Annotated in this window: 58 protein-coding genes and 2 tRNA genes (2 of these 60 running past the window's edge); 28 read left to right on the top strand and 32 right to left on the bottom strand. The window is 63.5% G+C overall.

Annotation, left to right across the window (positions count from 1 at the left end):
* On the top strand, positions 1-22 hold the 3' end of the coding sequence (locus EA473_RS16555; protein ID WP_124196760.1) for a hypothetical protein. 1424 nt of this gene lie to the left of the window's left edge; 22 of the gene's 1446 nt are visible here — the last part of the coding sequence; its start codon lies off the left edge, out of view; its stop codon occupies positions 20-22.
* Between the two features lie 634 nt (positions 23-656).
* Here the strand turns inward: EA473_RS16555 and EA473_RS16550 are convergent.
* The 3 genes from EA473_RS16550 to EA473_RS16540 form a co-directional block, all read right to left on the bottom strand.
* Positions 657-1793: a tyrosine-type recombinase/integrase gene (locus tag EA473_RS16550; protein WP_207890204.1), complete on the bottom strand. Its 1137-nt coding sequence runs from the start codon at positions 1791-1793 to the stop codon at positions 657-659.
* Positions 1794-1972: 179 nt separating this feature from the next.
* Positions 1973-2044 (bottom strand) — tRNA-Thr (locus EA473_RS16545).
* Between the two features lie 87 nt (positions 2045-2131).
* Positions 2132-2884 carry a DUF7114 family protein gene (locus tag EA473_RS16540; RefSeq protein ID WP_124196759.1) on the bottom strand — a complete coding sequence of 251 codons (753 nt, stop codon included), beginning with the start codon at positions 2882-2884 and terminating at the stop codon, positions 2132-2134.
* Between the two features lie 60 nt (positions 2885-2944).
* On the opposite strand from EA473_RS16540, the gene EA473_RS16535 reads away from it, so the two are divergent.
* A complete protein-coding gene (locus EA473_RS16535; protein ID WP_124196758.1) occupies positions 2945-3655 on the top strand; it encodes an enoyl-CoA hydratase/isomerase family protein in 711 nt (236 codons plus the stop codon).
* A gap of 52 nt (positions 3656-3707) precedes the next feature.
* A complete protein-coding gene (locus tag EA473_RS16530; protein WP_124196757.1) occupies positions 3708-4247 on the top strand; it encodes a GNAT family N-acetyltransferase in 540 nt (179 codons plus the stop codon).
* A 28-nt stretch (positions 4248-4275) separates the two neighbouring features.
* On the opposite strand, the gene EA473_RS16525 is transcribed toward EA473_RS16530, so the two are convergent.
* The 7 genes from EA473_RS16525 to EA473_RS16495 form a co-directional block, all read right to left on the bottom strand.
* Positions 4276-5070: an NAD+ synthase gene (locus EA473_RS16525; RefSeq protein WP_124196756.1), complete on the bottom strand. Its 795-nt coding sequence runs from the start codon at positions 5068-5070 to the stop codon at positions 4276-4278.
* Positions 5071-5260: 190 nt separating this feature from the next.
* Positions 5261-5926 carry a hypothetical protein gene (locus EA473_RS16520; RefSeq protein WP_124196755.1) on the bottom strand — a complete coding sequence of 222 codons (666 nt, stop codon included), beginning with the start codon at positions 5924-5926 and terminating at the stop codon, positions 5261-5263.
* Positions 5926-6258 carry a hypothetical protein gene (locus EA473_RS16515; RefSeq protein WP_124196754.1) on the bottom strand — a complete coding sequence of 111 codons (333 nt, stop codon included), beginning with the start codon at positions 6256-6258 and terminating at the stop codon, positions 5926-5928. Before EA473_RS16515 ends, EA473_RS16520 begins: the two co-directional genes overlap by 1 nt.
* A gap of 173 nt (positions 6259-6431) precedes the next feature.
* Positions 6432-7823 carry a hypothetical protein gene (locus EA473_RS16510; RefSeq protein WP_124196753.1) on the bottom strand — a complete coding sequence of 464 codons (1392 nt, stop codon included), beginning with the start codon at positions 7821-7823 and terminating at the stop codon, positions 6432-6434.
* Positions 7824-7891: 68 nt separating this feature from the next.
* Positions 7892-8335: a universal stress protein gene (locus EA473_RS16505; protein ID WP_124196752.1), complete on the bottom strand. Its 444-nt coding sequence runs from the start codon at positions 8333-8335 to the stop codon at positions 7892-7894.
* Positions 8336-8648: 313 nt separating this feature from the next.
* Positions 8649-8888: an amphi-Trp domain-containing protein gene (locus tag EA473_RS16500; RefSeq protein ID WP_124196751.1), complete on the bottom strand. Its 240-nt coding sequence runs from the start codon at positions 8886-8888 to the stop codon at positions 8649-8651.
* Positions 8889-9125: 237 nt separating this feature from the next.
* Positions 9126-10331 (bottom strand): KaiC domain-containing protein, encoded by a 1206-nt coding sequence (locus tag EA473_RS16495; protein WP_243645284.1) that lies wholly within the window; start codon positions 10329-10331, stop codon positions 9126-9128.
* A gap of 224 nt (positions 10332-10555) precedes the next feature.
* Here EA473_RS16495 and EA473_RS16490 point away from each other — a divergent pair, with 224 nt between their 5' ends.
* The gene (locus tag EA473_RS16490) at positions 10556-11392 is read left to right on the top strand and encodes an NAD(+)/NADH kinase (RefSeq protein WP_124196749.1); all 837 of its coding nucleotides are present in this window, start codon (positions 10556-10558) and stop codon (positions 11390-11392) included.
* A gap of 12 nt (positions 11393-11404) precedes the next feature.
* Here the strand turns inward: EA473_RS16490 and EA473_RS16485 are convergent, their stop codons facing one another.
* The 5 genes from EA473_RS16485 to EA473_RS16465 form a co-directional block, all read right to left on the bottom strand.
* Entirely contained in the window at positions 11405-12202 is a 798-nt protein-coding gene (locus EA473_RS16485) for a DNA-directed RNA polymerase subunit epsilon (protein WP_124196748.1), read from the bottom strand.
* Positions 12203-12425: 223 nt separating this feature from the next.
* Positions 12426-13397 carry a nucleotidyltransferase domain-containing protein gene (locus EA473_RS16480; RefSeq protein WP_124196747.1) on the bottom strand — a complete coding sequence of 324 codons (972 nt, stop codon included), beginning with the start codon at positions 13395-13397 and terminating at the stop codon, positions 12426-12428.
* A gap of 264 nt (positions 13398-13661) precedes the next feature.
* On the bottom strand, positions 13662-13850 hold the full coding sequence (locus EA473_RS16475; RefSeq protein ID WP_124196746.1) for a hypothetical protein: 189 nt from the start codon (positions 13848-13850) through the stop codon (positions 13662-13664).
* A gap of 10 nt (positions 13851-13860) precedes the next feature.
* Positions 13861-14055 carry a DUF7511 domain-containing protein gene (locus EA473_RS16470; protein ID WP_124196745.1) on the bottom strand — a complete coding sequence of 65 codons (195 nt, stop codon included), beginning with the start codon at positions 14053-14055 and terminating at the stop codon, positions 13861-13863.
* Between the two features lie 317 nt (positions 14056-14372).
* Positions 14373-15482: a S1C family serine protease gene (locus EA473_RS16465; protein ID WP_124196744.1), complete on the bottom strand. Its 1110-nt coding sequence runs from the start codon at positions 15480-15482 to the stop codon at positions 14373-14375.
* 195 nt (positions 15483-15677) lie between these two features.
* Between EA473_RS16465 and EA473_RS16460 the strand changes: the two genes are divergently transcribed.
* The 3 genes from EA473_RS16460 to EA473_RS16450 all read left to right on the top strand — a co-directional run bounded on the left by EA473_RS16460 (position 15678) and on the right by EA473_RS16450 (position 18973).
* Entirely contained in the window at positions 15678-17027 is a 1350-nt protein-coding gene (locus EA473_RS16460) for a tRNA pseudouridine(54/55) synthase Pus10 (protein WP_124196743.1), read from the top strand.
* 70 nt (positions 17028-17097) lie between these two features.
* The gene (rnhB, locus tag EA473_RS16455) at positions 17098-17778 is read left to right on the top strand and encodes a ribonuclease HII (protein WP_124196742.1); all 681 of its coding nucleotides are present in this window, start codon (positions 17098-17100) and stop codon (positions 17776-17778) included.
* A 184-nt stretch (positions 17779-17962) separates the two neighbouring features.
* Positions 17963-18973 (top strand): sodium:calcium antiporter, encoded by a 1011-nt coding sequence (locus tag EA473_RS16450; RefSeq protein WP_124196741.1) that lies wholly within the window; start codon positions 17963-17965, stop codon positions 18971-18973.
* Between the two features lie 71 nt (positions 18974-19044).
* On the opposite strand, the gene EA473_RS16445 is transcribed toward EA473_RS16450, so the two are convergent.
* Positions 19045-20688 (bottom strand): preprotein translocase subunit SecD, encoded by a 1644-nt coding sequence (locus EA473_RS16445; RefSeq protein ID WP_124196740.1) that lies wholly within the window; start codon positions 20686-20688, stop codon positions 19045-19047.
* Positions 20688-21584 (bottom strand): protein translocase subunit SecF, encoded by an 897-nt coding sequence (gene secF, locus EA473_RS16440; protein ID WP_124196739.1) that lies wholly within the window; start codon positions 21582-21584, stop codon positions 20688-20690. Before secF ends, EA473_RS16445 begins: the two co-directional genes overlap by 1 nt.
* 118 nt (positions 21585-21702) lie before the next feature.
* Here secF and EA473_RS16435 point away from each other — a divergent pair, with 118 nt between their 5' ends.
* Positions 21703-22083, top strand: a complete 381-nt coding sequence (locus EA473_RS16435) for a hypothetical protein (protein ID WP_124196738.1) — start codon at positions 21703-21705, stop codon at positions 22081-22083.
* A 251-nt stretch (positions 22084-22334) separates the two neighbouring features.
* On the opposite strand, the gene EA473_RS16430 is transcribed toward EA473_RS16435, so the two are convergent.
* The gene (locus tag EA473_RS16430; protein WP_124196737.1) at positions 22335-22808 is read right to left on the bottom strand and encodes a DUF5812 family protein; all 474 of its coding nucleotides are present in this window, start codon (positions 22806-22808) and stop codon (positions 22335-22337) included.
* Positions 22809-22933: 125 nt separating this feature from the next.
* Between EA473_RS16430 and EA473_RS16425 the strand changes: the two genes are divergently transcribed.
* Together EA473_RS16425 and EA473_RS16420 are read left to right on the top strand one after the other, a co-directional pair.
* A complete protein-coding gene (locus tag EA473_RS16425) occupies positions 22934-24241 on the top strand; it encodes a glucose-6-phosphate isomerase (RefSeq protein WP_124196736.1) in 1308 nt (435 codons plus the stop codon).
* 473 nt (positions 24242-24714) lie between these two features.
* Positions 24715-25833, top strand: coding sequence for a CPBP family intramembrane glutamic endopeptidase (locus tag EA473_RS16420; protein WP_124196735.1), 1119 nt, complete (start codon positions 24715-24717; stop codon positions 25831-25833).
* Positions 25834-25984: 151 nt separating this feature from the next.
* Here EA473_RS16420 and EA473_RS16415 read toward each other — a convergent pair whose 3' ends face one another.
* Positions 25985-26443 carry an NOB1 family endonuclease gene (locus EA473_RS16415; protein ID WP_124196734.1) on the bottom strand — a complete coding sequence of 153 codons (459 nt, stop codon included), beginning with the start codon at positions 26441-26443 and terminating at the stop codon, positions 25985-25987.
* A 4-nt stretch (positions 26444-26447) separates the two neighbouring features.
* Complete coding sequence (locus EA473_RS16410) at positions 26448-26693, bottom strand: PRC-barrel domain-containing protein (protein ID WP_124196733.1); 246 nt, start codon at positions 26691-26693, stop codon at positions 26448-26450.
* Between the two features lie 203 nt (positions 26694-26896).
* On the opposite strand from EA473_RS16410, the gene infB reads away from it, so the two are divergent.
* Complete coding sequence (infB, locus tag EA473_RS16405; RefSeq protein ID WP_124196732.1) at positions 26897-28702, top strand: translation initiation factor IF-2; 1806 nt, start codon at positions 26897-26899, stop codon at positions 28700-28702.
* 50 nt (positions 28703-28752) lie between these two features.
* Positions 28753-28932, top strand: a complete 180-nt coding sequence (locus EA473_RS16400) for a hypothetical protein (RefSeq protein WP_124196731.1) — start codon at positions 28753-28755, stop codon at positions 28930-28932.
* 97 nt (positions 28933-29029) lie between these two features.
* Here the strand turns inward: EA473_RS16400 and EA473_RS16395 are convergent, their stop codons facing one another.
* Positions 29030-29569: a hypothetical protein gene (locus EA473_RS16395; RefSeq protein ID WP_124196730.1), complete on the bottom strand. Its 540-nt coding sequence runs from the start codon at positions 29567-29569 to the stop codon at positions 29030-29032.
* 172 nt (positions 29570-29741) lie between these two features.
* Entirely contained in the window at positions 29742-30116 is a 375-nt protein-coding gene (locus tag EA473_RS16390; RefSeq protein WP_124196729.1) for a cyclophilin-like family protein, read from the bottom strand.
* A gap of 173 nt (positions 30117-30289) precedes the next feature.
* Between EA473_RS16390 and pyrG the strand changes: the two genes are divergently transcribed.
* From pyrG to EA473_RS16375, 4 genes are all read left to right on the top strand, one after another.
* The gene (gene pyrG, locus EA473_RS16385; protein ID WP_124196728.1) at positions 30290-31954 is read left to right on the top strand and encodes a glutamine hydrolyzing CTP synthase; all 1665 of its coding nucleotides are present in this window, start codon (positions 30290-30292) and stop codon (positions 31952-31954) included.
* A gap of 202 nt (positions 31955-32156) precedes the next feature.
* Positions 32157-32534, top strand: coding sequence for a DUF5518 domain-containing protein (locus EA473_RS22375; RefSeq protein ID WP_341538997.1), 378 nt, complete (start codon positions 32157-32159; stop codon positions 32532-32534).
* Positions 32535-32729: 195 nt separating this feature from the next.
* Positions 32730-33647, top strand: coding sequence for a glutamine-hydrolyzing GMP synthase (gene guaA / locus EA473_RS16380; protein ID WP_124196727.1), 918 nt, complete (start codon positions 32730-32732; stop codon positions 33645-33647).
* Positions 33648-33649: 2 nt separating this feature from the next.
* Entirely contained in the window at positions 33650-33970 is a 321-nt protein-coding gene (locus EA473_RS16375; RefSeq protein ID WP_124196726.1) for a DUF7126 family protein, read from the top strand.
* A 474-nt stretch (positions 33971-34444) separates the two neighbouring features.
* On the opposite strand, the gene EA473_RS16370 is transcribed toward EA473_RS16375, so the two are convergent.
* Together EA473_RS16370 and EA473_RS16365 are read right to left on the bottom strand one after the other, a co-directional pair.
* Positions 34445-35299: a 5-formyltetrahydrofolate cyclo-ligase gene (locus tag EA473_RS16370; RefSeq protein ID WP_124196725.1), complete on the bottom strand. Its 855-nt coding sequence runs from the start codon at positions 35297-35299 to the stop codon at positions 34445-34447.
* Positions 35296-35979, bottom strand: coding sequence for a MogA/MoaB family molybdenum cofactor biosynthesis protein (locus EA473_RS16365; protein ID WP_124196724.1), 684 nt, complete (start codon positions 35977-35979; stop codon positions 35296-35298). Before EA473_RS16365 ends, EA473_RS16370 begins: the two co-directional genes overlap by 4 nt.
* Before the next feature lie 186 nt (positions 35980-36165).
* Here EA473_RS16365 and EA473_RS16360 point away from each other — a divergent pair, with 186 nt between their 5' ends.
* The gene (locus EA473_RS16360; RefSeq protein ID WP_124196723.1) at positions 36166-37206 is read left to right on the top strand and encodes a zinc-binding dehydrogenase; all 1041 of its coding nucleotides are present in this window, start codon (positions 36166-36168) and stop codon (positions 37204-37206) included.
* 100 nt (positions 37207-37306) lie between these two features.
* Here EA473_RS16360 and EA473_RS16355 read toward each other — a convergent pair whose 3' ends face one another.
* Positions 37307-38584 carry an MFS transporter gene (locus EA473_RS16355; RefSeq protein ID WP_207890203.1) on the bottom strand — a complete coding sequence of 426 codons (1278 nt, stop codon included), beginning with the start codon at positions 38582-38584 and terminating at the stop codon, positions 37307-37309.
* A 155-nt stretch (positions 38585-38739) separates the two neighbouring features.
* Between EA473_RS16355 and ppc the strand changes: the two genes are divergently transcribed.
* The gene (gene ppc, locus EA473_RS16350) at positions 38740-41430 is read left to right on the top strand and encodes a phosphoenolpyruvate carboxylase (RefSeq protein WP_124196721.1); all 2691 of its coding nucleotides are present in this window, start codon (positions 38740-38742) and stop codon (positions 41428-41430) included.
* A 199-nt stretch (positions 41431-41629) separates the two neighbouring features.
* Entirely contained in the window at positions 41630-41794 is a 165-nt protein-coding gene (locus tag EA473_RS22370) for a hypothetical protein (protein ID WP_165875307.1), read from the top strand.
* Between the two features lie 38 nt (positions 41795-41832).
* On the opposite strand, the gene EA473_RS16345 is transcribed toward EA473_RS22370, so the two are convergent.
* Positions 41833-42210 carry a winged helix-turn-helix transcriptional regulator gene (locus tag EA473_RS16345; RefSeq protein WP_124196720.1) on the bottom strand — a complete coding sequence of 126 codons (378 nt, stop codon included), beginning with the start codon at positions 42208-42210 and terminating at the stop codon, positions 41833-41835.
* 73 nt (positions 42211-42283) lie between these two features.
* Between EA473_RS16345 and EA473_RS16340 the strand changes: the two genes are divergently transcribed.
* The 3 genes from EA473_RS16340 (at position 42284) to EA473_RS16330 (ending at position 43431) form a co-directional block, all read left to right on the top strand.
* Positions 42284-42466, top strand: a complete 183-nt coding sequence (locus EA473_RS16340) for a hypothetical protein (protein ID WP_124196719.1) — start codon at positions 42284-42286, stop codon at positions 42464-42466.
* A 63-nt stretch (positions 42467-42529) separates the two neighbouring features.
* The gene (locus tag EA473_RS16335) at positions 42530-42727 is read left to right on the top strand and encodes a hypothetical protein (protein ID WP_124196718.1); all 198 of its coding nucleotides are present in this window, start codon (positions 42530-42532) and stop codon (positions 42725-42727) included.
* A gap of 281 nt (positions 42728-43008) precedes the next feature.
* Complete coding sequence (locus tag EA473_RS16330; protein WP_124196717.1) at positions 43009-43431, top strand: CBS domain-containing protein; 423 nt, start codon at positions 43009-43011, stop codon at positions 43429-43431.
* A gap of 76 nt (positions 43432-43507) precedes the next feature.
* On the opposite strand, the gene EA473_RS16325 is transcribed toward EA473_RS16330, so the two are convergent.
* The 3 genes from EA473_RS16325 to EA473_RS16315 all read right to left on the bottom strand — a co-directional run bounded on the left by EA473_RS16325 (position 43508) and on the right by EA473_RS16315 (position 46458).
* Positions 43508-43750: a hypothetical protein gene (locus EA473_RS16325; protein ID WP_124196716.1), complete on the bottom strand. Its 243-nt coding sequence runs from the start codon at positions 43748-43750 to the stop codon at positions 43508-43510.
* 932 nt (positions 43751-44682) lie between these two features.
* On the bottom strand, positions 44683-45657 hold the full coding sequence (locus EA473_RS16320) for an AAA family ATPase (RefSeq protein ID WP_124196715.1): 975 nt from the start codon (positions 45655-45657) through the stop codon (positions 44683-44685).
* A gap of 123 nt (positions 45658-45780) precedes the next feature.
* Positions 45781-46458, bottom strand: a complete 678-nt coding sequence (locus EA473_RS16315) for a hypothetical protein (RefSeq protein ID WP_124196714.1) — start codon at positions 46456-46458, stop codon at positions 45781-45783.
* 250 nt (positions 46459-46708) lie between these two features.
* On the opposite strand from EA473_RS16315, the gene EA473_RS16310 reads away from it, so the two are divergent.
* From EA473_RS16310 to EA473_RS16295, 4 genes are all read left to right on the top strand, one after another.
* Positions 46709-46793 (top strand) — tRNA-Ser (locus tag EA473_RS16310).
* A gap of 1544 nt (positions 46794-48337) precedes the next feature.
* Positions 48338-49717, top strand: coding sequence for a 4Fe-4S ferredoxin N-terminal domain-containing protein (locus EA473_RS16305; RefSeq protein ID WP_124196713.1), 1380 nt, complete (start codon positions 48338-48340; stop codon positions 49715-49717).
* Between the two features lie 172 nt (positions 49718-49889).
* On the top strand, positions 49890-50087 hold the full coding sequence (locus EA473_RS16300) for a hypothetical protein (RefSeq protein WP_124196712.1): 198 nt from the start codon (positions 49890-49892) through the stop codon (positions 50085-50087).
* A gap of 225 nt (positions 50088-50312) precedes the next feature.
* On the top strand, positions 50313-51170 hold the full coding sequence (locus tag EA473_RS16295; protein WP_243645283.1) for a hypothetical protein: 858 nt from the start codon (positions 50313-50315) through the stop codon (positions 51168-51170).
* Between the two features lie 56 nt (positions 51171-51226).
* On the opposite strand, the gene EA473_RS16290 is transcribed toward EA473_RS16295, so the two are convergent.
* Both EA473_RS16290 and EA473_RS16285 read right to left on the bottom strand, forming a co-directional pair.
* Entirely contained in the window at positions 51227-51472 is a 246-nt protein-coding gene (locus EA473_RS16290) for a hypothetical protein (RefSeq protein WP_124196711.1), read from the bottom strand.
* A gap of 361 nt (positions 51473-51833) precedes the next feature.
* Positions 51834-53366: a (R)-citramalate synthase gene (locus EA473_RS16285; RefSeq protein WP_124196710.1), complete on the bottom strand. Its 1533-nt coding sequence runs from the start codon at positions 53364-53366 to the stop codon at positions 51834-51836.
* A 246-nt stretch (positions 53367-53612) separates the two neighbouring features.
* Between EA473_RS16285 and hpt the strand changes: the two genes are divergently transcribed.
* Positions 53613-54170 carry a hypoxanthine/guanine phosphoribosyltransferase gene (gene hpt, locus EA473_RS16280; RefSeq protein WP_124196709.1) on the top strand — a complete coding sequence of 186 codons (558 nt, stop codon included), beginning with the start codon at positions 53613-53615 and terminating at the stop codon, positions 54168-54170.
* A 210-nt stretch (positions 54171-54380) separates the two neighbouring features.
* Here hpt and EA473_RS16275 read toward each other — a convergent pair whose 3' ends face one another.
* Complete coding sequence (locus tag EA473_RS16275; RefSeq protein WP_124196708.1) at positions 54381-54731, bottom strand: DUF192 domain-containing protein; 351 nt, start codon at positions 54729-54731, stop codon at positions 54381-54383.
* Positions 54732-54825: 94 nt separating this feature from the next.
* Between EA473_RS16275 and EA473_RS16270 the strand changes: the two genes are divergently transcribed.
* Positions 54826-55243 carry the 5' portion of a DUF7097 family protein gene (locus EA473_RS16270; protein WP_124196707.1) on the top strand. Its footprint extends 170 nt past the window's final position, so the window shows 418 of its 588 coding nt (coding positions 1-418); its start codon is at positions 54826-54828; its stop codon lies off the right edge, out of view.

Raw genomic sequence — 55243 nt, 5'->3', positions numbered from 1 at the left:
CATCGAACAGGCTGCGTTGTAAACGTGTTTCAGTGTAGTATGCTCTGTTGACCTCACGAAAATTTCGTTAGAATTGGATGATCACTTCGACTGTAAAGAGACATGGTTTCTCTTCTGAAGACTTGTTTTTGAAAAAACCAGGCTGAGCCATTTCTTTCATTCCAATAGTGGGAGTGAGGTCAACAGAGCTGTATATTCCGATATCCGGAAATACCGGGAATACCTACCTCGGCGGCAGCTCGTCCTCGTTGAAGTCGGGAAATACCGGAAATACTACTGAATCACTCAGCAACCTGATTTGAACATAGTAAATATGCTCTGTTGCCCTCACGAAACTAAGCTAGTGACGAATGACCCTTTTTCTGTAGAGAGGATTTCCCATGAGATAGAACAAAATCTGAGTGTTGTATTGTCCTTCATCCATATATGAAGTGAGAGTCAACAGAGCTGTATATTCCGATATGCCGAAACCGCCGAACTCCCCCTCTCCAAGCACTAACCGTTCTTCATTTCTGCCGAAACCGCCGAAATGCTTACAGATCAAACCAGCACCACCTCAAAACACACGGCTTTGAAAAACAGGTCTAAATCAGCCTTGAAACACCGAACGACTATACACCGTATAACGGTTGGCTACAACTCAAGCGAAACCAGGGTCAGTCCAGCTTGTTTACTGCATCCGACTGTCGATCCACCGAACTATGTACATACTTCTCTGTTGTTCTCCGTGATTTGTGCCGACACTGTTCTGCGGCTACCGCCAGCCCCGCATCATCCGTGATATATGTGGCTGTACTGTGGCGTATACTGTAAGGCGTTAGGTCTCTATTCTCGAGGTCAAGTCCTGCCTCCGAGGCTATATTTCGGAAGACTGTTCTGAACGAGTCTTTGTCGTACCTGTTTCCGTACTTGGTAAGCCACAAAGCCATCTCTCCTTCGTACTTTTCGTGTTGTTCTCGTTCCTCGAGCCACTGTTTCAGGATCGATGCGGTTTCGGGTTTCAATGCGACGGTCCAGTTCTCCCGGTTCTTCGAGGACTCTTCCCGAGGAATCCGGAGTACTTGGTTATCGGTATCGATCCATCGAGTATTCGCGTTACCGACTTCGACAGGCCGTAACCCGGCATCCAACGCGGTATAGATCATCGAGGTATACTTGAACGAGTTCGCACGAAGCCAGTCACGTTTAGAGACAGTTTCTTTCGGCTTCTGAAAACGCTGAGCCAGATAAGATTTCCAACGTTCACGTTCACTCGGGGTTACAGAGTTGTAGTGAGGAACGCTTCCGTACTCTAATGCGGCTTCACGAAGCTTTCTACGGTCCTCCCGGGTCAAGTAGTCTCGTGGCTGGTAACTCGTGGAAGGATCGCTGTACCTGATTACCGGTTCCCACTCCGTGTTACTGTTCCGTTCGTGGCGTTTCCATTTGAACAGGGTCTGAACAGCCTTCTGATAGTGGCACTTCGTGGATTCTTTGTAGTCTTTGGTTGCTAACTCCCGCATCCAATCATCGGCGTGATCCGTAGACAGGTCTTGGACATACCGGCCTTCTTTGTCCCAGACAAAACGGTAGAACAGATCAAGACGGTTCATACGGTTCTTCGCCGTTGTGTAGCTGTAGCCATCAGCCTTCCCTGGATTTTTTCCGAGAGATAGCATCCACTCTGCCAACTCTTTTCTATGGGTTCTGTAAGAGATTTTCTGACGCGGATTCAGGTACTTTTCCGCCTCGCTTGTGATAAGAACTATTCCATCAACTTTGTTTTCAGATTCCATGGTATTCAGCCTCTCCATGGAAAAGCTAGTCTAGCTAGCCGCCAAAGTTTAAATTCCTTTGTCAGTATGCCCGATACTTTTCCAAAACCGTGGGACGGCATCGACCCTACTTGGATCGGACCACCCTCGCGTCCTTTCAATTGAGTCATGCTGATTCGACGGGAAACGCCGAAAACAAAGGATAGAAGGCCGAATGAAGCCTAGGCCGGGATTTGAACCCGGGCTCTCGTCCTTACCAAGGACGCGCTTTACCGCTAAGCTACCCAGGCACGCATCTGTTGGTTATCTCGAGTCGTCTTTATGGGTTTCGATTCGCCGTGGGGCGTGGGGTGAGACACCGGTTCACGCTCGAGTGCTCACGGATCGGTTGCAGAGGTCGCTCTGTCCGTCGTGTGGTCCTCGAGCGAGCGATCCGAGAGCGATCGGTCGAAGTGAGTGTAACACTCGTCGACCGGCGGGAACGACGGTGCGAAGTCGTCGGCGAGTTCGCCGGCAGCAGAGAGCAGGCGTGACGACGGGGTTTCGTCGACGGCGGCTGCGCCGGTGAGCACGGCGAGTTCGAGGACGTCGCGTTCCAGGTTCGCGTCGATCGACGCGGGATCGACGCCTCGGTCGGTGCCGTCGTCGGCGTCGAGGAGGTCGTCTCGATGCGTCTGGTCGCGTCCGAACGCCTGCACCGTCCGGACCGCCTTTCCCGCGGCGTCGGTTCGGGCGAGCAGGTAGAACCCGCGGGCGACGAGGATGTCGGCGACGAGGATCTCGAGGTCGCCGTCCGTTCCATCGAACGCGTCGCCGGTGTTCGCACTCCACGGTTCCTCGTGGGCCAGCGTTCGCGTCAGTCGCAGCCCTTCGTAGATGAGCTGAACGCCGGCTGCGTGGGTCAGGACCCCGTTCGCGTTCGGATCGAGTCGCGTGCGAGATCCGCCGTCGGTTCGGTCCTCGAGGGAGACAGGTGGGTCGGAGATCGCGGCGTTGGCACTTTCGACCGTGAGTACGCCGGGGACCATCGACGCCTCCGCGAGGACGGATTCGACGAGATCGTGCAACCGCGGTGGTTCGACGTCCGCAACGGCTTCGACGGCGGCACGCCGACAGTCGTCGGCTTCCATTGGCGGGACCTTACGAGGGGGGAAGCAAAGACCTTTGGAAACGCTCGGTCGACTCGAGGCATGATCGACGTCGAGATCGACGCCGACCGGTCGATTCGGATCGTGACCCTCGACCGGCCCGCTGCCAGAAACGCCCTGACCGTCGGCGGCCTCGAGGCGCTCGAGGATGCGGTCGCCGACGCCGACGAATCGGTGCTCTACCTCCACGGACGCGGACCCGCATTCTGTGCGGGGGCCGATCTCGAGGTCGTCGCGGCCCTCGACGGCGACCGCGAGGACGCAGTCGAGTTCGCTCGGTTGGGACAACGCGTCGCTCGCACCATCGAGGAGTCGCCGGCGATCGTCGTCGCGGGTATCGACGGTCCGGCACGCGGTGGCGGGCTCGAACTCGCCCTCGCCTGCGACGTTCGGGTCGGCACGCCCGATTCGACGTACGGCGAACCGGGCGTCACGTTCGGGCTGTTCGGTGCCTGGGGCGGCACCGTCCGCCTGCCACGACTGGTAGGCGAGAGCAACGCCCTCGAGTTCGCGCTCACGGGACGCGTCGTCGACGCCGAGGAGGCCCGTCGGATGGGGCTGATCTCGCGACTCGAGGACGATCCCCGGGACGTCGCGCTCGAAATCACCGACAACGAGGCCGACGCCTGCGCGGTTCTGAAGCGTCGGGTTCGTGATGACGCCGACCGCGGGATGAAAGAACGACGCGAGGCCGAAGCGTTTGGCGACCTCGTGGCCGCCCACGCGGACGATATCGACGCACTGCTCGAGTGAAATGCTAGCAATGCATGTGCGGTTTCTTGTACGAGTCGGCGAATGACCGATTATGACCACCGTTGCGTTTCTTTCCGGGGATCGCGTCACGCTTCGACCGATCGAGGAGGACGACCTCGAGTTTCTCCAGGAGTGGATTAACGATCCGCGAATCTGGCGAGCGATCGGTCGGCAGACGCCGGTCAACCGAGCGCAAGAACGGGAGTTCTTCGAGGAAGTCGTCTGCGGAGACGAGACGATCGACTTCCTGATCGACGTCGACGGAACGCGCGTCGGGATCGTCGGCTTCAACTCGATCGTCTGGCCGGCCCGCCGCGCGGAGATCGGCTACTGGCTCGCGCCCGACCACCACGGGCAGGGGTACGGGACGGAGGCTGCCGAACTGGTCGTCGAATACGGCTTCGACCAGCTCGGCTTTCACCGGATCGAGGCCCGCGTCTTCGAGTTCAACGAGCCGTCGCGGCGGCTGCTCGAGTCGATCGGCTTCTCGAAAGAGGGGATCCACCGCGACGCGCGGTTCGCCGACGGCGAGTATCAGGACACGTACTGGTACGGGCTGCTCGAGGACGAGTGGCGAACCGGCGATCCGTAGCGGTCGTTGGCCTTTCGGTCGGCTCGACTCACTCGAGGGGCTCGGGTGCCGGCGGGGCGTTTCGCTTGTGTTCGCTGCGTTCGTACAGCCCGCGGACCATCTCGACGGTCTCGGCGTCGACCTCGAGCAGTCGGGCGGTGGCGTCGACCGGGAGGGGGCCGTCGACGTGGATCGCGAGGATCGAATCGAGGGTGTCGTAGTCGATACCCAGTTCGGCTTCGTCGGTCTGGTCGGCCCAGAGTTCGGCGGTGGGGGTTTTGGCGACGAGGTCGTCCGGAACGCCGACGTGGCGGGCGAGCTGGCGGACCTGCTGTTTGTAGAGGTTCCCGATCGGGTGACAGTCGACGGCACCGTCGCCGTACTTGGTGAAGTAGCCGACGGCGGCCTCGCTGCGGTTTCCGGTTCCGAGGACCAGCCGGTTTTCGTGGTTGGCAACGAGGTAGTTCAGGACGCCGCGGACGCGGGCCCTCGCGTTCCCGACGGCCTCGTGGTCGCCCTCGGCTTCCGGGTAGACCGAAAGCAGCGAGTCGACGATCGGTTCGATTTCGATGACGTCGTAGCTGATCTCGAGGTCCCTGGCGACCCGTTCGGCGTCGCTCATGTTCTCGTCGCTGCTGACTCGCGCCGGAAGGACGAGGCCGTGGACGTTCTCCGGGCCGAGCGCTTCGACGGCGAGGTACCCCGTAAGCGTGCTATCGATTCCGCCCGAGAAGCCGAGGACAGCACCGTCTGCGCCAGCGGCGTCGACGCTGTCGCGGACGAACTCGAGAACGTGTTCGCGTCGCAGTTCCAGTTCCTCTTCGGAGAAGCGAAGGTCGATCATCGACCGTCGATACGGGTTCGTCGTCCTAATAGACTCGCGTTTCCGGAAAAAAGTGGACGAACGTAAATCTAGTAGCCAAATCCGTCCGGCAACCGCTCGAGAGATCTACGTTAAAGTGAGACGGTGCAGTAGGCTTGAGTACGAACGTGACGATTCGTTTCACCGATTACTCCGTCGTATCGTCGTCACTTCATAGAAAAGAGGCGAGGGTGTACAGTCCGGAGAACGCACCGATAACGCCCATCAGAAGGATAACTACTCGAAAGTACACGTCCTTTTTGTCGGGGATCTCCTCGTCCAGAGTGGTCGACAGCTGTTTGGCCTCTTCGAAGGCTTTTACGCTTTCTTTCCAGTTTTCCGGTTTGTTTCGTCGTCCTCTCGAGATCGCCTCCCGGATCTGATTCTTTCGTCGTTTGTACTCTCTATCGCTCGGTGCACTGGTCAGAGTGATCGTGTACAGGACGTTCGGAAGCTTGTTAGCCTCGACGCTCTCTATTTTCGCTTCGGGAATCGTCTGTGCACCGTCGTAGGCGGCCCTGTAGATGTGACCTTGCATTTCGACGACCTCGGAGAACGCCTTTTCGGGTTCGTCGTCGTCGAGGTACACGTGAATTTTCCGCACGTGGTCCAGCGCATCCCGAAAGTTAGTCAGTCCGACCCAGTCCCGCTCTCCGAGGGCCGCTTCGTTGTTGATGTGGAGGTCGCGCGCTTTGACGTACGGATCCGTGAGAACGGTCGCACACAGTTCGATTACGTCCTCCTGATCGACCCCGGTGTCGGGTTCGGCCCGACCCGACGACGAGTGCGTAAGTTCGACGTCGTCACCCGTGCGGGCCACGTCGTCGTCCCGTGACATTAGTCGGTGAGAAATCGTTCGACGGCCTTCTTCCGGGCCTCGTAATCGTCTTCGGAGAGTACTTCGTAACTCCCCACGTCGCGATACCCCTCTCGGCTTCCCATGGGAAACCGGGGTTCGTCCGTCTCGATCTCCAGCCGTTCTTCGATCTCCGCGAAGGACATTTCGTCGACTCGCTCCTCTGAGACGCCCAGCAGGGCCGCGTTCTCGGCGCGTATCGTCGACCAGAACTCCTCGTCGGACATGGATCCGTAATCGTACGTCTCTTCGGTCTGGGTCTCACCGCCAGCGTCGTTCGCAGATCGAGAGTTACCGCGGTTGAGCAGATCCATAATCGTCTCTTGTCGTTAGATGTCCTGTCGAAACAAAATTATTTAAAAGTAACGTAATATCTATTCGAGCGGGTGCGCTGGTGTCTCAGACGCCGTGATTCGAACAGCGTCACTGGATCGGTCGTCTTCGAACCACCATCGTCTGCGGGCGCGTTCGAGAGACGGAATCGACGTCACAGGTAGCCAAACAGCGTCCCGACCAGGACGAGCGACCACAGTGCCACTCCGAAGACGACCATGTCGTTGAGCCTCGAGTCGCGGGTCGCACGTCTGGCCGCGCCGGCGGCGATCAGCCCGAGCGCGACGACGACGAACGCACGTTGGAAGACGACGTCGAGGGGCAATACGTCGACGCCGAGCAGGGAGTAATCGATCCAGATCGCCACCGCAAGCGACGTCGACGCCGCAAGCGCCGCGTCGAGACGACGCTCGAGCCCGCTCGCGATGGCGTAGGTCGCGATGGGCAATCCGAGCGCGATGAACGGATACAGGAGTGCCGCTATCGCGTGGGCCGAGAGGAAGCTTGCGTGTCGATCGAGGGCGATACCGCCGATTCGGACGCCCAGAATTATCGTCAAAACCACGCCCGCGAGAACGAGGTGCCCGGCTTCGAGGCGGTCGGACGCGGCCTCGAGACGCGCTCGGTCGGACTCGGTGAGCTGGTCGTCGATCCCGCTTTCGGCCCGTTCGATGACGCCGGTACTCTTTGCGCGGACATCGCGTTCTCGCCTCGCCGCGAGTCCGATCGCGATCGGAGCGAGCGCCATCGCGGTGAGATCGACCTTCGTCGCCCAGCCGTCGGCGTCGGATGGTCCCGCGTTGTCGAGATAGATCCGGCTGACGTCCTCTCGAAGGTCGACCCCGGGGATCGCCATCAGGTCGCCCTCGAGGCGGGATTGGGCCTGTTCGACGCCGTCGACTCGGTGCCGGAGGGTAAACCAGTCGAAGTGTTCGGAGTGAGTTTGCATCACGATCCACTGGTCGTCGGGGTTCGGGCTCTCGTAGAGGCGAATGTGATACCGGTAGCCGTAGTACTCGCCGTCCTCGAGTTGCAGAGTTTCGGTCGTCCAGTAGGCCTCTTCGCCGGGACCGGGGTCGACGTACGCGTAGCGGGTCGTCCCATCGGCTTCGGACCACGGGATGTCGGTCGGAGAAACTGGCCGAACCGCGTCGACGGTCGTGTTCGACTCCCCGTCGCTGTCGGGGTCCATCGCGGAATCGGTCTCGTTTTGCGCAGGGTCGAGTAGCTCCTCCGCTTCGAAGTGGTCGTGTTCGGCTTCCTCCCAGTCGCCGTCGCCGTGCTGGGCTAACAGTCTGACGACGTCGTCGGCGTCGCCGCGGACGATGACGTTGAGCGGGCTGCGTTTCTCGTGGGCTTCTCGAGCGTTGAGATACGGCCAGAAACCGCTCTCGCTGTCATCGAACGAGACGATATGGAGTTCCGGCTCCTCATCTTCCTCGGGTGCGATGCCTTCCGTCGACGGCGAGAACAGCAGTGACGGTCCGCCGACGAAGAGAAACGCGATCGCGAGCACTGCGATCGCGACGACGAGCGAACGGCGCATAACAGCGTATTACCGGCGGCCCGCATATCAATGTACCCGATTTTAATGCGATCTGTTGGAATCGACGCTCAGCGACGACCGGATCGGGCGTCGGGTCCGACAGTCGTCACCGGGACCGGCGCGGTGCGGACGACGCGCTGGGAGACGCTGCCGACGACGTTGTTTTCGTAGTCGTCTCCGCTCGTTCCCATGACGATCAGGCCGGCGTCGACGTCGACTGCGTGATCGACGATACACTCCGCCGGATTACCGGTCTCGACGGCTGTCTCCACCTCGAGTCCCGCCTCCTCGGCGCGGGCTGCGGCTTCGTCGGTCGCCTCGAGTGCGTTCGTTCGGAGGTCGTCGCGGACGGCGTCGACCCGCTCGTCGTCGAGGACGAGAAACGCACGGTCGTCGACGACAGAGAGGACGTGTAAGGTCGCATCGCGAGTCGATGCGGCGTCGATCGCGTGTTCTGCGACGGTCGTCGCGTGATCGCTCCCGTCAGTGGCGAAGAGAATCGTGTCGTACATCTATATCGAACTACGCGGATGGAAAGACAAGAACTTCGCTATCTCCTGCTCGCTGGGAACGATTCGATTTGGTTTCGAACTCGAGGCTCGAGCGGCGAACGGCAGTGGTGAAACGGCGACGAGAGGGGGTCGGTGAAACGGTGACGGCGGCGGTCGGTGAAACGGTGACGGCGGCGGTCGGTGAAACGGCGACGAGAGGGGGTCGGTGAAACGGCGACGGGAGAGCTGACGTCGTACGGTTTATTCTAACGATGCACCGATCGGACCGCAACCCGTCTACGGTCCAACCGCAGATGCCTTTCAACAGTTCGTATCAGGGTTTCCAGCTGAGTTCGATCTCGATCGTCTCGCGTTTCCCTCGAAACATCGCCGAACGCTCGATCACGTCGACCGAGAGTTCGACGGTTTCGGGGGGCTCGAGTTCGACCGTTTTGTTCCCGACTCTGACGCGAACCTCGTCGTCAGTCTCGTCGAACGCGTTCGAAAGGTGATCGAAGTACGTGACGACTTCCTCCCGCGTGAGTGTCTCGTCGGCTGTCGTCCGTTCTGCCATGGAACCGTATGGAGGGTGAGTCGGAAAAAGTATGGGCAGCGAACACCCACCAATACGTCGTTACCGGATCGGGACGTCTTCGAACCACCTGCTGTCTGGGGGGAGCCTACTGTCATACGGTTTACTGTAAGTCATTGCCGGCGCACCCGCCGCCCGGGTCGCGGGTGCGCCGGTAAACAGGTACAGTAATCCGTATCAGCAGCCGGAAGTGACAGCCCCGTCGTCGCCGAGCGAATTTCAGAACAGGTTCCCCTGCTGGTACACCGAGAGGCCGTCGGCAGTGATCTCGTAGGGTTTTTTCTCCCGCGAGTGATTCGCATCGCGGATCTTCTGAATCTCTATCGCGAGTCGGGTCTCGCGGAAGTCGTCCGGGCGGACGTACTGCAGGACGAAGACGCCGTCGGTGAGATACTCGACGATTCCGTGACGGGACGCATACGGGTTGTCCTCGGAGGCCTCGCTCGTCAACAGCGACGTGACGCCCGCGTCTTTCAGGCTGCTGGCAAATCCGTAGATTTCGTTCCGACGGTTCGACTGGTCGTCGTACATCATCTCGAGCAGCGACACCGAGTCGAGGACGAGTCGCGAGGCCCCGAACTCCTCGATGAGTGCCGGCAGTTCGTTCCCGATCGAGTTCAGGCTGTGGGCCAGTTCGACGGGGTCTAAATCGACGATCGCGAGTCTGCCGTCCGCGACATGTTTGTCGAACGCGAACCCCTTCTCAGTCGCGCTGTTTATTACACGTTCGCGGCTCTCCTCTAAGGCGATGAACACTCCGCGTTCGCCCTGCTCGAGACCGTGTGCGAGAAACTGGAGGCCCAGGGTCGTCTTCCCCGTTCCGGCGCTCCCGATCGCGACCACGAGCGACCGCTCGGGAATGCCGCCCTGGATCATCCCGTCGAGTCCGTCGACGCCCAGGTCGATGCGGGGAAGATCCGTGTCGGGTTCCTCCTCGAAGTCGGGCTCGTCCGCACCAGCGAGGCCGAAATCGAGGTCGGAAAATCCCGACGGGTCGGCGCCGCGTTGCTCGTCGTCCGTCGGAACGTCGGGGGCGCTCTCGAAGGCGGCTCCGAAATCCTCGTCGAACAGGGAGTCGCCGTCGTCGGGTTCGGTGCGCTCGGCGAGTTCTTCGTTTACTCCACCGCCACTACCTATCCCCGCCTCGATCGAATTCTCGCCCGCTGTAAACGGCGGCTCGGAATCGGCGCTATCGGTCTCACCCGAACCGTCGACGTCGATCGTCCCTCGTTTGTCGGGACGTCCGGTTCCGTCCGCTCGGCCGACCGCAGTTTCGTCGCCCTCGTGGTCGTCCGGGTCGGCTCCGGAACCGGGGTCGTCTCTCGGTTCGTCTTCCTCGCCACCCACTTCGTTTCCCTCTTTGTCTTCTTCGTCTTCCTCTTCGGCGAGCGCTCGCTCGAACCAGTCGCCGGATTCGTCAGTCACGGAGCCCACCTCGAGTCGCCAAAAAGTCGAGACCAGTGGACGCGGACGCCGTCGGCTCGCGACTCGAGTGCGTTCGTCGAGGCGTATGTCATACGAGAGACTGCGACGGAGCGTCGCGGTTCGTTCACCCGGGTGAACTGAGTCGAGCCGGCGTAATGTCGTTTCCGGCCGGCGGTGACCGAGGAGGCGTGGCTTTTTGACCCCGGGACGGGTATCCGCCGACGATGGACGCCGACGTCGGAATCGTCGCCCAACGTGGCAACGAGCGGGCACAGCAGCTCACCGAATCACTCGTCGACGAACTCGAGGGTGGACGCGAGGGGGTGAGCGTCGTCGTCGACGAGGAGACCGGCAGCGCGGTCGACGCGGCCGCGGTTCCGGTCGCCGCGATGGCAACGCGCGACCTCGTCGTCAGCATCGGCGGCGACGGAACGCTCCTGTTCGTCGCCCGGGAAGTCGGACCGACGCCTCTCCTCGGGGTGAACCTCGGCGAAGTCGGCTTTTTGAACGCCGTCTCCCCCGACGACGCCGTCGACGTCGTCACCGGTCTGGTCGACCGATTCCAGCGCGGCGAGGATATCGAGGGCCGCGAACTCGACCGCTTGCGGGCGCGCGGCGACGGCTGGACGCTCGAGCCGGCGCTCAACGAAATCGTCGTTCACGGGCCCCGGCGGGGCCACGGCGGCGGCGCGTCGATCGAGGTTTACATCGACGGAACGCGATACGCGGGTGGCCACGCCGACGGCGTCCTCGTCTCGACGCCCACGGGTTCGACCGCGTACAACCTGAGTGAGGGGGGGCCGCTGATTCACCCGACTGCTGACGCGCTCGTCGTCACGCAGATGGCCGCGACCGAGGCGATGCCGCCGCTGGTCGTCGACCCCGACTCGGAACTGACCCTCACCGTCTCCGGCAGCGAGACGGCCTACGCGATCAGCGACGGGCGGAATCGGACGCGCCTCGAGCCACCCGCCACGGTCACCGTCACGCTCGCGGACGATCCCGTCACGCTCGTCGGCCCGCGGACGAACTTCGTCGGCGGCCTCGAGAAACTCGAGTGAGCGAACCGGGGGTTACGGGCCGTCGTCGGTTTCGGCCGTCTCGGCGCTTTCTGCCCCGTCGGTCTCTTCGCTCTCACCGGGCCCGGATTCGACGGCCGACGGTACCGGCAGGTTGGGATCGCGATACGGATTCCGTCCGTAGGCGGGCAGCCCCTCCTCGAGCTGTGCTTTCAGGACTCGGCGAAGTCGGTTCAGGCTCGTCGTGTCGAGTCCGTACTGTGCCGCGAGCCGTTCGAACGCCGGCTCGTCGGTGATGTCGTGGGCTCTGTACCGGCCGAACAGTTCGTCCATCCGGTCGGCCGACAGCGCCTGGGCATCGACGTCGTCGAGGCCGAAATACGCCTGCCGGTCGACGTCGACGACGTGTCTGATCACGACCAGCGCGACCTTCGGGATCGCACGCTGGCTCCCGAACTCCGTGAGGTCGATCTCGTCCATCACGCCGAGCGCGAGGTCGCGTTGCCACGGCGTCACCTCGAGTGCGTTACACAGCGCCTGTGTCGTCCGCAGTCGATCGAGGTGGTGGGCACGTTCGCTGTAGCCCGGCGTCGCCGCGTGCTGTTCGTCGTGGAGGCGGCGAACGCTCTCGGAGAGGTCACCGTCGGGCGAGTCAGGGCGGCCGATGACGGTCGCACTCGGCGTGACGACGCCCCACCGGCGAACCGTCCCATCGCGCTTTCCGTCCGCACGGGAGAGCGATCCGGAGCCGGGGCGCGTCTCGAGGCGGCGCTCGCCGTCGGAGTCGCGGGGCCGCTCGAGCGTGGCGCCCTGCTCGTGATTCGATCCGGAATCGACACCGTCGTCTCTCATCTCGTCGGTGGCTCCGCGGGGGAGACGGAAAAATGCTCGCTCGTTTCGCAGGCCCGTGGCCGTCGTGACGAAAAAGCGAAACAGGACGATCCGGGCGCTGTCGTAGCTTCGGCCGCCCGCGCTGCGTCAGCCGTCCGAGACGGATCCGTCGCCGAAAGCCACCGCTCGAGCAGTTATTGCCCTCGAAAATCCCTTCGTATCTTCGGCTTGTGACCAGAAGCACTTAAAGAACGGCGTCGGAATCGCCCGCTCGAGTCGCCGCGATCATCTCGTCGACGAACCGGTCGATTCGGTCGGCGTCCGGTCCGTCCCGCGCGTGGACCGCGGGATCGATCTCCCGCGGGGGATGGGCGAACGAGCGCCCGACGACGTCGCCGACCGTGACGCCGCCCTCGCCGCGTCGCTTTCGCTCGAGCAACGCGCGGGCGCGGTCGATCCGGTCGTCCTCGAACGCCGTCGGTGCTTGCTCGGTCAGAAAGCGGTCGAACTCGAGGGCAGGCAGGTCGTGATCGCAGCGTTCGCCGGTCGCGCGCAGATAGCGGGCGTACATCGACGCCCGACAGATCGTCAGGTTTCGCTTTACCGTGGCTCGAGTCTGGGTTTCGGTGTACCGGTCGTTCTCGGCCGAGACGGTCGCCGTGCCGTCGTCAGTTTCGACCACGTAGCCGTCGTCGGTCGTCTCGACGATCGGAAACGTCTCGTCGTCGGTCCGGACCAGGTGGTGGGAGACGTATTTCCGGTAGTTGCTCGTCGCAATGCCCCGCCAGGCGTGATAGAGGTCCATCGGATCGTACGTCCGTTCGACGTACGCCGCGAGGTCGGCTGGATCGTACGCGCTCCGATAGCGAATCGGGCTCCGAAGCAGGTCGATCGCCCCGTCGTTGGAGTCGACGAGCAGCGATGCGAACGTCCGGACGTCCCACCCCTGAAACTCGAGATCGATTCCGGCGCAGTCGCCGTCCTCGAGGCGTTCGGAAGCCACGATGGTCGTCGGTGGCTCGGTAACATGGGCGTACCGCCGGAGGTCCGACTGGACGAAAACGAGTCCGACGTCGTAATCGCTCTCCGGCCCGGCCGCGGCCCACCCGTGGCTTCCGCGAGCGGCCGCCAGAACGACGCGAACGTCACGGTCGGACTCGAGCGCGGCTACCGAACCGTCGACAGCATCGACCACGGCCGCTGGAACGGTCGTCATCGGAAGAACGAATCGAGGGCCGGTCCCGTGTGGGGACTACCCCGTACTATATCTCTACCTTGTGACCAGAGGCACTTAAAGGGGGTCGGCAGGTCGTTGTCGTTACGATTACAGTTCTGTCCGACGGTGTCATACGGTTTACTGTACGTCCGTGCCGGCGCACCCGCCGCCCGGGTCGCGGGTGCGCCGGTAAACAGTTACAGTAAACCGTATCAGAGGGCGAAACGGTTGTTTCACCGCCCCCGTCGGACGGGAGTGACCCGCTCACTGGGGACGGGAGTCCGGGTAGTCGTGGCCAACGACGAGTGCGAGGACGTGGATCGCGAGCAGCCCCACGAACAGCGTCAGCATTCCCACCGAGTCGATACCCAGGAAAACGATGGGCACGTACGCTACGGGCAGGAGCGTTCCGAGCCAGAAGCCGGCGACGGTTGCGGAGTCGGCGAGACGCATGAGTACGACCTCAGCGCATCGACTCAAGCGCGATGAACGAATCACCGTGAGCCGTCAGCCAACTGCTCACCAGTCGATCCTCGCTCGCACCCTGCGGAAAGATTGCACACTCGTTCGGCGCATCGTCGTTCTCGATCACGACGTGGTCGAGTTCGTCGGTCGGATCGTCGGGGTCGGGAGTTCGGGGTTCGGCATTGTGTGACATGTGATAACAGGCGAGGGTCCCGCCAGCAGAATCTATCCGGTCCCGGAGTATTGTTATCGATAGGTTAAGACTCCGAACGCAGCGCAATCTACCGACGCCGATCTGATTCGAACCGTTTACACAGGTAATAAAGAACTGGACGGGAGATAACGTGTAGGCAGTCGTTGCGGCCCGTTCCGTCGAGTAGACGGCTAGTTCCGTCGGGTAAACCAGAATTTCTTTCGGATAATAGTGTCTTAACGCGAGCCGTTCCACCGTTCGGAAGCGGGCGGTTGGTACGTTTCGACGACGACCACCCGTCGGAGCTCCCACCGAGACTACCGCTCCGGTCTGGAGCCGAGGGTCATCGTCTCGACAGTCTCCGCCCCGTTCCTGAGCAGCCGTAACTCGAGGTCCTCCCCGGGGCTCGTCTCGAGAGCGAGAAACGTCGAGAGCGCGTGACGGTCCGGAATCGGCTCGCCGTTCATCTCGAGGATGACGTCGCCGCCGACGGGGATGGACTCCCCCCGGCGTCTGGCGGATCGATCCGCTCCCTTCAGTACGCCGTCGGCCGGCCCGTCGGAGAGAACGCCGACGACGATGACACCGGTTGCCGCGTCCAGGTCGTTCTCCTCGGCGACGAGGCGGTCGACGGTTGCGAGCGTAATCCCCATGTAGGAGTGGTCGAACTCGCCGTCTTCGATCAGCGCCGGCACGACGCGCTCGGCCAGAGCAGCCGAGATCGCAAAGCCGATGTTGTTCCCGCCGCCAGCGTTGACGATCCCGACGACGTTCCCTTCGAGGTCGACGAGCGGGCCGCCGCTGTTTCCGGGGTTGACCGCCGCGTCGGTCTGGACGACGTTCGGAAACGAGAACTGCCGACCCGGCGCGTCGAGCGTGCGATCGACGCCGCTGACGATGCCCGCGGACATCGACCCTTCGAGGCCGTAGGGGTTGCCGATCGCGAGCACCTGTTGTCCGACCACGGGCCGTTGCTCGGTCAATGAAAGCGGCGTTGCGGCGTCCGGCACGTGGTCCGCCTCGAGGACGGCGATGTCGCTGTACCGATCGATGCCGACGAGTCGCGTCGCCGTCCAGTCGCCGTTTATATACTGGAGGTCGACCTCCTCGCCGTCCGCGACGACGTGTTCGTTGGTCACGATGTGTCGATCGTCGTAGAGAAATCCCGAGCCCTGACCGCGGCCTTCGCCCTCGGTGAGGGGATCCTCGACGCCGAACACTCGGACCTGCGTCACGGAGTCGATGATCGCGTCGTAGACGTCGGTGAACGCCGACCCGTCGGCGACGTCGCCGCGTTCGATCTCCGAGGACACGCCGCCCTCGAGAGCGCTGTCGCGCTGGGGTTCCGCACAACCGGCGAGAACGCCGGCGAAACCGCCGCCGGCCGCAGCGAGGAGGCGCCGACGGCTCAGATTAGGACCGTGCATATCCGACGGGTAGGACCACACCCTTTTGAACACCGGGGAAAGCAGGACGACACGACTCGAGGCGGACGACAGTTCCCTCAAGCGCCGGAACGGAACCCTCGAGCGTCGGGGCGCCAGTTCCCTCGAGCGCCGGAACGGAACCCTCGAGCGCCGGGAAAGGAAAACGTGTTACGCGCGGCCCCCCACCCTCGGCACATGATCACGGAAGACGCCCGCGAACTGCTGGCGACGGGAGCGGTCTGTGACTCCTGTCTCGGGCGGCCGTTCGCCGATCGGAGTTTCGGGCTGACCAACGCCGAACGCGGCCGGGCGCTCCGGACGACGGTCGCGCTGGCCGCCGACGACGATTTCGAACCGGACGAACCGACCAACTGCTGGGTCTGTGAGGGGTATTGCGGAACGTTCGACGCCGTCGCAGCCGCGGTCGTCGACGCCCTCGAGGGCGTCGAGTTCGCCACCTACCAGGTCGGCTCGCAGGTGCCGCCGCTGGTCGAGGAAAACGAGCGGCTGTTTCGGGAGGACGCCGGACTCGACCCCGAGGTCGGCGAGTCGATGAAACGCGAGGTGAACCGCGAGGTCGGCCGCCGCATCGGGGCGAAAACTGGCACCGACGTCGACTTCGACCGGCCTGACGTCCTCGCCGTCGTCGACCTCGCGGGATTCGATCCGCTCGAAACGCTCGAGTCGGATAGCGTGACGAGCCACGCGGTCGACGTACAGGTGAACCCAGCGTTCGTATACGGCCGCTACCGCAAACTCGAGCGGGACGTTCCCCAGACCGAGTGGCCCTGCCGAGAGTGTGGCGCCAGCGGCGTCCAACTCGGCGACGACGGCGAGGAGCCCTGTGACCACTGCGACGGCACCGGCTACATGTACGAGACGAGCGTCGAACAGGTCGTCAGACCGCACGTCGTCGAGGCGATGGACGGCGACGAGGGAACCTTCCACGGGGCCGGCCGCGAGGACGTCGACGCCCGGATGCTCGAGGAGGGTCGGCCGTTCGTGCTCGAGGTGAAACGGCCCCGCGTTCGCGATCCGGACCCGGCCGAACTCGAGCGCGAGATCAACGCGGCCGCCGAGGGTGCGGTCGAAGTCGACGGTCTCCGACTCGCGACCTACGAGATGGTCGAGCGCGTGAAAGAACACGACGCGAGCAAGCACTACCGCGCGGACGTCGAGTTCGGCGACCCGGTCGACCGCGAGGCCTTCGAGGCCGCACTCGAGGAACTCTCGGGCACCACCGTCGAGCAGTACACCCCCCAGCGCGTCGACCACCGGCGGGCGAACCTCACCCGCGAGCGGACCGTCTACGAAATCGACGGCGAACTGCTCGAGCCGACGCGTGCAGACGTCCGCCTCCACGGCGCTGGCGGGCTGTACGTCAAGGAACTCATCAGCAGCGACGACGGCCGCACGGAGCCGAGTCTCGCCGGATTGCTCGAGACCGACGCAGAGGTGACCGCCCTCGACGTCACCGGCGTCGAAGGGGAAGACGAGCCGTTCGAACGTGAGGCGTACTTCCGGGACGAGCCCCGCGAGGCGTAACGGCCATCTCGACCGGACCGGTCGCCGGGACGATAAAACGATTTATCGGCGGGCGTCCCACCGTGCCCGTATGCAATTCGGCGTCGACGAGGCAGGAAAGGGACCCGCCCTGGGATCGATGTTCGCCGCGGCCGTCTCCCTCGAGGACCCTGCGTACCTTCCCGACGGCATCGCGGACTCGAAGCGACTGACGCCGGACCGGCGGGAGGAACTGGCGGACGAACTGCGAGCGGACGACCGGATCGCCGTCGGCGTCGCCGAGATCACGCCGGCGCGGATCGATCACCCGGAGACGGACATGAACTCGCTGGCCGTCGAGGCCCACGCCGGAGCGATCGACGCCGCGCTCGAGGGATACGACGTCGTCCAGTCCGAAACCGACCCTATCGCCGGCCTCTGTGACGCCTGTGATACCGACGCCGAGCGGTTCGCCCGTCGAGTCGTCGGGGCGTGCTCGCTCGAGGCTGATTCCGGGCTCGACCTCGAAGCGCGCCACGGCGCGGACGACGAGTCGAAACTCGTCGGCGCGGCCAGTATCGTCGCGAAGGTCGAACGTGACGCCCACGTCACCGCCCTCGCCGAGGAGTACGGGGACGTCGGCAGCGGCTACCCGAGCGATCCGACCACCCGCGAGTTCCTCGAGTCCTACGTCGACGATCACGGTAACCTCCCGCCGTTCGCACGCGAGTCGTGGTCGACCTGTGCGGACGTGCTCGCCGACGCCGAGCAGACCGGACTGGGACAGTTCTGATACGGTCCGTTGTCCGTGAGTGCCGTGGGGCCGCGAATCGCCCTTGGTTGTACCGCTAACGCGGTACGACAGTCTCGATGACGTCCGTACGCATGACGCGTCCGCAACCCGAGCGGCGGATTCTTCCGTGTCACAGCGTGTCGATCCTGTGGTTTGATGTCTCGAATCCCCGTGAGGTACGTCCGTGATCGTCGTCCTTGCGCTCCTCGGGCTGGCCGCGATCGCAACAATCGTCGTCTGGATCGGCAGTACGTGGCTCGAGACGGCCGCCGATCGGATCGCGGTCGGCTACGGCGTTCCGGCCGTCGTCCAGGGGGCGATCATCGCCGCCGTCGGCTCGAGTATGCCGGAACTGGTGACCGTCCTCCTCGCGACGCTGCTGCACGGCGAGTTCGAACTCGGCGTCGGTGCGATCGTCGGCTCCGCGGTGTTCAACCTCCTCGTCATTCCCGGGATCGCGGCCCTCGCCGGACCCGGCGGGATGGAGACGGGGCGGGCGCTCGCGTACAAGGAGGCGCTGTTCTACATGCTGGCGGTCGCGACCCTCCTACTTACCTTCTCACTGGCAGTCATCTACAACCCGGTCGAGGGGGTCGGACTCCAGGGCGACGTCACCCGGCCGCTCGCGGCGTTTCCGCTGGTCATCTACGGCCTCTACGTGTTCACGCAGTACCTCGATACGGCCGAACACGAGGGCGCGGCCGATCCGACGGTGGATCGAACCCGCGCCTGGCTCCGCTTCGGGGCTGGGCTGGTCGTCATCGTGATCGGCGTCGAGGGGCTCGTCAGGGCGGCGATCGGCCTCGGCGAGGCGTTCGGCACGCCCGCGTTCCTGTGGGGGATGATCGTCGTCGCCGCCGGTTCGAGCGTCCCGGACGCGTTCGTCAGCGTCACTGCCGCCCGATCGGGTCGGCCGTCGGTCAGCCTCGCGAACGTCCTCGGGAGCAACGTCTTCGACCTGCTGGTCGCCGTCCCGGTCGGCGTCCTCGTCGCCGGCACCCTGACGATCACCTTCGCTCACGTCGTCCCGATGATGGGGTTCCTGCTTGCCGCGACGATCGTCTTCTTCGCGATCGTACGCACAGACATGCTGTTGACCGTGCGCGAGGCGTACGCGCTGCTCGCCATTTACGGCGTGTTCGTCGCGTGGCTCGTCCTCGAGAGCGTCGGTGCGACGGGGATCGTCCCGACCTGACGGTCGGGAGAGCGCTCGGGACGGAGAAAGCGACCCCACAATGGAGGTGTAAAACGAAATCGTCCGGGGGGTTACTTGTCCGTCAGCAGACGCTGAAGGATGTCACCGTAGGCCGGTCGAGTGATGAGCACGCCGATCAACACGCCGAGGATCGTGATGATCGCGAATCCGCGGAGGTCGCCGAGGCTCAACACCGCAAGCGGCGACAGCGCGATGATCGTCGTCGCCGCGGCGGCCCCGATGATCCAGAACGCCTTCCGGAACCGGGACTCGAACACCCGACTCGAGTTGACGTCGCCTTCGTCCATCACCTCGTCGGCGATGATGACCAGGTCGTCGACCCCGGTCCCGACGACGGCGATGAACCCGGCGACGTGGGAGAGATCCAGCGGCATGCGTATCGCCGCGGCGAAGCCGAGCAGGATGACCACCTCGGCCATCGCCGTGAGGAACATCGGTGCCGCGACCCGCGGGTTCCGGTATCGCAGGAAGATCATCCCGCAGACGGTCAACACCGCGAGCCCGCCGATGATGATCGAGTACAGCTGGAACTGCTGGGCCTGCGTCGGCTCGACGGAGTACGTCTGCTCGCGGCTAAAGTCGAGCGGAGCCTCGAGTGCGCCGGAACGCAGGTTGACCGCGAGGTGGTGGGCGTCTTGCTGGGTCGGAACGATCATCTGGAACGTCGGGTCGTTCACCCACGTCTGTGCGTGCATGTTCTGGCCGAGGTCGCCGCCCATCCGGTGAACGTCGACGATATCGTCGTCGACCATGGTGAGCAGACACCACTGCGGGTCGTCGTGCTGGTCGTCGAACTCGCCGGTCGTCCGATCGAACCGTTCGTTGGTGTGACAGCGCTCGAGCCCTTCGCTCGTGAATCCGAGCTCACGCATCGACTCCTGGTACTCCATTGCGGGGCTGTTGCCGTCCTCGTCTTCGGTCGCGTCGACGGTGACCGGGACGTAGTGGTAGCCCCGCTGGTCGTTGTACGACGCCGTTCCCGGTTCGGCGATCTGGTCGCCTTGAAGGACGGTGGTGTTGGTGTGGCCGCCGTCCTCGGCGGGGTGGTACGCGACGATTCGGACGTCACCACGGTCGCTCAACAGCTCACGGAGCTCCTCGGGGCTCATGCCGGGCACCTCGGTGACGATGTAGTACTGTCCGCCGAGGGTCGCTTCCTGGTAGGTCTGTCCGCCGGAGAGACCGGCCTCGTTGATGCGCAACTCGATCGTATCGAGAATCGAGTCGCGGGTCTGCTGGGTGACGCCGTCCTCGATGTCGTCCTCGGTGACCCCCTCCACGCCGGCCGACTGCAACGCCTCCGCGAACTCCGCGTGACTCACGTCGGCGGAGAATATCTCCGCAGTGTAGCGGTTGTTGTCCTCGTGGAACCTGACTCGCGTGTCGGCCGACTCGAGATCGGCGTTTTCGTACTCGTACACTGCGAGCGCCTGTGCCACCTCGCGTTGCTGGTCGTGTTCGATGTCGATGTCGGCGGTCATCCCGATCGGCGGCGCGCTCACCCGCGTTCCGCCCTCGAGTCCGAGACCGTACTCGATGTTCGACGCGCCCTGGTCGACGGTCTCGTTTTCGCCGGCCAGCGAGTCGTCGGCGATGATTCCGCCGGGGATGAACAGGGCGACGAGCGCAGCGCTGACGAAGGCGATGATCAGGATCAGCCGCCAGTACTCTTTGACGAACGCTTTCGGCCCCATTACGATCTCACCCCCTCGAACTTGTACCAGCGAAGGAGACTGACGTTTAGCATGTACGTGTTCATCAGGTCGGTCGCGAGGCCGACGAAGAGGATGATGCCGATCGACGCGAGCAGTTCGACGCCGAACAGCGACGCCGCGATCCCCATGACGAGCATCGCCATCATCGACGTAACCGTCATCGTGATACCGGTCCGGGTCGCCCGGTGAACGCTCTCGTAGAAATCACCGCTCCGTCGGAGGATGTGGTTGTTCAACAGGATGTCCGAGTCGACCGAGTATCCGATCAACATCAACAGTGCGGCGACGGTTCCCAGCGAGAGCTGAATGCCCGCAAGCGACATGAACGCGAGCGGGATCACGATATCCGAAAACGCCGAGGCGACGATCGCGATCGACGGGACGAACGTCCGAAAGAGCAAGAACGCGAGGACGCTCATTCCGAGAAACGCGACGGCGATCCCCAGCAGCGCGGTCTGCTGGGCCTGCTGGGCGAAACTCGGTGAGGCCGTCGATTCGGACTGGACGATCGACGCGTCTCCGTCGGCCTCGAGGTTCGATTCGGCCTGATCACTCAGTCCCTGGATTATCCCCTCGTCTTCGATGCCGGCGAACTGCACCGTGTACTGATTGTCGACGCCCGGTGCCTGGATCGCCTGGATCGAATCGGGTTCGCGATCGAAGGCGTTCCGGATCTCCTCTTCGGACGACGTCGTCTGGATCGTCAGTTCCGCTCCGCCGGCGAAGTCCATCCCCAACTGGACCGGCGCTCCGGTCAGGAGAAACGACCCGCTGAGGACGAGCAGTGCAACCGCGAGAAGCGCAAGTGGCACCGCCGCGAGCTGGCGGTTGCTGTACCGGGTGTACTCTATCTCCGGTACGTCGAAATACCCCATGTATCGGACCACTGGCAGTCAGCCGAAGTAAGCCTTCTCAATTTCCTCAGCATATTTCACATCAGTCGTGTGCGGAATTTACGAGGGGCTAAAGAGTCTCGAGCCCGTACAGACGGGTATGACGTCCAATTCGAGCCGTTCCGGCGACCGACTCGAGGAGCGCGCCGACGAGACGCGAGCGGGGACGCCGTCGGCCGATCGCGTCGTCGTCTCGTATCCGGCGGACCTCTCGGAGTGGGGACGGTTTCAGGTCGAGAAACCGTCGTTCCGCGCATTCTTGCGAAAGACCCGCGAGAGCGCCCGGGAAGGTGACCTGTGGGAGGAGTTCGTCGGCGTCGGGTGCTGTGGCAACACGCTCGACGTTCCGTTGCGCGTCGAACGCGTCGATGGCGGAGCGACGATCGCAGACGAAACGACGATCGAGTACGAGGTCCGTGACGCCTGTGGACTCGATGGGAGCTGGCGGGTCCAGAGCGCAGGCGGGCCGAGTCGAACGTAAGTTTCCGTACGATTCGGGGTTGCTTCGGACCACTCGAACTCGCTCCGATCTACTCGAGTCCGGCCACTCGAGGACGATACGACCCACTCGAACTCGTTCTGAACCACTCGAGTTCGGCCACTCGAGGACGATACAGCCCACCCTCGACGGTACACTTCGTACGTGCGACGGTACATCGGACGGATCGTTCACCGGTCTGCGATACACTCACAGGTCGTCGCGGCCTCCGGGAAGACGGACAACGGTCCGTCTCAGTCGGGGAGATACCGGACGCTCACCACTCCGTCGTCGGCCGACCGGCGCACTTCGACGCGGACCGCCTCGAGTCGTGCCGCCCGTGCGATCGTCTCGTCGTCCTCGAGGATATCCCTGGCAGCGTCGTCGACTTCACCATCCGGAACCCGGAGGACGTGGACCTCGCCGGTTCCGGCTCGCTCCTCCCGGTGAAGGTCGCCGACGGCCGCGTCGGCCGCCAGATCTTTCGAGTGCTGAGTCGGTTCGAGGTCGCTGTCGACCAGGTCGACCGACCGACGGTCGTCGACCTCGATCACCTGCCAGGTGACCTCGAGCGGGGGATCGGGTGCGAGCGTCGCCTCGACGACGTCCTGGACCTCGAGGCCCGGGTTCGACGCGAGGGTGTGGACCTGTGCGGTCTCGACGTCCCGGACGACGGCCGACTCGGCTTCGGCGTGGGTGACGACGAACGTCCCCGTCTGTTCGCTCATACCGGCTCGTAGGGCCGGGGCCGTTTTCGGGGTTTCGTCTCCGGTCGGTCGTCACAGACGCAGACGGCCCGAAGACGCCAGCGCGTGGCGCAACCCCTTTAGCCCCGGCGAACGCCTTCTCGGCCATGGACGTCGACATCGGGAACGCGCTCGCGTCGGTGGCCTCGCCGGGCGTCTCGAGGGAGGGGCTCGAGCGCCTCGACGAGCGGGTCGCCGTGGCTCACGAGCGCATCGAGCGGGGGATGGAAAACCGGGAACACGGCTACGAAGCGTTGAACTTGCCGAACCGGACCGAGCCGGACGAAATTCGGACCGCCGTCGAACCGGTCGCCGGCCCCGACACCGAGACGCTGCTCACGATCGGCATCGGCGGAAGTGCACTCGGCGCGGCGACGATCACGAACGCGCTGGCGGACGAGGGGGACACAGAGGCGATCTACCTCGACAACGTCGATCCCGAGTGGGTCTCGAGTCACCTCGAAGGGGCATCACTCGAGCACACCGCGATCAACGTCGTCTCGCGGTCGGGCACCACGGCGGAGACGCTGGCGAACTTCCTCGTCGTCCGCGACGCGTTCGAGTCGGCAGGCGTCGACTGGACCGAGCGGACCATCGTGACGACCGGCGAGTCTGGCCCGCTGCGGGACCTCTCGGACCGTCACGATCTCCCGGCGTTGACGGTCCCCGACGGCGTTCCGGGCCGCTTTTCCGCCCTCTCCGCGGTCGGCATGGTCGCCGCCGCGGTCTGTGGCCACGACCCCGAGGCGCTGCTCGAGGGCGCGGCCGCCGAGGCCGACTCGCTTTCCGGCTCGCTGTTCGAGTGCCCGGCCTACGCCTACGGCGCGACCAGTTACGCTCTCGACGCCCGCGGAGCGGGGACGAACGCGATGATCCCGTACGCGGAGTCCCTCGAGACCTACGCGGAGTGGTTCGCTCAGCTGTGGGCCGAGAGCCTCGGCAAGGACGAACTCGGCCAGACGCCGGTTCGCGCCCTCGGCGTCACCGACCAGCACTCCCAGCTTCAGCTCTACCGGGCCGGCCCGCGTGACAAGCTCGTCACCTTCGTCAAACCGCGGACGGGGCCGGATCGCCCGATCCCAGAAACCGACGTGGACGACCTCGCGTACCTCGGCGATTCGACGCTCGGCGAGCTACTCGAGGCCGAGTTCGAAGCGACGGAAGCGAGTCTGGCGGCCGCCGGCCGACCGAACGTTCGCGTCGAACTCGAGTGCGTCGACGAGTACGAACTCGGCGGGCTGCTGTACGGGATGGAGGCCGCCTGCGTGCTCGCGGGCGAGCTGTACGGCGTCGAGACGTTCACCCAGCCGGCGGTCGAGTGGGCGAAAAAGGCAACGCGGGGACTACTGGGTGGCGGCGAGTTCGACGAAGCGGACGCCGTCACCGAAAAGACCGAACTCCGCGTCGAGCGGTGACGCCTAGTGGCGTCCCAACCCTGAACTGATGAGCGAAATCATGCGGTGTGGTTCGATTTCGCTCATCAGTCGACGTTTGGGAGGGTACTAGAGTGGCCACTGGAGACGGCCCCAGGAGGGCGACTGATATTCACACAGTTCCGTCCGACAGTATCAGAACGAACGGAGTGAGTGATACGGATTACTGTCACTGTTTACCGGCGCACCCGCCGCCCTGGTCGCGGGTGCGCCGGTAAGGACTGACAGTAAACCGTATGAGAACCGCGGATGCTGCGCTCGGTGTGTTCATCGTTGCAGTTGTTACTATCCCGACCGAACGGCCGCTTCGAGCGGCGAAAGACAGTACCAACGGAACCGATTTACGATCGGGTGGTCGTCCCGTCTGCCGGTCGGTCGGCGTCCCGGGTCCCGCTCGAACACCGGTCGTTGGCCGGTTGCGGAGGTCCTATGAGGCCTCGCTCGAAATCGTACGTATGACCGAGACTGCACGGTCCGACGCGGTCTCCGTTCCGTCCGCCGTCGTCCCCGGAATCGGGATCTTCCTCTCGGCCGTGGTGCTCGCCACCCTGTTCGTCCCCGTCAACCGCGGCGTCGACGATCCGGCGATCTGGGCGTCGGTCGGGTTCGCGACCGTCGCCACACTCGCCTTTCTGGTCGGCGCGACAGCCGTGGCCAATTCACGGACAAGCGGCTGGATCGGGGCGGCCTCGAGCACCGTCGTCGTCTTGCTCGTCGGCTACGCCCTGAATCAGGGGATCACCGCACCGGTTTCAGTTCCGCTCGTCTCCACCCCGGCACCGCTGCTCTTCGCGACGTTCTGTGTCGCAGGACTGGCCACCGGAATCGGAGCGGCCTACGCCGTCGGAGTCGATATCACCGGGCTCGTGGTTCGAAGTGCCTATACGGCACTCCTTTCGGCAGTCGGTGCCGTCGGCCTGGTCAGCGCCCAGTTCGCGACGCTCTTTCTGTTGCTCCCGATCGTACTCGCCGCCGGCATGCCGTCGATGCCCCAGTTTATGGTCCTCTCCCAGATCGGGATGGCCGTTGGAACCGGCGTCGTCGCGGGAGGATATCTCCTCGTCCGCCAGTTCGACCTGTCGTATATCGACCTCGAGATTCCGTCGAAGCGCGACGTTCTCTGGACCGTCGGCGGCATCATCGTCCTCTTCGGTGCGCTGTTCGTGATTTCGACCGTCTTCTACACGACCGGCGTGGAGAGTTCCGACCACGGAACCGCCCAGCAGGCCGAGGAGAACCCCGAGATACTGCTCGTGTTGATCCCCGCGTCGTTGCTGGTCATCGGCCCGTTCGAGGAGTTGCTCTACCGGAACGTAATCCAGAAATCGCTGTACGAGACGTTTTCGCGCTACGGTGCCGTCGTCGTCGGGAGCGTGATCTTCGCTGCCGTCCACGTACTCGCGTACGCCACTGCCGGCGTGGGAGAGGTCATCGCGAGTCTCGGCGTCGTGTTCGGACTCTCGATCGTCCTCGGAATCATCTACGAACGAACCGAGAACCTTGTCGTACCGGCGCTCATCCACGGCGCGTACAACGCCATCCTCTTTGCGAACCTCTATCTGAGCGTCGCCTGATACGGATTACTGTAACTGTGTACCGGCGCACCCGCGCCCCGGGCGGCGGGTGCGCCGGCAATGATTACAGTAAACCGTATGACCGCCTGGACACTCGAGACGCGAATTCAGTCAGTTTCCGCCTCAGACGCGAATTCGGTCGGTTTCCGTCTCAGTTCGGGTTCTTCCGGGCGAGCGCGGAGCCACAGATCGGGCACCGATCTTTCTCCTCGTCGAACTCCCGTCCACAGCCCTGACACTGGAAGTGCCAGTGGCGCTGCTCGTCGATCCCCTCCCGGGCGATCACCTCGACGTCGACGTTGAGTTTCTCGGCGACGTTTTGCATCGCGTAGTCGTCGGTCACCAGCGTTCCGTCGAGTTCGAAACTCGCGGCGACGAGTCGAACGTCGGTTTCCGAGAGCACCTCGAGGTCGCCGGACTCTCTGGCCGCGCGCTCGACTTTCTCCGTCGTATCATCGTTCGGAATGTGGATGTGCATCCCGGAGCCCTCCATCGCATCGTAGCGATAGGCGCTTTCGTCCTCGAGTTCGTCGCGGACGAGCGGGATCGTCGACGTCTGTCCTGTCGTGTGAAAGTCGTGAATAAAAGCCGAGGAGTCGAGAACGTACATACCGTTAGCGCTTGACGACGATGTAATCTTTCACCGCCTGAACGCGGCTGACAGGGACGAGAAATCGGCCGGCGTCGTCGATGTCGAAGTCTACTGTCTGGGTCGGCACCTCTTCGTCGGGTTCGACGATGAGATCGTGCAGACCACCGGTTTTGAGGTCCATCGTGATGTTATAGAGCAATCCGAGCTCGGTGCCGTCGGATCCCATGACGGACTTCCCCGAGAGGTTTTCAGCGAGTATCTCGCTCATGCATACTCGTATTTACTAATCGGTATTAAAAACACGGGACGCGTTGTATCAACACCCCCACATCACTCGAGACGGTCCGGGCAGGAACCCTACGGTATCGGTCTCCCGACCCCAATCGCGGTCCGCGAACCGACGGCGCCGTGACGATGGGTTTAACTACCGGCCTGCGGACGTCTAGACAAGACCTTCTCTGGTGGTTTACCATGTCGGAACCGGATTCAGACACTCTCGACCCCTCATCCCTCAGAACGCCGATCGTGGCCGTCCTCGGACACGTCGACCACGGCAAGACGAGTCTCCTCGATAAGATCCGCGGCTCCGCGGTTATCGAGGGCGAAGCAGGCGCGATCACCCAGCACATCGGGGCGACCGCCGTCCCGCTCGACGTCATCTCGTCGATCGCAGGAGATCTGGTCGATCCAGACGACTTCGACCTCCCCGGCCTCCTGTTTATCGATACGCCGGGCCATCACTCCTTTACGACGCTTCGCTCGCGCGGTGGCGCGCTCGCGGACATCGCCATCCTCGTCGTCGACGTCAACGACGGCTTCCAGCCCCAGACGCTCGAGGCGCTCGATATACTCAAGCGGTCGCAGACGCCGTTTATCGTCGCCGCGAACAAGATCGACACCGTCCCCGGCTGGAACCCGAACGAAGACTCGCCGATCAACGCGACCTACGACGCCCAGAGCGACCGGGTGAGTTCGCGACTCGACGAGAGCCTCTATGAGATCATCGGCAACCTCTCGGACGAGGGATTCTCCGCCGACCTCTACTGGCGGGTCCAGAACTTCCAGCGCAACGTCGGCGTCGTCCCCGTCTCGGCGATGACCGGCGAAGGCGTGCCCGACCTGCTCGCGGTCATGATGGGCCTCTCCCAGCGGTACATGAAAGAGGAGATGGAGATCGACGTCCAGGGGCCGGGCGTCGGCACCGTCCTCGAGGTCAAAGAGGAGAAAGGATTCGGGACGACCATCGACACCGTTCTCTACGACGGGACGATCCGGGCCGACGACGAGATCGTCGTCGGCGGCCAGAACGATCCGATCGTTACCGAGGTTCGCGCGTTGCTCCAGCCCCGGCCGCTCGCCGAAATCCGTACCGAGAGCCGCTTCGAAAAGGTCGAGGAGGTCTCGGCCGCGGCCGGAATCAAAGTCGCGGCACCCGATCTGGCGGATGCGATGGCCGGCGCGCCGGTACGGATCGTTCGCGATCGTGACCTCGAAGGGGTACGCACAGAAGTCGAAGCCGAACTCGCCGACATCGCCGTCGACACCGAAGAGCAAGGCGTCGTCGTCAAAGCCGATACCCTGGGGAGTCTGGAGGCGATGGCCGACGCGCTGTCGGAGGCGGAACTGCCGATCGTGCGCGCGGAGGTCGGCGACGTCGCCCCGCGGGACGTCTCCGTCGCGTCGACGGCCGAGGATCCGAAACAGCAGGTGATCCTCGGGTTCAACGTCGACACGGTTTCGGACGCCGAACGCCGGGCCGAAAACGACGACGTCAGGATTTTCACCGACGAAGTCATCTACCAGCTGATCGACGAGTACGAGGAGTTCGTCGACGAACTCGAGCGTGCCCAGCAGGATACGATCCTCGAGAACATCGTTCGACCGGCCCGATTCAGGATCCTCCCGGATCACACCTTCCGCCAGAACGACCCCGCCGTCGTCGGCGTCGAAGTGAACTCCGGAACGCTGCAGAACAACACCCACGTCGTCAAGTTCGACGGCAACGAGCCCGAACGCGTCGGTCAGGTCAAAGGCATTCAGGAACAGGGTGAGGACATCGACGAGGCCCGCGCCGGCAACCGCGTCTCGGTCGCCATCGACGGCCCGACCGTCGGCCGCCAGATCGAAGAGGACGACGAGTTGTGGACCCAGATCCCCGAAAAGCACGCGAAGATCTTAGAGCAAGAACTCGCGGGCGAGATCCCCGGCGACGAACTCGAGGCGCTGAACATGTACCTCGAGAAACTCCGCAAGCGCGATCCGTTCTGGGGGAAATAAAAAATCAAATTCCCGATATTCTTTTGGGATATCGGACGAGAACGGAGGGTATGGTTTCCCGTGAAAACAAAGTCGTAGGTGGGTTCGTCGTGGTCGCAATGGTTCTCACTTACGGAGGATTTTGGCTGACCGATTTATCCTCAGAAATGCTGATGGGAGTGCTGATTTTCGTTGGCGTCGTCGCACCGATGGTCGTGAACAACTATCTCGATAACAGAGAATCCGTCTGATCGAGCCGCTGTGTGCACTTTGTAAGTACGCCAGCGTTCACTTCTGGGGCAAGTAAGCAGACGCTGCGAGCGTGTTATCGAGCTGTTTTCGTGGATTTCACCCGCATCTATCGACCATCGACAGATCGCCGGAAAACGGTTCGTCGATCACGTCGAACTCCGCCCGGATCATCGCTTCCCCTTTCTCGTGATCGACGTCGTCACCTGCGACGTGCGCTCGCGGTTGGTTCCGGACGCTGGGCTCCCAGTGACCGCGGACTTCTGTCCGCCCGTCGCGTGGAAACAGTCGCGCGTGCAACTGCCAGTCCCCATCGTCGGATAGCCGAACGAGGTTGCCGCGTTCGTAGACGACCTCGTCGTCACGCTCGTACGCGTGGAGGTACGACAGGTAGTATTCGGAGAACCCGCGCCGTTTGAACTCCGTAATCGCGTCTGCCGGGGGCATATCGAGCACGCCGATGTACCCTGCCTCCGACGGCGTACAGACGGCGAGCGATTGCGGTACGTAGTCGTTCAACTGCTCGTAGGAGAGACGCGCCGCCGTCGTTCGAACCGACGACGGTGACGCGACGTGGGCGACTCCGCCGGCCGTAAGCACTCCGGCACCGGAAACGGCCAAAAACTTCCGCCGATTCATCGGCTAAACCACTGTTACGGCGGAGTAAACGCGTCAGGATGCAATTATTCACCCATTATAGCAACAGCTGAAATTAGTCACAGACCGCACACAGACAGCGCCCGGAGAACGGGGTGTTCCGTCAGGTCTCCGGGCGTTGTCTGTTGGATGGAGTACAGTGACGTTCAGTTGCTTAGGGAAAACGCTCGATCCCAACTCGCGCGCCGCCGTCGACGGCCTCGAGCGGGTCGGTATCAGTCACCCGTGCGACGACGGTCACCGGCGAGGCGGCCCGGGGTTCGTCGTCGACGCTTGCTGGCGTCGGCCCCCAGAACAGACAGAGTTTGTTCCCGGGCGGCCAGTAGGCGATCGCCCCTTCTGGAACTGCCTCGCGGGCGTTCTCGGCGGGTACGTCGACCGGCACGTCGAAGTAGAGTTCGTCGCCCCACCGAACCGCCTCGCCCGCAACCGGGAGCGCGCCCTCGAGTGCGTCTCTCGTCTCCGGCGCGTCGCCGGTCCAGTTCGCCTCGAGGGAGATCCCGTCGACGATAACTCGAAGGTCGGCCATACGGGAGCGACGAAGCGCGGTCACTTCAACCGTCGGGCTCTCGTCTCGAGCCCTCGAGTAGGGCGAGTACGCGTTCGTCTCTCGTGGAAATCGAACGGCGACGGGGGTGACAGCGAGTGTCGGGGACGGACCGGTCCCGAAATCGTTTTCAACTGCTCGCGCGCACACTCGGTATGCCGACGGAATCGGACACTCATTATGACCCCGCTCTGGGGAACAAGTTCATCTTCGTCACCGGCGGGGTGATGTCGGGACTCGGCAAGGGGATCACGGCCGCGAGCACCGGCCGTCTTCTCAAAAACGCCGGGTTCGACGTCACCGCGGTCAAGATCGACCCGTACCTGAACGTCGATGCAGGGACGATGAACCCCTACCAGCACGGCGAAGTCTACGTTCTGGAAGACGGTGGTGAAGTCGACCTCGACCTGGGGAACTACGAACGGTTTCTCGACGTCGACATGACCTCGGATCACAACGTCACCACCGGGAAGACCTACCAGCACGTCATCGAGAAAGAACGCGCCGGCGACTATCTGGGCAAGACCGTCCAGATCATTCCGCACATCACCGACGACATCAAACGCCGCATCCGGGAGGCAGCCGACGGCACCGACGTCTGCATCGTCGAAGTCGGCGGCACGGTCGGCGACATCGAGGGGATGCCCTACCTCGAGGCGCTCCGGCAGTTCGCCCACGAGGAAGACCCAGAGGACATCCTCTTCGTCCACGTCACGCTGGTTCCCTACTCGAAAAACGGCGAACAGAAGACGAAGCCGACCCAGCACTCGGTCAAGGAGGTCCGCTCGATCGGCCTCCAGCCGGACGTGATCGTCGGCCGCTGTGAGGACCGCTTAGAGCCCGAGACCAAAGAGAAGATCGGGCTGTTCTGTGATATCCCGACCGAAGCGGTGTTTTCGAACCCCGACGTCGAGGACGTCTACCACGTCCCGCTGATGGTCGAAGACGAGGGGCTCGATCAGTACGTTCTCGAGCGTTTCGGTCTCGCCGACGAAGCGCTTCCGGAGGGGGAACGAGCCAATGAGTGGCGCGAGATCGTCACCACCGAGAAAGACGGCGCGGTCGACGTCGCGCTGGTCGGCAAGTACGACTTAGAGGACGCCTACATGTCGATCCACGAGTCGCTGAAACACGCCGGCTTCGAACTCGGCGTCGACGTGAACGTCCACTGGATCCACGCCGACGGGATGGCCGACGGCTACGACGACCAGCTCGAGGACGTCGACGGGATCATCGTCCCCGGCGGCTTCGGAATGCGCGGCTCCGAAGGAAAGATCCGGGCGGTCCAGTACGCCCGCGAGAACGACGTTCCCTTCCTGGGACTCTGTCTGGGCTTCCAGATGGCCGTCGTCGAGTACGCCCGGAACGTCCTGGGACTCGAGGGCGCTCACTCGGCGGAGATGGACGAGGAGACGCCCCACCCGATCATCGACATTCTGCCGGAGCAATACGAGGTCGAGGAGATGGGCGGAACGATGCGCCTCGGCGAACACACGACCGTCATCGAGCCGGAAACGCTCGCGTACGAACTGTACGGCGACACGTCCTGTTCCGAGCGCCACCGCCACCGCTACGAGGTCAACCCCGAGTACTTCGAGGCGTTCGAGGACGAGCCGCTGACGTTCTCCGGCACCGCCGGAAACCGCATGGAGATCCTCGAACTCGGGGACCACCCCTACTTCCTCGGAACGCAGTTCCACCCCGAGTACACGTCCCGACCGGGCCAGCCGAGTCCGCCGTTTCTCGGACTGGTCGAGGCGGTTCTCGAGCGGACCGACGGTGGGGAGATCGCCGCGCCCGAAACGGAAGTAGAGCCCTGAACGGTGAGGCACGTGGAGCCCTGATCAGTGCGACACCCCGACTCGCGATCGATCTCGATTTGACCGTCGTTCGTTGTCCAGTTTCTTTCACAGACTGTGTTGACGTGACGAAAGAGGTATTGCCCAGTCGACACAACAGGCGGGTAGGTCATGGCCGTCCCTGCCAGAGTCGTCCAGTGGCTCCTCGACGAAGACGTATCGGTTGCGACAGCGGTTGGGCTCCTCTCTATTCCCGTCACCGTGGCCGTCTCACTACAGTGCCGGCCCAGTAGTGCTCGCTGGGTTCCTCGCGGGCCTGTACTACAGCACCCGATCGACCTCCGCCGTTCGCGCTGGCTTGCGAACCGGCGTCATCGGCAGTTTTCTCGCCGTCTGGGCCTCTGCTAGTTTCATCGCGTCTGGATGGACGATATCGGTCGGGTACGCCGCTCTCGGGGTCGCGTTCGCGTTACTCTGGCACCTTTTTGCCTTCGCGGCCTTTGGTTTCTTCAGCGTCGTCGGTGCGCTGGTCGGCACCGCCATCGGCCGCATTCCCCCGTTTCGTCGCATCGGATCGAAAGCCGTCGATAGTAGCCACTGAACGTCGTTGCACACCCGATCGCGGGACGAATCGGCGATCCGTGTGTACATCGTTTCAGTTGTTACTATAACTCGAGGGCACCCCCCTGACGCAGACGTGGTTTCGAAACGGTTTTGCCGCCGCCACTGGGAGCATACCTATGAATACGTACTGTCAACTGTCGTTCTCAGCCCCCATCGCGGAGGTGGTGTGCTGATGGTCGACGTCGACCCCTTCGTTCCCGACGCGATCGCGGAGATCGAAGACGAAATCGGCGACGAAAACGCCGTCATCGCCCTCTCGGGGGGCGTCGACTCCTCGGTCGCCGCGGCACTCGCCTACGAGGCGATCGGCGACCGGCTCACCCCCGTCTACGTCGACACCGGCCTGATGCGGAAAGGCGAGACCGCCCAGATCGAGGAGACGTTCGACTACATGGAGTCGCTTCGCGTCGTCGATGCGAAAGATCGCTTCCTCGAGGCCCTGTCCGGAGTAACGGACCCCGAGGAGAAGCGGTCAGTTATCGGCGAGCAGTTCATCCGCGAGTTCGAGCGCGAGGCCAGAGACGCCGATGCGGACTACCTCGTCCAGGGGACGATCTACCCCGACCGCATCGAGAGCGAAGGCGGGATCAAGTCCCACCACAACGTCGGCGGACTTCCCGACGTCGTGGACTTCGACGGCATCGTCGAACCCGTTCGCGACCTCTACAAGGACGAGGTTCGCGAGGTCGCCCGCCACCTCGGTCTCGAGGAAGTCGTCGCCGAGCGGATGCCGTTTCCCGGACCCGGACTTGCGGTGCGGGTCATCGGCGAGGTCACCGAGGAGAAACTCGAGGTGGCCCGCGAGGCCTGTCACGTCGTCGAGGACGAACTCGAGGAGTACGAGCCCTGGCAAGCGCTTGCCGCCGTGATCGGCAAGGCGACGGGCGTCAAGGGTGACAACCGCGTCCACGGCTGGGTCGTCTCGGTGCGCTCGGTCGACTCCCGGGACGGCATGACCGCCCGCGCCCAGGAGATCGACTGGGAAACCCTCCAGCGGATTCAGTCGCGAATCACCGGGACGAACGAGAACGTCGCCCGCGTCGTCTACGACGTGACCCACAAACCGCCGGCGACCATCGAGTACGAGTGACGATGGACGTAATCGTCGCCGGAGCCGACGACGACGGACTCGGAACGGCACTCGAGGCCGAGGGAGCCAGTATCACCCGTCTCGAGGGCGTCATCTCCCGGCCACAACTCGAGAACGCCGGGATCGTCGGCGCGGACCTGTACGTGTTGACCGATACCGATCAGGCGACGACGATTCCGATCGTCTGCGATCTGAACGGTGATCTCCGAACCGTCGTCTACTCGCGGGATACGGTCCCCGAGTTCGTGCGGGGACAGCTGGATCTCGCGGTCGATCCGGAACTCGTCGACGCGGCCGTCGTCGCCGAAGAACTGATCGATTGACGCGGCTGGTCGGTCCGTGCCGACCTACATTTAAAACTATTAAGTATTCGCCGATTTCCCGGTATGAACTGTCTACCCCTCGGTATCGGACGATTAAACTCGAGTTAAATTTGGGGGAATTCGGCGTAAGAACGGTATACCGTCATCCCCGTTCAAGTGGTTCTCCCCGGTAGCAAGGGATGGAGGTCGACGGGCATTCCCACCGAGGCACCCCACGCCTGTTCCCGTGACTTCCAGCAATCCCACCACAGCACCCTTCCCCCCACCACTGCCATACCGTTTCCGACGCGGGCTACGCTGCACCGGCCTGCGTCACACCCTGCGGTTCTGGCATCCGGGACGCATTTCGCGTCCCGTACGGACTTCTTGCGTTCGAGTGATACGCTCGACCAGCGTTCGCTACCGATCGCACTCGAGCCAGTAAGCGAGTTGCACTCGAGCCCGAACGACGATTTCCAGTAGCCGACGCCGGGTTCACCCGCGTCGTTCGTCGAGACGCTTCAACACCGGAATCTCGTCCAGTCGGTCGTCCTTGAGGAGGTCCCAGTCGATTCCATCGGGTGTGTCGTCCCGATCGGGTCGCAACACCCGATCGGGCGTCACGATCAGGTCCATCGGGACGTCGTGGTCCGCGAGTTCGACGTCCGCATCGATCAGCTGTCGTTCGTGGACGGTCGTCGCGACCGTCGTTTCGTCGTCGACGAGTTCGAGGTCCCGGAGGATCGCGTACTCGAGGTCGCTGTACCCTTCACCTTTTCCGATGCGGCCGCCGCCGGCCGCGGCCGTACGGTCACCGGTTTCGCCGTCCGATCTGGTCCCGCTAGCCGGCGCTTCGCCGTCCGATCTGTTCCCCCCGGCTGGTGCGCTGACGGCGACGCTTCCGGAGACGACGAGGTCGATCCGCTCGAGTTGCTCCGGGCCGACCTGCACGCCGTGGCTCGACGAACCCGAGACGGTCGTCGCCGCGTCGTAGTCCTCGAGTTCGTCCGGATCGAGCCGCAGAAAACAGTCCTCGTCGCGAAGGCGCGGAACGGCCATGTAGACGGTTTTCCCTTCCCGCAGCGCCCGTCGCCGGACCGGAAGTTGTGGCGCGTCGGGGTTGGCCTTGATCGCGTCGGCGTCGATCCACTCGGGCTGGTCGGCCAGCCGGTCGGCGGCCGTCTTCGCCCCCTCGAAGTTCGGGATTCGTCCGTGAGGCGGGAACGGAAACCGGGCCGTGCCGCTCTCCTCGAGGTCGTCCCAGACCCGTTCACGAATCGCGTCTTTCTCGAGGTCGTCACTGGCGGCCTCCCGTTCGTCGTCGGTCTTCCGTCGGTCGCCGTCGGTCATCGCCCACCCGACCCCCGTCGGTTCGCTCCGGCGTTTCTCGAACCGCTTTCACCGTTCCCGTCGTCGGGACTGCTCGGACCGGTCTCACCGCTTCCGTCGTCGGAACTGCTCACGTCCGCGTCGACGTCGATGCCGTCGCCGACGTCCCCGTTTCCGCGCGAGAGCGAGACGAGGTGGGACGCTTCGGGGAGGATGATGTCGTCGATTCCGAGTTCGGCGGCCTCGGCGTTGCCGGGGAGACAGAAAACGGGCGTTCCCTCGGCGACGCCGGCGAGCGTCCGGGCCGCGACGACCTGTGTTCCGACCGACTCGTGGGCGAGTATCGTGAACAGTTCGCTGAACGCGGTGAGTTCCTTGTCGAGCAGCGGTTCGATGGCCTCGATCGCGACGTCGTCGGGTTCGACGCTCGTCGCGCCGGCGGTGACCACGACGTCGACGTCGTCGCGTTCGATCACCCGCAGGACGATCGACTGGACCCGGTCGTGGTCCGGTCCGACGTGTTCTCGCGTGGTGATTTCGTTGTCGGACTCCCCGAGGGCCGTCTCGATCACCTCGCCGGCCGCGTCGGTCTCGAGCGTTCGACTCGAGGCGATGGTGACGACCGCGACACCGAGTCGGGCGTCGTCTTCGCCGACGTCGCTGGTTTCGGCCGCGTCCGGACCAGCGTTCGTCTCGTTCATGGGTCGGCTTGGCGTTCCACCGAGAAAGGTCTGACCACCTGACTCGACCCGGATTCAGGGCACCCGACGTGACTCGAGTTCTGATCAACCAATCCGACTCGAGTCTGACCAACCGAACCGCATCGGCCCGACTCGAGTTCTATCCAACCGAACCGTTATGGGTCGCGTGGCCGTCCGTGGGCGTGTATGCAGGCAGTCAAGATCACCGCCCACGGCGGGACGGACGTCATCGAGTACGGCGAGTACCCCGACCCGGAAGTCGGCCGGGACGAGGTGCTCGTCGCCGTGAAAGCGGGTGCGCTCAATCACTTAGACGTCTGGGTTCGCCGTGGGCTGCCGACGCTCTCCCTCGGGATGCCACACGTCCCGGGCAGCGACGCGGCCGGCGTCGTCCGCGAGGTCGGCGAGGACGTCACGCGGTTCGAACCGGGCGATCGCGTCGCGGTGACGGCCGGCGTGAACTGTGGCGACTGCGAGTTCTGTCGACACGGAGATCCGACGCTCTGTGTCAACTTTCACCTCCTCGGCGAACACGTCACCGGCGTCCACTCGGAGTACGCGGCGGTTCCCGAGGACAACCTGATACCGGTTCCCGACGGGGTCGACTGGGTGACCGCCGGCGCGTCGGCGCTGGTCTTTCAGACCGCCTGGCGGATGCTGATCGACCGGGCCGACCTCGAGGCCGGCGAGTCGGTGCTGGTCCTCGGCGCAAGCGGCGGGGTCGGCCACGCGGCGGTGCAGATCGCCGACTACGCGGGGGCGGAGGTGTACGCGACGGGAAGTACCCCGGAGAAACTCGAGTACGCCCAAAAGCTCGGTGCCGATCACGTGGTGAACTACGAGGAGCGATCGTTCCCGCAGTGGGTGCGCGAGGAGACGGGAAAGCGGGGCGTCGACGTCGTCGTCGACTACATCGGGGCCGGAACCTGGCAGGATTCGATCAAGAGCCTCGCGAAGAACGGCCGACTCGTCACCTGCGGCGGGACGGCGGGTGGAAATCCCCAGACCGACATTCCCCGCATCTTCTGGAATCAGCTTCGGATCATCGGCTCGACGATGGGGACGCCCGGTCAGGTCGACGACGTGATGGAGCTCGTCTGGGACGGTACCTTCGAACCCGCGATACGGAAGGTCCTCCCGATGAGCGAGACCGCCCGCGGCCACGAGATTATCGAGGGCCGCGAGGGCTTCGGCAAGGTCGTCGTTCGACCCGACGAAGTGTACTGATACGGATTACTGTCCCTGTGTACCGGCCCACCCGCGACCCGGGCGGCGGGTGCGCCGGTAAATCGGTACAAGAGACCGTATGACTCGAGGGCACTACCGGTCACCACTCGAAGAGGGCCTGCCGCCCGTGCGTGTGGACGAGAATTAGGAGGAAGGCGGTGACGCCAGTCAGCGCGAACGCGCCGCCGACGTAGAACACCGACGCCATGCTCACTTCGTACATGAGCCAGCCGCCCAAAAGCGGTGCGACGACGCTCCCCGGTCGCCAGATGAGTTCGCGGATGCCGAAACTCGAGGCGACGCCACCGTCTTCGGTCCCTTCGTCGGCGAACAGCGCCATACTCGCCGGTTCGCGGAAGCTGTCGGCGACGCCGAGCAGGCCGGAGAGCGCGACGAGCGGGAGAAACGCCGGCGAGACCTGGCCGAATAGCACGATCTCTGCGGGGAGATCTAACGCCGCGCCGATCGCAGGTGTGAACGGGACCGCGAGCGCGATCAGGCCGTAGGCTCCGCCGCCGGCGAAGACGAACAGCGCGCGGCCGTAGCTATCCGAGAGCCGGCCGGTAAACGGCTGACAGCACATGTTCGTGAACTTCTCGATGACGGTGGCGAGTGCGACCGCGAGGCCGCCGTAGGCGAGGCCGCCTTCCGCCGCGGCGACGCCGGCGAAGATCGGAATCCACGTGCGGACGAGCGTCACCGAGAACGCATACTGGAAGCGAAACGCCGAGATCGTGAGGATGCGGCGGTTGAGCGCGAGGCCGGCGAACGGAAACCCGTGAACCCGTGTCTCGTCGGTCTCGAGGTATCCAAACGTCGAGAGCCAGGCGACCAGGGTGATACAGACGATGATCGTAAAGATCGGACCGAAGCCGAAGGCCTCGTAGAGCGTTCCCGCACCGAGTCCGCCGACGATCGACGCGGCGAAGTTGGCGGCGTTTGCCTTCCCGATGTGATTCGCTCGCGTCCCGACGTCGGCGATCTGTCCGACGAGCGAGAGCGTCATCAACCCGGAGCCAGTGACCGCGATCCCCTGTAACGCTCGGATACCGATGAACGAACCGCTCGAGTCGACGATCGGGAACAGCGCGTAGACGCCAACACCGATCCCGAGAACGACGAGGAGGACGGTTCGCTTGTCGAATCGGTCGCCCGACCACGCCACCGGGACGACGGCGACGGTCTGGGCGAGCGTGAATCCGGACGTGTACAGGCCGACGATCAGTCCGGCGCTGATCGTCACCCCGAGAATCGTCGTGTCCGTCGGCTGGAGAACGTTGATGTAAAACGGCAACAGCGTGACCAGCGTCATGAACCCGAACCCCTCGGCGAAGCGGGCGAAATAGAGCGCCCAGAACTGACGGCGGTCTTCGTTCACGGGTTTCGTTTCGAAGTGAGGGGCATATGTATTTCGAACCGAAATACAGAATCGCCTTTCCGCCCGCCGCATCCGCCCGAAACTATCACGGAAGAAAATGTATGTGCCGTCCCGGTTCGACGGGGTTTTTTACAGTCGAACTCGATGGCCGTGATATGAGACTCCACAACAGGGGCGTTCGACAGGACGTCCGCGAACTTGGAGCGTTGCTCGGCGAGGTCCTCGAGGGCCAGACCTCCCGAAAAGCGTTCGAGACGGTCGAATCCTGTCGGCGAGAGGCGATCGACTACCGATCCGGGGAACTCGACTCCCGCGAACCGCTGGTTTCCGAACTCGAGGGACTGTCGCCACACCAACAGCGGATCGTCGCCCGCGCGTTCACGACGTACTTCGAGTTGATCAACCTGGCAGAAGAGCGCGAGCGCGTTCGCTCGATCCGCACCGAGTCTGAGGAGGGAACCCTCTCGGACAGCCTCGAGACGGCCGCCGAGGAACTCGGCGAGGCCGACGTCGAAACCGTCGAACAGGTCCTCTCGGACGTGTTGATCGAGCCGACGTTTACGGCTCACCCGACGGAGGCCCGACGGAAGACGGTCAAATCGAAGCTCCGACGGATCTCGACGCTGCTCGAGCGCCTCGACGAACACCTGCTCACGGAAAAAGAGAAGGGACAGATCTGGCGAGACATCGACGCCGAGGTGACGAGTCTCTGGCAGACTCCCCAGGTGAGAAACCGCCAGCCGGAGGTCGAAGACGAGGCGCGAAACGTCCAGTGGTACCTCGAGAACACGCTGTTCGACGTCGTCGGCGAGGTGTACGACGAACTCGCGGACGCGATCGACGAGGAGGTGCCGGGGAACCTCGACATTCCGAAGCTGTTCGAGTTTCGCTCGTGGGCGGGCAGTGACCGGGACGGCAATCCCTACGTCACGCCGGAGGTCACCGCGAACACCCTCGAGCGCCAGCGCTCCGTCGTCCTCGAGCAGTACCGCGAACAGCTCAAACGGCTCTCGGGCGTCCTGAGCCAGGACGGGAGTCGGATCGACGTCGGCTCGGAGTTCGAAGCCGCTCTCGAGGCCGATCGGGAGCGACTGCCCGGCAGCGCCCGCACCGCCGAGGAGCGTTACCCCGGCGAGCCCTACCGCCAGAAGCTCAAGCTGATGCGAGCCCGCCTCGAGCGCGTCGGGGACGTCAGACCCGGCGGCTACGACGACGTCGACGAGCTCCTCTCGGATCTCGAGATCATCGCCAAGAGCCTTCGCGCGAACGGCGGCGAGAGCGTCGTCGACGCCCACGTCGACCCGATCCGGCGTCAGGTCGCCACGTTCGGCTTCTCACTTGCCAGCCTCGATCTGCGCGAACACCAGCAAAAACACACTGACGCAATCGCGGAGGCTCTCGACGGCGAGGGGATCGATTATCACGCGCTCTCGGAGGACGAACGCGTCGAGTTCCTCACGGACGCGATCATGCAGGAAAACACCGTGGTCGACCTCGCGGAAACCGACGGCCTCTCGGACGATTCGGAACGCGTCCTCACGCTGTTCGACAACCTCGCGGAGTGGCAATCCGAGTACGGTGTCGAGGCGATCGACACCTACTGCATCTCGATGACCGACGAGCCGAGTCACGTTCTCGAGGTGCTGTTTCTCGCCGATCAGGCCGGCGTCGTCTCCCTGCCAGAACACTGCGGGATCGACGTCGTCCCGCTGCTCGAGACCGAGTACGCCCTCTCGGGTGCGCGGCGCATCATGGGGACGCTGTTCGAGAACGAGGCGTACAGTCAGGCCATCGAGGCCCGCGACCGAACCCAGGAGATCATGCTGGGATACTCCGACTCGAACAAGGAAAACGGCTTCCTCGCCGCGAACTGGTCGCTGTACAAGAACCAGCGCCGACTCGGGGAGATCTGTGACGACTTCGACGTGAAGATGCGGCTGTTCCACGGCCGTGGCGGTTCCATCTCCCGCGGTGGCGGACCGATGAACGAGGCGCTGCTCGCGTTGCCGAACTCGACCGTCACGGGACAGGTCAAGTTCACCGAACAAGGCGAGGCGATCGCCGAGAAGTACGGCAACCCACGAATCGCCGAGCGTAACATCGAGCAGATGCTGAACGCCCAGCTTCGCTCGCGCCTGCACGCGATCGAACAGCCAGAAGAGGAGGTCCACGAGGAGTGGATCGACGCGATGGAGACGATGGCCGACGCCGCCCGCCAGGAGTACCGCGACCTGCTCGAGAGCGACGGTTTCGTCCAGTACTTCGAGCAGGCGACGCCGATCACCGTCATCGAGGATCTCGACCTCGGTTCGCGGCCGGCCTCCCGGTCGGGCGAACGCACCGTCGAGGATCTCCGGGCGATTCCGTGGGTGTTCTCGTGGACCCAGTCGCGGTGTATCCTGCCGGGCTGGTACGCCCTCGCGACAGGCGTCGACGCCTACCTCGAGGACGGCGGCTCGGTCGAGACGCTCCAGGAGATGTACGACGAGTGGGCGTTCTTCCGGACGACGCTCGACAACGCGGCGCTGTCGCTGTCGCGAACCGAACTCGAGATCGCCCAGCAGTACGCGGACCTGGCCGACGATGACCTTCGCGAGCGCTTTTTCCCGCGCGTTTCCGAGGAGTACGAGCGAGCCTCCGAACTGGTCAAGACGATCGGCCAGCGAGACGAACTGCACACTCGAGACTGGCTGGGGGAGAACTTAGAGCGACGAAACCCCTACGTCGATCCGCTGAACATCATCCAGACGTACCTGCTCGATCGCACCCACCGGACCGACGTCGAGGAGCGAACCCTCCGGCTGACGGTCAAGGGAGTCGCCGCGGGGATGAAAAACACCGGCTGACCCGCCGGGAGAACCGTTCGTTTCCCGCGGTCGGCGCGTTCCTGTCCCGCGGTCGGTACCGTTCCCGGCCCGCGGTCGGCGCGTTTCTGTTCCGGGGGAGGGCTCACCGCGGATCGGTGTTACGAATGGAACGGACCAAAGCTTCGCCGTTCACCGCCCCGACCCAACGCTTATTCGGACCGATCGCCTGTTTCGAACGATGGGTCTGTTCAGCAAAGCGGGGAAGACGTTCGAGGAAGCGAAGCAGTCGTACATGTCCGGCAAGGGAGCGACGTACGTCTGCCGGGCCTGCGAGGAGCGGATGACCGAAGAGCACGACTACTGTCCACACTGCGGCGAGGACGCCGTCGAAGAACTCGAGTAACCCGGCCGCCGGCCGGAGACGAACGCGATCGACCCGTCCTACGCCGCCGACTCCTCGAACTCTTCGTGGATCACTGCCCACTCGAGCAGCGGCTGCAGTCGCTGTTGGAGTTGTTCGCCGGTCATCGTCAGGTCGTACTCGACGCGTGGCGGGATCTCGTCGTACTGCTCGCGCGCGAGGTAGCCCGCTTCGACGAGTTCCTCGAGTCGCGTCGAGAGCGTCGAACTGCTCACCTCGCCGAAGGCGGTCTCGATCTCGCCGTAGCGCACCGGGCCGATTTCGCCGACGAGACAGATCACCTGGATCGCGTGTTTGCGGCTCAATAGTTCGAGTACGCCGCCGAGTTGGCAGTAACACGACGGGTCCGTTCGACACGACTGGTCGGGGGCGGCCTCCGAACCCCGGGAGTTCTCCATCGCTTTGGATCACCGAATTACTCCAATACTTCGGACTTCGAAGTATAAACACTTCGAATTTCAAAGTAGGGGTATGGCGAACGATTCCAACGGATGCGGCGGGGCCGAACGCTGTGGCTGTGGGACCAAGACGAACCGATCTGCGGACGTCGAATCGACTGCGGAGACGAGCGAGTGGGCGGCGACGGTTCCGGCGGCCACGGTGGCGACCCCGCTCGCCGACGCGACGGAACTCGCCGGATTGCTCCTCGAGTGAGGCGAAGTAGCTCGTTGTCGCGAACGAGAAAGCCTATACGGCACGATTCGAGCAGGGAACGTAATGGACGAGAATCGGACCGTCGTCGACATGCTCGAGCGAGTACGCGAGTCGCGCCGGCGCAAGCGCTGTCCCGACTGTGGCGCTGTCGTTTCGATCCGCGGGTTCAGAGGCGAGTACCGCTGGACGTGTGTGGACTGCGATGCGATCGGCATCGGGTACGAAAGCCGCTCAGCCGCGCTGAAGGGCGCTCAACGGTAGCGAATATCCCTGCACGGGGGTACTGTCGGTCACGAGTGAAGACCGGTTCCGTCGTCACGAACTCGAGTCGATGCCGTCATCGCGGATTCGAGTCGATGCCGACATACGGGCTGCTACGAGCCGTTATTCATCGATCACACAACGCCGGCAATCGACCGACAACTGATTATTGCTGCCCGTCTCGGCCGGGCGGTATTCCTGTTAGTCTTCGTGGCAGTGACGCCGATATGGAGGTACGGTATGGGTTTATATTCGCGTCTGTGGGACGGCAATCCGGATTTATGCCAGTCGAAAATCTCGCTCGAAGCGATGTCGTAACGGCACACGAAGACGAACACGTACAGGAACTCGCGACGCTGATGGACGACTCCGGCGTCGGCAGCGTCGTGATCGTAGACGGCGACGAACCGACCGGAATCGTCACCGACCGCGACATCGCAACACGCGTGGTCGGGGAGGGAATGGATCCCTCGGAGACGACGGCCGGCGACGTCATGTCCGACGACCTGACGACCGTCGACCACACCGACGGCTTCTACCAGGTGACCGAACTGATGAGCGAACACGGCGTTCGCCGACTTCCCGTCTGCGACGACAGCAACGAACTGGTCGGAATCATCACGTTCGACGACCTCAACGAACTCCTCGCAGACGAACACATGCAGCTCTCGGACGTTATCCAGGCCCAGCGACCCGAGTACTGACTTCCCGGCCGCTTTCAGCATCGCACAATCGCGAGCGGTCTGTGGTTGAGCCGGACCATCGTTGCCGCAGTTCGATTCACTCGAGTGGTCCCGGTGCGTGCGCTCGAGCCTCGGCCGTGAACGCGAGCATGCCGATGCCGGCGATGCAGTCGGGACAGTAGGCCTTCGTGACGGCCGCGTAGCTATCCGCGAGTTCCGGACAGGGCCGACTCGAGAGGTACACCATCCGTTCTTCGCATAGCGGGTCGTCACAGCGAGCACAGACGAAGTCGGCATCGTCGACGCTCGTTAGATCGTGGATTTCGTCGGTGAAACTCACGGGACTCGCCTCCGCGAACTCGAGTGGCGGTTGCGAACCCGGCGTCGTGGCTCCCGGTCGGTGCGTGGGCGATCGGCTCGAGGTGCGACGAGATGGTCACGAACCGGGACCGTAGGCTGATCGTGAACGATACCGTGTCGTCGTGCGAGACCTTTTTGTCTCGGTAGCAGTAACGAAAGCATGGCACCCAAACGTGTCGAGTTTGGAAGCCACCCGCTTCGGGTGTCCTACCACCCGGGGCGTTTCCGTACGCCTACCGTCCGTTCTGGAGCGAGTAGCTTCCATTTTGATGATGGACACGAGCGATAATATAATTACTGGTGTGTAACGAAGGAACACTCGAGGCCGGTTCTCGGAGGGCCTCTGTACGTCCCCTCGAGACGATATCCGCATTTCCGTCGGATGCAACGCTGCCGTAATCTCGCGTCAGATCCATCCCTGTCACTATCCGATGTCCGATCGTTCGCCGTCGGTCTCTCGCACCCGATCTACCGCCGTCACTACCGGTCAGAAAGCCCCCGGCACGCTCGACCGTCCGCGGCTCGCCGCGCGCGCTCGTTTCACTCGCGTGCTCGTCCGGAAGACTCGCACCGCTCGTCTTCCGTCGTTCACCTCACTCCGTTCGGCTCACCGTCGCCGGGGACGGATCGACCGTGCCGGCCCCTTTCAGTCCCGCCCGCCCTCACCCTCCCCAGCCGACTCGTTCGCTCGCACGCTCGCTCACTCGCCCCTCGCACGGCGTCAGCGATGCGCCCTCGCATCGCTCGGACGCATCACGAGCGCGCGCCGCCACCCGGATCGCCGAGGGATACTACCTGCTCGTTTTGGTCGAACTCGTTGTAATCGACCGTCTGTGTATCAGTCCTGAAGTTCCCGGCCAACGATCGTCGCGTACGCTCCGTCGGTCCGGTGCCCGACAGTTCCGAAGTCCGTCAGCCCGAACCGGCGTCCGCGGTCACCTCGAGCGTCGGCACCGGCACCGACTCGAGGACGTCGTCGACGACCTGTCGCCGGTCGACGTTGTTGACCGTCGCGTCGGGCGTCAACACGAGCCGGTGGGTGAGTACGGGGTGGGCGACGCGCTTGATGTCGTCGGGCGTGACGTACTCCCGGCCGACGATCGTCGCGTACGCCCGCGCGGCTTCGAACAGCCGCTGGGTGCCTCGCGGGGAGACGCCGACCTCGACGCGGCCGTCGGTGCGCGTCTCGCGAGCGAGCGCGGCGACGTACTCGAGGAGGTCCTCGTCGACGCGGATCGATTCGGGCACCCGCCGGAGTCGGTCGACCCGTTCGGGCGCGAGGACGGCCTCGACGGAGGGGCTGGTCGTCTCGCGACCCGCACGCCGGCGCAGGAGTTCGACCTCGCCGGCCTCGTCGGGGTAGCCCATCGAACTCTTGACGAGGAAGCGATCGACCTGCGCTTCCGGCAGCGGAAAGGTCCCCTCCTGTTCGACCGGGTTCTGCGTCGCGATGACGAAGAAGGGGTCCGGTAGCGCGCGCGTCTCGCCGTCGGTCGTCACCTGTCCCTCCTCCATGGCCTCGAGCAAGGCGGCCTGTGTCTTCGGCGGCGCGCGGTTGATCTCGTCGGCCAGTACGATGTTGGCGAAGATCGGTCCCTCGTTGAACTCGAACCCCCGCTCGCGTTCGTCGAAGACGTGCGTTCCGGTGACGTCCGCGGGAAGCAAATCCGGCGTGAACTGGATGCGAGAAAAGGAGAGCCCGAGGGCGGCGGCGACGCTTCGGGCGGTCAACGTCTTTCCCGTCCCCGGCACGTCCTCTACGAGGACGTGGCCGCGGCCGACGACTGCGACGAGGATCTCCTCGAGAAACGCCCGGTCGCAGATGACCGCCTCGCCGATCGCCTCGAGGACGGCTCCACACTCGTCGCTGGCCTGACTGACGTTCATAGAGTGGAGCATGATCGCTCGTGTCAAGTCGTTTTCGCTCTCCCAGAATCCGCTTTCGATCGCCTCGAAGCCGTCTTTCTCGGTTCTCACTCCCTCGAGAGGCCCTTTCCTGCCGGCTCGCGGTCACCCTGTGGGTGCGAATCGGGGGGTGTAGGTCCGGATCGCGTAGACGACGAGCGGCGTCCCGACGATCGTCGGCCCCAGCCATCTGATCAGCGGCGGGACCGTCGAGAGGTTGACCGTGATCACGGCGGTCACCGTCGCGATGTACGCGCCGCCCATGAACGCGACGTGTTTCTGGATCCAGGGCGGACGCTTCGCCGGCGAGGAGCGAAACTGTACGAGCGTGAACGCGGCGAATCCGGCCCCAATTCCGCCGAACGTGGCGAGCGCCGGTGCCAGCCCGACCGGGCCGGTAACCGACTGCCAGATACCGGCTACGACCATCCCCCCGCCGACCGCGACCATCGTTCCGTGCCCGGCGACGTCGAGCGCGACTGGCGCTGTCAGGCCAGCACGTCGTCGCTGGACCGCCCGATAGCCGGCAAACACCAGGTAGCCGCTGAAGACGGCGATCGCCAGGAGAAACCAGTTGTCCGCCCAGATCGCCAGCGGAGCGGCCGTCACGACCACGATCCCCATCGAAAGCGCGTACGCTCTCCCGAAGCGATTGTGTCGCGTGCCGCCCTTTCGGGTCGCGATCGCGCCGAGTCCTGCGAGGAGGGCTCCGATACCCGCGAGGATATGAACGGCCATCGTCGAATCGACGGCTATCGACCCTGACCCGAGTTCCCCGATCATCACCACTCCACCCGATCCGCGTCGTGCGTTTCCCTCATATCTATCGTCTCGAGTATCGATCGGATAGATCCTTCCCCAAGATGTTGGTGGGGCTGACGGAGCATCCGATTAGTGGCCTGGTTCCGAGACGACGGCCAGCAGTCGGACTCGTATCGCCGACCGACCGGGTGTCGCGCTCGCTCGGGGCCCGTTCGCAGACGACGAGTCGAATCGAAACCGGTAAAAACGTCTCCCCGGTAGATATGGGTGAGCCGAGATAGCCTAGCCCGGCCAAGGCGGCAGATTCGAAATCTGCTGTCCTCACGGACTCGGGAGTTCAAATCTCCCTCTCGGCGTTTTCACGACGACAATACCGGTGAGCGGAGCGAACCGTCTGTCGTCGTGAAAACGATACAGAGGAGTTTGAACGAGGCCAGGCGCGCGCAACGAAGTGAGCACGTCTGGACGTTGTTCAAATCTCCCTCTCTGCGCTTTTCACAACACCAATCCGATGAGCAACGCATAGTGGCGCGAATCACTCTGGGGGGAAGGCGTCATAGAATAGTTCTCATGCTATAGAGTCACCGAAACATGTGAACCGTTCTCTGAACGTTCCCTATTTCATTATAGAGCACAGATTCAATTCTTATATGAACGAGACATGTTCTCTCACGAGACGGAAGCTACTACACCAAACCGCTTTAGCAGGAGCAACCTCGTTCACCCTACTCTCGGGCTGTATTGAAGAAGACGAAGAAGAACATCCGAATCGGGGTGAGATACTATCTATAAGTCAAACTGGCAGACAGAACACGTTTGGTCCCCGCTCGAGGAGATATTGGATGACTGTGCCCCATTATTCAGAAATTCTCCACTCATTCGAAATGCAATCAAGTACTGACGGATATGCCGATGTGGGAACGTTGAATGTCAAAATATACCAAAGACCAAATCGGGATCGCCAAGTCGGTAGTAGACGCCCTGGGTATCGTCCGGGTTGGGACATTGTCAAACTGATAGAAGAGATTGACATTAAATCTGATCCGGAATTGATCCACAAACTCCCCCCTGGATTATACTCTGTAGAACTTGATGGAAGCAATCTCAGAAGAGAAGTCGAACTTGACTGGTCGGCGCGTGTCTATCAGTATCTTGGGGACGGATCCAAAATTGATTGCCCAGGACAGACCGAACGTTTAAAAGTTAATTATTTGTACGCCGTTGAATCAGGGAGCCTAAACCCCAGTGTAGAATTGATTCACGATGTACAATATATCGACACGACCTCGGATGTATACGAGTTGGATTTACTATTACAGACACCTCAGAACGGAGATAGCGTCCAGATACATAACGAGTCAGGGTTCTGCACTACACCGTTCGTGGGAGATAGTGAATTTAGTATCGAACATTCCAGATCTGATCCGTACCAATTGCAGATGGAAATACTAGATGGCGACAACGTAGTTGCTTCGAAAACTACCGATCTCGCTCGTCGGTAGACTGGTAGAAAACCGCATCATACAACGGATATCTGGTGGGTATCTCAGAAAGAGAACCACCATTTGGAAGCCAAAAAACCAGCCCAGAACCGAGATACACGTGACAAATGTCGATTTATTACTATGGGTCATTCTATAACGCGCTCCGAGTGGTGTAACTCTCCCGCTCGAGGTTCGACAGCAACCACGCCGTGGGTGAACGCACTCTGACGGGAGGACGACCTCTGACAGGAGAACGCACGCCGTGGGTGAACGTAGCGACGCGGGCGGAGATGGGCACAGTCACCGTCACACGCAAGGCCGTTTCTTATTGACGTCTCGGTGGACAGCACGAGGTGTTAGTGAATAGCAATGAGGCTCGATGGTAGCCGTTCGGTTGCTCGAGGTGGCGGTACTCGATGAGTTCGGACGACGACCGGCGGGACGACGAGTCGTTTCACCCGCTCGGACCGGAGGCAGAAAAGCGGTACGAGGCGTTGCTCGAGGACGGCGATTACGACGCGGAACTCGGCATGGAGATGGCCAAAGACGCCATGCGAGTGACGAAAGGCGAGCTGTCCGACGAGGAGTTCTACGACCGGTATCATGAGGACGTCTTAGAGGAGTTCGGCGAGGACGAGCGACCGATGGCCGATCGGATCGAGGAAGCTCGCGAGGAGGGTCGTCTCGAGCGGACGCTCGACCGGCTCGGGGTCGGCGACGACTCCCGGCGCGAGATGATGAAGAAGATGGGGGCCGGTGCCGGGTTCGTCGGCCTCGGTGCCTGGGGAGCGACCGGTGGCGGCGATCCCGACCCCAGCGTCGCCGCCCAGGAGGACGAAGACGAGGAGGACGGGGACGACGTCCAGTGGGGAATGGCGCTCGACCTCGAGACGTGTGACGGCTGTCTCTCCTGTGTCGTCGCCTGCAACGCCGAGCACAACTGGGACGATGGGGCGAACTGGATGTACATCCTCGCGTACGACGACGGGACCGTCGAGTCGCCCGAACCCGAGGAAGCAGACTCCGTCCGCGACTTCAACTACCTGATCCGGCCCTGCCAGCACTGTACCGACGCCCCCTGTGAGAAAGTGTGTCCGACGACGGCGCGTCACACGAGAGAGGAGGGCGGACTCGTGTTGACCGACTACGACGTCTGCATCGGCTGTCGATACTGTCAGGTCGCCTGTCCCTACGGCGTCAACTACTTCCAGTGGGACGACCCGGAGGTGCCGGACGAAGACCTCGACGAGGACATGGTGTACGACCAGCGCGACCGGCGAGTCAGCAGCCGGGGTCCCCGCGGCGTCATGGAAAAGTGCATCTTCGATCCCGCCCGTCAGGACGGTCAGATGGGCGAGGAGATGGTCGGGACGACCGCCTGCGAGGACGCCTGTCCGCCCGGTGCGATCCAGTTCGGCGACATGAACGACCCCGACAGCGATCCGCGCCGGTACCTCGACAACGTTCCGCTCGCCCGTGCGATCGAAGCCGATCCCGACGACGAGGAGCTTCAGGAGGCCATCGCGATCCTCGAGGGCGAGCAAGAGCCGGACGAACTCGACGAGGAAGAGGCGCTGATGCTCGTCGAAGCCGAGTACGGCAACGAGGGCTCGCGCTTCAAACTCTTAGAGGAGTACAACACCAACCCGAACGTCACGTACATCGGCAACGAACCCGGCGCGAACGCAGAACAGGTCGAAGGTCCGATCGCCTACGAGGACGTCGGGATGGTCGACGATCGAAACACGGTCCTCGAGGAGAAGACCGTCGGCGGCGTCGAGGGGCTATCGTTCTGACGATCGTGCAGTGGATTTCGCCGTCTGACCGCGGAGATGTGTCCCGTAGCGAAAATCGACTGCACCCGGACTCGAGTCGACTTATCTGATTCCCGGACTCGAGACGATTCAGACCAATTCCGGACTCGAGTCGACTCAGATCATTCATAACCGTTCACCCGAAAGGTCGCGTATGAACCGTCGCAAGCGAACCGTCGTCGGGGTGATCTGGATCGTCGTCGCCGCGCTGATGGCGCTTACTCTTGGAGTTGGAACGCCGTCGACCACGGGCGCGATCGCACGGCTGTTCGTCGTCGCGCTCGCGCTGTTTCTCGCGGTCGTCTACCTGTTCGACCCGTGGAACGTCATCAGCGAGAAGTCACTCCAGTGAACGATCGGGGCCGTTGAAAGACGGGTCAACCCGCGGGTGGAAAGAAGTATCGTGACGGCCGGGTGAGGAGGTGCCGATACGGATCGGGCACGATACGACGACTCGAGCGTACACTCACGGATCCGCGACGTTTCTCCGACCGTCAGTCCCGGAAATCGGAGTATCCAATTCTCATGTCAATTAGGATATGTTTATCTACTCATCCGTCGTATGTATACTCGTATCATGGGAACGACTATCGACGAGGGAAACCTCACGAACGAAGAGCGCACACTCGAGAACGCCGGCCAGCGCCGGTTTACGGTCGCAGCGGTTCGGACGGGGGCATTCTACCTCTCGCTCCTCCTTGCCGGCGTGTTGACGGTGGCGTTCCTTCCGGATCTGCTCGCTACGCTCGCGACCGGCTGGACCGCCGCGGGTGCCGCGGAACTCGGCATTCACCGACTCCACGTGATGGGTATCGCCGCCGTCGTGGGCGTGTTCTTGCTCGGTCTGTTCGCGCAGGCGTACCGACCGACACAGCGCGTCGCGTCGATGTGGGGCGCGTTCGCGGTCATCCTCGTCGCCACCGCGGGCACCGTCTGGTACGGCGTCGGGCGACCGGAGGAGGTCATTCCGTTCTTCCTCCTCACCGGAATCGCACTCCTCACGCACCCGGCGGGTCGGCGGCTGCTCCGGCGGGGTGACTCGTTCAGTCCGGCGCTGCTGGGGCTGGTCGCCGTCGCCGCGGTTCCGCTGCTCGCCTTCGTTGGGACCCAGTTGAGCCTGACGACGAGCGCGGTCGACCCCCACGCCGTCGACGGTCACTACGTGATGATGGTCGCCCTCGCGATCGCGCCGCTCGCCTACGGCGTCGTCGCCGCGCTCGGGTTCGCCGGCTGGCGTCTCGCGTCGTGGCTCGCCGCTCTTCCGATGGTCTACTACGGGCTTCTGTCCATCGCGTTTCCCCTCCAGGTGGGTTCGACGGGTGCGGTGTGGGGCGGATTGGCCATCCTCTGGGCGATCGCGTTCGTCGCGGTCGCGGAGTACTCCCGCCGCGGACCCTCGAGGCTGTTCCGGCGCGATATTCGGCGGTCGGACTAGTCGGTCGTCGACGGACGACGATTCGTCCGGGTCTTTGACAGCGGTCGTCGCTCGCGTCACTCGGAATCCGTCGGCGGGTGCCCTCGGGGGCGGGCCGCGAACGAGAGGTGGCCGATGCCGGCGACGCAGTCGGGACAGTAGGTTGCGGTCACGGCCTCGTACCGCCCGGCGAGTTCGGGACAGGGCTCGACCGAGAGGCGGAGTATCCGGTCTTCGGGAACCGGATCACCACAGCGATCGCAGACCGACTCGGACGGATCGTCGGTCCTCGTGGCGTCGGCAGCCTCGCGTCTGGAACTCATCGAGGTCGCCTCCCGGCTCGTGGTCGGTCGAGCCGTCGACTCGAGCGGTGATCGAGAGCGATACCGTATCGTCGTGCGAGACCTTTTTGTCTCGGTGGCAGTAACGAAAGCATGGCAGCCAAACGCGCGATAGTTTGGAAGCCATCCGCTTCGGGTGCTGCTACACCCGGGGCGTTTCCGTACGCACGCCCCCGCGTTCGCTTTCTGGAGCGAATAGCTTCCATCGTGACTGTCGTACTGAGTAATAATATAATTACTGAAATGTTGTGAAGGAAGGTTCGAGGGCAGTTGCTGAAGTCATTGCCGGCGCACCCGCGACCCGGGCGACGGGTGCGCCGGTAAACAGTTACAGTAATCCGTATCAGTCGTCGGCCGGCGCGAGCGGCTGGTCCTCGGCGGCCAGCAGCCTGTCGAGGGCGTCGACCATCGCCTCGACGCTCGCTCGAGTGATGTCGGCTTCGCTTCTGGCGACGGTGACCGAACGGTCGTCTCTGGCCATCGTCACCTCGACCGTGACGACGGCGTCCGTCCCGCCGGTCACCGCGTTGACCCGGTAGGACTCGAGTTCAGCGTCGGCCGCCGACCCGAGCGCCTCCCGCACCGCGGAGACGGCGGCGTCGACCGGACCGGAGCCGGTGCCGCTTGCCACCCGCTCCTCGCCGTCGACCGCGAGGCGGATGCTGGCGGTCGGGACGGCTCCGCCGCTGGTGGCGGTGAGATCGAGCAGGTCGACGACGCGCTCGCGGTCGTCGCCGGTGACGTCCTCGGCGACGGCGAGCAGGTCGGCGTCGGTCACCCGGCGGCCGCGATCGCCGAGTTCGGTGACGCGGTTCGCGATCTCGGCGATCTCGTCGTCGGTCGCCTCGACGTCGTGTTCCTCGAGCGTGGCTTTCACGCCCGCGCGGCCGGTGTGCTTGCCCAGCGCAATCCGGCGTTCGCGTCCGACGGTCTCCGGCGCGTAGGGCTCGTACATCTTGTCGTCTTTGAGCGTGCCGTCGGTGTGGATGCCGCTCTCGTGAGTGAACGCGTTCTCCCCGATGACGGCCTTGTTCGGCGGTAACTGGACGCCGGTCGACCGCGAAACGATCTGTGCGAGGTCGTACAGCTCCTCGAGTTCGACGGTGTCGACGCCGTAGACGTGTTCGAGTGCGATCGCGACCTCCTCGAGCGCGACGTTCCCTGCGCGCTCGCCCAGTCCGTTGACCGTGCAGTGGACGAGATCGGCACCGGCGGAGATCGCCGCGAGCGCGTTCGTCACGCCCAGTCCGAGGTCGTCGTGAGTGTGTGCGCTGACCGGTCCGAGATCGGCGAGCCGGGAGACCGCTTCGGCGGTCCGTTCCGGGCCCGTGTGACCGACGGTGTCGGCGAAGCAGGTCCGGTCAGCTCCGGCGTCGAGGGCGGTTTCGCCGAGCGTCTCGAGGTAGTCGAGGTCGGCCCGCGAGCCGTCCTCGCCGATGACCTCGACCCACAGGTCGTGGGATTTGGCGTACTCGACGAGTTCGGCCGTCGTCTCGAGGTTGTCCTCGCGGGAGGTGCCGACTTTCCCCTCGACGTGACGGTCGCTCGCGGGGACGACGACGTGGACGCCGTCGACGCCGCAGTCGAGTGCGAGATCGATGTCGGACTCGAGGCCGCGACAGAAACTGGTCACGGTCGCCTCGAGGTCGAGGTCGGTCACTCGTGAGATCGCCTGCCGTTCACCCGCACCGGTACAGGCGCTGCCGGCTTCGATGACGGCGACGCCCGTCCGCTCTAGCGCACGGGCGATCTCGACTTTCTCGTCGGGCGAGAGCGAGACGCCCGGTGCTTGTTCGCCGTCGCGAAGCGTCGTATCGAGAAGGCGGACTGTGCGATCGGATGGAATCGTCTGTTCGGTGGAGTAATGTACAGGCAAGAGTGATGAACTGCGATCAGTATCGTCGCGGAATTTCACGCCCAGCCGGGTTGCCCCGACTTCCTCTATCCCCGTCGTCCGGCGTTGAGAACGAATCTCGTGCCATTGTATCTGTCCCTATCGAACGACCGCGACTTAAAGCCGCCGGTTCCGACCGTTTTGCGGTGGATCGAAGTGATCCGGTCGGTCGTCCTGACCCCGGAGAGGCACCCAAATCTCCATCCCTTCGGCCGCCGTACACCGAGTATGGACCACACGCTGGAGCCGCTCGTCCGATCGCTTCGGGACGCCCCGGTCGTCGAGCGAAACGGCTACGAGTACTTCGTCCACGGCGTCACCGACGGAAACCCGCCGCTCGAAGCCGAGGTGTTACGCGGAATTGCGAAGACGATCGTCGACCGGATCGACCTCGAGTCGGTCGACAAACTGATCGCGCCCGAGGCGATGGGGATCCACCACGGGGCCGCCCTCTCGCTCGAGACGGATATCCCGCTGGTCGTGGTTCGCAAGCGCGAGTACGGCTTCCCCGACGAAGTCGCGGTCCACCAGGAGACCAGCTACGGCGAGGACGAACTCTTTTTGAACGGCGTCGACGCCGGCGACCGCGTTCTGCTCGTCGACGACGTGCTCTCCTCCGGCGGGACGATCGAAGCGGTCTGCGAGGCCCTCGAGGTGGTCGAGGCGGAGATCGTCGACGTGGTGACCGTTCTCCGGCGGGTCGACGCCGATCACGACGTTTCGCGGGAAGTGACGAGCCTCCTCGACGTCCGGGTCGAAGACGGGTCGGTCGTGATCGTCGAGTAATGCGGACTGGTCTACCGGTTCGCCGACGAAACCGCCGGGTGGTCGCGGCTGTCACCGGTGAGAGCGGCCATTATTTCGCAATCGACCGCGTATCGACGTCGGTCCGTCTCATAGTGATTATCGTAGCCTCCCGGAGATCTCGAAACCGGGCCTTCGACACTGTGTCTCGGTTCTTTAGCGGCAAACTATGAACTCCTACGATAATCCCTATCAGTCCTCGAGGACGAGTCGATCGCCGGAGGCGACCGGATCGGCGGCACCGGCAGGAAGTTCGACGATCAGGTCCGCCGTCTCTCGGGCGAACCCGCGCCACGGCCGGAGGCGTTCGACGCGTTCGACGACGCCGTCGACGACCCAGACCACGTCGATCGGAAAGAAGACGAACAGCATGTGCACGTCCCGCGTCTTCGCGGCGTCGAACCGAAAGGCGAGCGCGTAGTCGGCGGGGATCGACCGGCGGAACATCAATCCGCGCATCTGGGCCGGGATGGAGTCTGCGAGGTCGACCGTCGAGGCGAGCACCGTCGGCTCCCCGCCGTCCGGTTCGTGGACGAGTTTCACTCCATCCAGTCGACACCGGGACGGCAAAAATCTCACGACCGGTTCCGTCGCTCCGAGGGATTCAAACCGATAGGCGTCCTGTGACCGATCGAACATGGAGCGAACCCCGAACGGGACGTCCGTCGGGGTCGACGACCCCTACGAGTTCGCCGGCCTCTGTGACCACCTCACCGGCGACGGCCGGTGTCGATACGCCTACGACCACTACGAGCACGATCCCGAGTTCGCCCGCGAACGCGCTCGAGCGGACTACGCGTGTCCGATCGTCGATCCAGACGCCGAGGCGCTCGAGGGCTCCGCCCCCGCGTCGTCGGAGAGCGCCGATCCCGACTCCACGGCGGATCCCGACTGGTCGACGTGTCCCCACTTTCGCTCGCGCAACCGCGACCGCGAGTGCGTCCGCTGTGGCCTCGAGGAGAAGCGAATCGCCCAGACTGACGAGCGGCCGTTGCTCGAGGAACACCACCTCTCGTACGCCCGCGACGGCGAGCAACTCTCACACGAGATCACCG

The sequence above is a fragment of the Natrarchaeobius chitinivorans genome, from assembly GCF_003841505.1.
In the GTDB taxonomy this organism is placed as follows: Archaea; Halobacteriota; Halobacteria; order Halobacteriales; family Natrialbaceae; genus Natrarchaeobius; species Natrarchaeobius chitinivorans.
This window is presented reverse-complemented; position numbering and strand designations above follow the sequence as displayed.

What these genes read in the sequence shown, in the direction of transcription:
- EA473_RS16295 (WP_243645283.1), top strand. Translation starts at nt 50,313, where the DNA reads ATGGGAACGACTATCGACGAGGGAAACCTCACGAACGAAGAGCGCACA.
- pyrG (WP_124196728.1), top strand. Translation starts at nt 30,290, where the DNA reads ATGCCGACGGAATCGGACACTCATTATGACCCCGCTCTGGGGAACAAG.
- guaA (WP_124196727.1), top strand. Translation starts at nt 32,730, where the DNA reads ATGGTCGACGTCGACCCCTTCGTTCCCGACGCGATCGCGGAGATCGAA.
- EA473_RS16420 (WP_124196735.1), top strand. Translation starts at nt 24,715, where the DNA reads ATGACCGAGACTGCACGGTCCGACGCGGTCTCCGTTCCGTCCGCCGTC.
- rnhB (WP_124196742.1), top strand. Translation starts at nt 17,098, where the DNA reads ATGCAATTCGGCGTCGACGAGGCAGGAAAGGGACCCGCCCTGGGATCG.
- EA473_RS16390 (WP_124196729.1), bottom strand. Translation starts at nt 30,116, where the DNA reads ATGGCCGACCTTCGAGTTATCGTCGACGGGATCTCCCTCGAGGCGAAC.
- EA473_RS16290 (WP_124196711.1), bottom strand. Translation starts at nt 51,472, where the DNA reads ATGAGTTCCAGACGCGAGGCTGCCGACGCCACGAGGACCGACGATCCG.
- EA473_RS16430 (WP_124196737.1), bottom strand. Translation starts at nt 22,808, where the DNA reads ATGAGCGAACAGACGGGGACGTTCGTCGTCACCCACGCCGAAGCCGAG.
- EA473_RS16445 (WP_124196740.1), bottom strand. Translation starts at nt 20,688, where the DNA reads ATGGGGCCGAAAGCGTTCGTCAAAGAGTACTGGCGGCTGATCCTGATC.
- EA473_RS16345 (WP_124196720.1), bottom strand. Translation starts at nt 42,210, where the DNA reads ATGGAGAACTCCCGGGGTTCGGAGGCCGCCCCCGACCAGTCGTGTCGA.
- EA473_RS16370 (WP_124196725.1), bottom strand. Translation starts at nt 35,299, where the DNA reads ATGACCGACGGCGACCGACGGAAGACCGACGACGAACGGGAGGCCGCC.
- EA473_RS16320 (WP_124196715.1), bottom strand. Translation starts at nt 45,657, where the DNA reads ATGAACGTCAGTCAGGCCAGCGACGAGTGTGGAGCCGTCCTCGAGGCG.
- EA473_RS16550 (WP_207890204.1), bottom strand. Translation starts at nt 1,793, where the DNA reads ATGGAGAGGCTGAATACCATGGAATCTGAAAACAAAGTTGATGGAATA.
- EA473_RS16525 (WP_124196756.1), bottom strand. Translation starts at nt 5,070, where the DNA reads ATGATCGACCTTCGCTTCTCCGAAGAGGAACTGGAACTGCGACGCGAA.
- EA473_RS16395 (WP_124196730.1), bottom strand. Translation starts at nt 29,569, where the DNA reads ATGAATCGGCGGAAGTTTTTGGCCGTTTCCGGTGCCGGAGTGCTTACG.
- EA473_RS16415 (WP_124196734.1), bottom strand. Translation starts at nt 26,443, where the DNA reads ATGTACGTTCTCGACTCCTCGGCTTTTATTCACGACTTTCACACGACA.
- infB (WP_124196732.1), top strand. Translation starts at nt 26,897, where the DNA reads ATGTCGGAACCGGATTCAGACACTCTCGACCCCTCATCCCTCAGAACG.
- EA473_RS16515 (WP_124196754.1), bottom strand. Translation starts at nt 6,258, where the DNA reads ATGGATCTGCTCAACCGCGGTAACTCTCGATCTGCGAACGACGCTGGC.
- EA473_RS16485 (WP_124196748.1), bottom strand. Translation starts at nt 12,202, where the DNA reads ATGAGAGACGACGGTGTCGATTCCGGATCGAATCACGAGCAGGGCGCC.
- secF (WP_124196739.1), bottom strand. Translation starts at nt 21,584, where the DNA reads ATGGGGTATTTCGACGTACCGGAGATAGAGTACACCCGGTACAGCAAC.
- ppc (WP_124196721.1), top strand. Translation starts at nt 38,740, where the DNA reads ATGAGACTCCACAACAGGGGCGTTCGACAGGACGTCCGCGAACTTGGA.
- EA473_RS16330 (WP_124196717.1), top strand. Translation starts at nt 43,009, where the DNA reads ATGCCAGTCGAAAATCTCGCTCGAAGCGATGTCGTAACGGCACACGAA.
- EA473_RS16300 (WP_124196712.1), top strand. Translation starts at nt 49,890, where the DNA reads ATGAACCGTCGCAAGCGAACCGTCGTCGGGGTGATCTGGATCGTCGTC.
- EA473_RS16360 (WP_124196723.1), top strand. Translation starts at nt 36,166, where the DNA reads ATGCAGGCAGTCAAGATCACCGCCCACGGCGGGACGGACGTCATCGAG.
- EA473_RS16480 (WP_124196747.1), bottom strand. Translation starts at nt 13,397, where the DNA reads ATGACGACCGTTCCAGCGGCCGTGGTCGATGCTGTCGACGGTTCGGTA.
- EA473_RS16520 (WP_124196755.1), bottom strand. Translation starts at nt 5,926, where the DNA reads ATGTCACGGGACGACGACGTGGCCCGCACGGGTGACGACGTCGAACTT.
- EA473_RS22370 (WP_165875307.1), top strand. Translation starts at nt 41,630, where the DNA reads ATGGGTCTGTTCAGCAAAGCGGGGAAGACGTTCGAGGAAGCGAAGCAG.
- EA473_RS16465 (WP_124196744.1), bottom strand. Translation starts at nt 15,482, where the DNA reads ATGCACGGTCCTAATCTGAGCCGTCGGCGCCTCCTCGCTGCGGCCGGC.
- EA473_RS16540 (WP_124196759.1), bottom strand. Translation starts at nt 2,884, where the DNA reads ATGGAAGCCGACGACTGTCGGCGTGCCGCCGTCGAAGCCGTTGCGGAC.
- EA473_RS16340 (WP_124196719.1), top strand. Translation starts at nt 42,284, where the DNA reads ATGGCGAACGATTCCAACGGATGCGGCGGGGCCGAACGCTGTGGCTGT.
- EA473_RS16375 (WP_124196726.1), top strand. Translation starts at nt 33,650, where the DNA reads ATGGACGTAATCGTCGCCGGAGCCGACGACGACGGACTCGGAACGGCA.
- EA473_RS16425 (WP_124196736.1), top strand. Translation starts at nt 22,934, where the DNA reads ATGGACGTCGACATCGGGAACGCGCTCGCGTCGGTGGCCTCGCCGGGC.
- EA473_RS16535 (WP_124196758.1), top strand. Translation starts at nt 2,945, where the DNA reads ATGATCGACGTCGAGATCGACGCCGACCGGTCGATTCGGATCGTGACC.
- EA473_RS16510 (WP_124196753.1), bottom strand. Translation starts at nt 7,823, where the DNA reads ATGCGCCGTTCGCTCGTCGTCGCGATCGCAGTGCTCGCGATCGCGTTT.
- hpt (WP_124196709.1), top strand. Translation starts at nt 53,613, where the DNA reads ATGGACCACACGCTGGAGCCGCTCGTCCGATCGCTTCGGGACGCCCCG.
- EA473_RS16335 (WP_124196718.1), top strand. Translation starts at nt 42,530, where the DNA reads ATGGACGAGAATCGGACCGTCGTCGACATGCTCGAGCGAGTACGCGAG.
- EA473_RS16470 (WP_124196745.1), bottom strand. Translation starts at nt 14,055, where the DNA reads ATGTCACACAATGCCGAACCCCGAACTCCCGACCCCGACGATCCGACC.
- EA473_RS16305 (WP_124196713.1), top strand. Translation starts at nt 48,338, where the DNA reads ATGAGTTCGGACGACGACCGGCGGGACGACGAGTCGTTTCACCCGCTC.
- EA473_RS16475 (WP_124196746.1), bottom strand. Translation starts at nt 13,850, where the DNA reads ATGCGTCTCGCCGACTCCGCAACCGTCGCCGGCTTCTGGCTCGGAACG.
- EA473_RS16460 (WP_124196743.1), top strand. Translation starts at nt 15,678, where the DNA reads ATGATCACGGAAGACGCCCGCGAACTGCTGGCGACGGGAGCGGTCTGT.
- EA473_RS16490 (WP_124196749.1), top strand. Translation starts at nt 10,556, where the DNA reads ATGGACGCCGACGTCGGAATCGTCGCCCAACGTGGCAACGAGCGGGCA.
- EA473_RS16410 (WP_124196733.1), bottom strand. Translation starts at nt 26,693, where the DNA reads ATGAGCGAGATACTCGCTGAAAACCTCTCGGGGAAGTCCGTCATGGGA.
- EA473_RS16315 (WP_124196714.1), bottom strand. Translation starts at nt 46,458, where the DNA reads ATGATCGGGGAACTCGGGTCAGGGTCGATAGCCGTCGATTCGACGATG.
- EA473_RS16530 (WP_124196757.1), top strand. Translation starts at nt 3,708, where the DNA reads ATGACCACCGTTGCGTTTCTTTCCGGGGATCGCGTCACGCTTCGACCG.
- EA473_RS16505 (WP_124196752.1), bottom strand. Translation starts at nt 8,335, where the DNA reads ATGTACGACACGATTCTCTTCGCCACTGACGGGAGCGATCACGCGACG.
- EA473_RS16435 (WP_124196738.1), top strand. Translation starts at nt 21,703, where the DNA reads ATGACGTCCAATTCGAGCCGTTCCGGCGACCGACTCGAGGAGCGCGCC.
- EA473_RS16400 (WP_124196731.1), top strand. Translation starts at nt 28,753, where the DNA reads ATGGTTTCCCGTGAAAACAAAGTCGTAGGTGGGTTCGTCGTGGTCGCA.
- EA473_RS16365 (WP_124196724.1), bottom strand. Translation starts at nt 35,979, where the DNA reads ATGAACGAGACGAACGCTGGTCCGGACGCGGCCGAAACCAGCGACGTC.
- EA473_RS16500 (WP_124196751.1), bottom strand. Translation starts at nt 8,888, where the DNA reads ATGGCAGAACGGACGACAGCCGACGAGACACTCACGCGGGAGGAAGTC.